The organism is Veillonella parvula (assembly GCF_018366295.1).
Lineage (GTDB): Bacteria > Bacillota > Negativicutes > Veillonellales > Veillonellaceae > Veillonella > Veillonella parvula_P.
The window spans coordinates 57,672-115,342 of record NZ_JAGZIJ010000006.1 but is presented as its reverse complement, the minus strand read 5'-3'; the positions used below and the strand labels follow the sequence as shown (position 1 = coordinate 115,342).

Annotated in this window: 52 protein-coding genes and 1 riboswitch (2 of these 53 cut by a window edge); of the genes, 11 read left to right on the top strand and 41 right to left on the bottom strand. The window is 39.8% G+C overall.

The genetic code is table 11. The annotated features are described in order from the left end of the window. The 15 genes from atpD to KHY58_RS06735 all read right to left on the bottom strand — a co-directional run. A protein-coding gene (atpD, locus tag KHY58_RS06805; RefSeq protein ID WP_105087018.1) for a F0F1 ATP synthase subunit beta crosses the window boundary here: on the bottom strand, positions 1–661 show its beginning. 764 nt of this gene lie to the left of the window's left edge; only the first 661 of its 1,425 coding nucleotides appear in the window; its start codon is at positions 659–661; its stop codon lies off the left edge, out of view. Between the two features lie 18 nt (positions 662–679). Next, positions 680–1,534 carry an ATP synthase F1 subunit gamma gene (gene atpG / locus KHY58_RS06800; protein ID WP_021148536.1) on the bottom strand — a complete coding sequence of 285 codons (855 nt, stop codon included), beginning with the start codon at positions 1,532–1,534 and terminating at the stop codon, positions 680–682. 3 nt (positions 1,535–1,537) lie between these two features. Next, complete coding sequence (gene atpA, locus KHY58_RS06795) at positions 1,538–3,076, bottom strand: F0F1 ATP synthase subunit alpha (RefSeq protein WP_004697546.1); 1,539 nt, start codon at positions 3,074–3,076, stop codon at positions 1,538–1,540. A 16-nt stretch (positions 3,077–3,092) separates the two neighbouring features. Continuing rightward, complete coding sequence (gene atpH / locus KHY58_RS06790; protein ID WP_278472631.1) at positions 3,093–3,644, bottom strand: ATP synthase F1 subunit delta; 552 nt, start codon at positions 3,642–3,644, stop codon at positions 3,093–3,095. 4 nt (positions 3,645–3,648) lie between these two features. Beyond that, positions 3,649–4,146, bottom strand: coding sequence for a F0F1 ATP synthase subunit B (gene atpF, locus KHY58_RS06785; protein ID WP_012864787.1), 498 nt, complete (start codon positions 4,144–4,146; stop codon positions 3,649–3,651). Positions 4,147–4,164: 18 nt separating this feature from the next. Beyond that, positions 4,165–4,392 (bottom strand): F0F1 ATP synthase subunit C, encoded by a 228-nt coding sequence (gene atpE / locus KHY58_RS06780; protein ID WP_004695064.1) that lies wholly within the window; start codon positions 4,390–4,392, stop codon positions 4,165–4,167. Positions 4,393–4,415: 23 nt separating this feature from the next. Further along, a complete protein-coding gene (gene atpB, locus KHY58_RS06775) occupies positions 4,416–5,090 on the bottom strand; it encodes a F0F1 ATP synthase subunit A (RefSeq protein WP_004695063.1) in 675 nt (224 codons plus the stop codon). Positions 5,091–5,290: 200 nt separating this feature from the next. Further along, the gene (locus KHY58_RS06770) at positions 5,291–5,527 is read right to left on the bottom strand and encodes a hypothetical protein (RefSeq protein WP_042986657.1); all 237 of its coding nucleotides are present in this window, start codon (positions 5,525–5,527) and stop codon (positions 5,291–5,293) included. 142 nt (positions 5,528–5,669) lie between these two features. Continuing rightward, positions 5,670–5,864, bottom strand: a complete 195-nt coding sequence (locus tag KHY58_RS06765) for an AtpZ/AtpI family protein (RefSeq protein ID WP_341458542.1) — start codon at positions 5,862–5,864, stop codon at positions 5,670–5,672. A gap of 1 nt (position 5,865) precedes the next feature. Further along, on the bottom strand, positions 5,866–7,008 hold the full coding sequence (wecB, locus tag KHY58_RS06760; protein ID WP_227037341.1) for a non-hydrolyzing UDP-N-acetylglucosamine 2-epimerase: 1,143 nt from the start codon (positions 7,006–7,008) through the stop codon (positions 5,866–5,868). Positions 7,009–7,065: 57 nt separating this feature from the next. Continuing rightward, positions 7,066–8,217 (bottom strand): glycosyltransferase family 4 protein, encoded by a 1,152-nt coding sequence (locus KHY58_RS06755; RefSeq protein ID WP_156697260.1) that lies wholly within the window; start codon positions 8,215–8,217, stop codon positions 7,066–7,068. A 34-nt stretch (positions 8,218–8,251) separates the two neighbouring features. After that, positions 8,252–9,610, bottom strand: a complete 1,359-nt coding sequence (locus KHY58_RS06750; RefSeq protein ID WP_004695059.1) for a PFL family protein — start codon at positions 9,608–9,610, stop codon at positions 8,252–8,254. A 9-nt stretch (positions 9,611–9,619) separates the two neighbouring features. Beyond that, positions 9,620–9,895: an ACT domain-containing protein gene (locus KHY58_RS06745; RefSeq protein WP_156697261.1), complete on the bottom strand. Its 276-nt coding sequence runs from the start codon at positions 9,893–9,895 to the stop codon at positions 9,620–9,622. A 134-nt stretch (positions 9,896–10,029) separates the two neighbouring features. Then, on the bottom strand, positions 10,030–11,667 hold the full coding sequence (locus KHY58_RS06740) for a phosphoglucomutase (protein WP_270278921.1): 1,638 nt from the start codon (positions 11,665–11,667) through the stop codon (positions 10,030–10,032). A gap of 171 nt (positions 11,668–11,838) precedes the next feature. After that, positions 11,839–12,783 (bottom strand): YitT family protein, encoded by a 945-nt coding sequence (locus KHY58_RS06735; RefSeq protein ID WP_123138083.1) that lies wholly within the window; start codon positions 12,781–12,783, stop codon positions 11,839–11,841. Between the two features lie 205 nt (positions 12,784–12,988). Here KHY58_RS06735 and ispE point away from each other — a divergent pair, with 205 nt between their 5' ends. The 4 genes from ispE to KHY58_RS06715 all read left to right on the top strand — a co-directional run bounded on the left by ispE (position 12,989) and on the right by KHY58_RS06715 (position 17,784). Further along, positions 12,989–13,885: a 4-(cytidine 5'-diphospho)-2-C-methyl-D-erythritol kinase gene (gene ispE, locus KHY58_RS06730; RefSeq protein WP_278472626.1), complete on the top strand. Its 897-nt coding sequence runs from the start codon at positions 12,989–12,991 to the stop codon at positions 13,883–13,885. Beyond that, the gene (locus KHY58_RS06725; RefSeq protein WP_004697535.1) at positions 13,882–14,574 is read left to right on the top strand and encodes a GntR family transcriptional regulator; all 693 of its coding nucleotides are present in this window, start codon (positions 13,882–13,884) and stop codon (positions 14,572–14,574) included. Before ispE ends, KHY58_RS06725 begins: the two co-directional genes overlap by 4 nt. Before the next feature lie 140 nt (positions 14,575–14,714). Then, entirely contained in the window at positions 14,715–16,175 is a 1,461-nt protein-coding gene (locus tag KHY58_RS06720; RefSeq protein ID WP_077707638.1) for an alanine/glycine:cation symporter family protein, read from the top strand. Positions 16,176–16,527: 352 nt separating this feature from the next. Further along, complete coding sequence (locus KHY58_RS06715; RefSeq protein WP_004695052.1) at positions 16,528–17,784, top strand: Glu/Leu/Phe/Val family dehydrogenase; 1,257 nt, start codon at positions 16,528–16,530, stop codon at positions 17,782–17,784. 170 nt (positions 17,785–17,954) lie between these two features. Here the strand turns inward: KHY58_RS06715 and KHY58_RS06710 are convergent, their stop codons facing one another. The 7 genes from KHY58_RS06710 to KHY58_RS06680 form a co-directional block, all read right to left on the bottom strand. Beyond that, on the bottom strand, positions 17,955–18,446 hold the full coding sequence (locus tag KHY58_RS06710; RefSeq protein ID WP_105087027.1) for a QueT transporter family protein: 492 nt from the start codon (positions 18,444–18,446) through the stop codon (positions 17,955–17,957). A 472-nt stretch (positions 18,447–18,918) separates the two neighbouring features. Then, complete coding sequence (queC, locus tag KHY58_RS06705; protein ID WP_101928472.1) at positions 18,919–19,608, bottom strand: 7-cyano-7-deazaguanine synthase QueC; 690 nt, start codon at positions 19,606–19,608, stop codon at positions 18,919–18,921. Between the two features lie 68 nt (positions 19,609–19,676). Continuing rightward, positions 19,677–20,432 carry an exodeoxyribonuclease III gene (locus KHY58_RS06700; RefSeq protein ID WP_101928473.1) on the bottom strand — a complete coding sequence of 252 codons (756 nt, stop codon included), beginning with the start codon at positions 20,430–20,432 and terminating at the stop codon, positions 19,677–19,679. A gap of 137 nt (positions 20,433–20,569) precedes the next feature. Beyond that, positions 20,570–20,797 carry a hypothetical protein gene (locus KHY58_RS06695; protein WP_008602417.1) on the bottom strand — a complete coding sequence of 76 codons (228 nt, stop codon included), beginning with the start codon at positions 20,795–20,797 and terminating at the stop codon, positions 20,570–20,572. Positions 20,798–20,810: 13 nt separating this feature from the next. Continuing rightward, on the bottom strand, positions 20,811–21,629 hold the full coding sequence (locus tag KHY58_RS06690) for a sulfurtransferase (RefSeq protein ID WP_105087029.1): 819 nt from the start codon (positions 21,627–21,629) through the stop codon (positions 20,811–20,813). A 186-nt stretch (positions 21,630–21,815) separates the two neighbouring features. After that, positions 21,816–22,220, bottom strand: a complete 405-nt coding sequence (locus tag KHY58_RS06685) for a (deoxy)nucleoside triphosphate pyrophosphohydrolase (protein WP_120056047.1) — start codon at positions 22,218–22,220, stop codon at positions 21,816–21,818. A gap of 8 nt (positions 22,221–22,228) precedes the next feature. Further along, entirely contained in the window at positions 22,229–25,132 is a 2,904-nt protein-coding gene (locus KHY58_RS06680; protein ID WP_012864805.1) for a DUF3427 domain-containing protein, read from the bottom strand. Positions 25,133–25,446: 314 nt separating this feature from the next. Between KHY58_RS06680 and KHY58_RS06675 the strand changes: the two genes are divergently transcribed. Continuing rightward, complete coding sequence (locus tag KHY58_RS06675) at positions 25,447–26,376, top strand: DUF3829 domain-containing protein (RefSeq protein WP_004695044.1); 930 nt, start codon at positions 25,447–25,449, stop codon at positions 26,374–26,376. Between the two features lie 67 nt (positions 26,377–26,443). Here the strand turns inward: KHY58_RS06675 and KHY58_RS06670 are convergent, their stop codons facing one another. The 12 genes from KHY58_RS06670 to KHY58_RS06615 form a co-directional block, all read right to left on the bottom strand. Continuing rightward, a complete protein-coding gene (locus KHY58_RS06670; protein ID WP_105087030.1) occupies positions 26,444–27,997 on the bottom strand; it encodes an ABC transporter substrate-binding protein in 1,554 nt (517 codons plus the stop codon). A 386-nt stretch (positions 27,998–28,383) separates the two neighbouring features. Beyond that, a complete protein-coding gene (locus KHY58_RS06665) occupies positions 28,384–29,199 on the bottom strand; it encodes an ABC transporter ATP-binding protein (protein ID WP_101928478.1) in 816 nt (271 codons plus the stop codon). Continuing rightward, entirely contained in the window at positions 29,192–29,989 is a 798-nt protein-coding gene (locus KHY58_RS06660; protein ID WP_101928479.1) for an ABC transporter ATP-binding protein, read from the bottom strand. Before KHY58_RS06660 ends, KHY58_RS06665 begins: the two co-directional genes overlap by 8 nt. Positions 29,990–30,001: 12 nt before the next feature. Then, positions 30,002–31,570 (bottom strand): ABC transporter substrate-binding protein, encoded by a 1,569-nt coding sequence (locus KHY58_RS06655; RefSeq protein WP_101928480.1) that lies wholly within the window; start codon positions 31,568–31,570, stop codon positions 30,002–30,004. Between the two features lie 173 nt (positions 31,571–31,743). After that, a complete protein-coding gene (gene nikC, locus KHY58_RS06650; protein WP_101928571.1) occupies positions 31,744–32,565 on the bottom strand; it encodes a nickel transporter permease in 822 nt (273 codons plus the stop codon). Then, positions 32,565–33,503 (bottom strand): nickel ABC transporter permease, encoded by a 939-nt coding sequence (nikB, locus tag KHY58_RS06645; RefSeq protein WP_101928481.1) that lies wholly within the window; start codon positions 33,501–33,503, stop codon positions 32,565–32,567. The genes nikC and nikB overlap by 1 nt, the downstream gene beginning before the upstream one ends. 145 nt (positions 33,504–33,648) lie before the next feature. Further along, positions 33,649–33,836: riboswitch (cobalamin riboswitch) on the bottom strand. A gap of 402 nt (positions 33,837–34,238) precedes the next feature. Beyond that, positions 34,239–35,570 carry a putrescine-ornithine antiporter gene (gene potE, locus KHY58_RS06640; protein WP_004697529.1) on the bottom strand — a complete coding sequence of 444 codons (1,332 nt, stop codon included), beginning with the start codon at positions 35,568–35,570 and terminating at the stop codon, positions 34,239–34,241. Between the two features lie 589 nt (positions 35,571–36,159). Continuing rightward, positions 36,160–37,587 carry an argininosuccinate lyase gene (gene argH / locus KHY58_RS06635; RefSeq protein ID WP_278472613.1) on the bottom strand — a complete coding sequence of 476 codons (1,428 nt, stop codon included), beginning with the start codon at positions 37,585–37,587 and terminating at the stop codon, positions 36,160–36,162. Beyond that, positions 37,587–38,798: an argininosuccinate synthase gene (locus KHY58_RS06630; protein ID WP_278472611.1), complete on the bottom strand. Its 1,212-nt coding sequence runs from the start codon at positions 38,796–38,798 to the stop codon at positions 37,587–37,589. Before KHY58_RS06630 ends, argH begins: the two co-directional genes overlap by 1 nt. 275 nt (positions 38,799–39,073) lie before the next feature. Further along, on the bottom strand, positions 39,074–39,832 hold the full coding sequence (locus tag KHY58_RS06625; protein WP_278472610.1) for a DUF3969 family protein: 759 nt from the start codon (positions 39,830–39,832) through the stop codon (positions 39,074–39,076). Positions 39,833–39,864: 32 nt separating this feature from the next. Next, positions 39,865–40,566, bottom strand: coding sequence for a hypothetical protein (locus KHY58_RS06620; protein WP_278472608.1), 702 nt, complete (start codon positions 40,564–40,566; stop codon positions 39,865–39,867). A gap of 122 nt (positions 40,567–40,688) precedes the next feature. Continuing rightward, the gene (locus tag KHY58_RS06615) at positions 40,689–41,495 is read right to left on the bottom strand and encodes a transglycosylase domain-containing protein (RefSeq protein WP_278472606.1); all 807 of its coding nucleotides are present in this window, start codon (positions 41,493–41,495) and stop codon (positions 40,689–40,691) included. Positions 41,496–41,825: 330 nt separating this feature from the next. On the opposite strand from KHY58_RS06615, the gene KHY58_RS06610 reads away from it, so the two are divergent. Continuing rightward, entirely contained in the window at positions 41,826–42,104 is a 279-nt protein-coding gene (locus KHY58_RS06610) for a metal-sensing transcriptional repressor (protein WP_004697521.1), read from the top strand. 92 nt (positions 42,105–42,196) lie between these two features. On the opposite strand, the gene KHY58_RS06605 is transcribed toward KHY58_RS06610, so the two are convergent. Next, a complete protein-coding gene (locus tag KHY58_RS06605; protein WP_215675767.1) occupies positions 42,197–42,457 on the bottom strand; it encodes an HPr family phosphocarrier protein in 261 nt (86 codons plus the stop codon). A gap of 138 nt (positions 42,458–42,595) precedes the next feature. Continuing rightward, the gene (gene ptsP, locus KHY58_RS06600) at positions 42,596–44,323 is read right to left on the bottom strand and encodes a phosphoenolpyruvate--protein phosphotransferase (RefSeq protein ID WP_155085940.1); all 1,728 of its coding nucleotides are present in this window, start codon (positions 44,321–44,323) and stop codon (positions 42,596–42,598) included. Between the two features lie 318 nt (positions 44,324–44,641). Between ptsP and dapF the strand changes: the two genes are divergently transcribed. From dapF to KHY58_RS06575, 5 genes are all read left to right on the top strand, one after another. Continuing rightward, the gene (dapF, locus tag KHY58_RS06595; RefSeq protein WP_004695030.1) at positions 44,642–45,475 is read left to right on the top strand and encodes a diaminopimelate epimerase; all 834 of its coding nucleotides are present in this window, start codon (positions 44,642–44,644) and stop codon (positions 45,473–45,475) included. A 1-nt stretch (position 45,476) separates the two neighbouring features. Further along, complete coding sequence (locus KHY58_RS06590; RefSeq protein WP_270278933.1) at positions 45,477–46,874, top strand: Na+/H+ antiporter NhaC family protein; 1,398 nt, start codon at positions 45,477–45,479, stop codon at positions 46,872–46,874. A 28-nt stretch (positions 46,875–46,902) separates the two neighbouring features. Further along, the gene (gene pfkB, locus KHY58_RS06585; RefSeq protein ID WP_101928485.1) at positions 46,903–47,817 is read left to right on the top strand and encodes a 1-phosphofructokinase; all 915 of its coding nucleotides are present in this window, start codon (positions 46,903–46,905) and stop codon (positions 47,815–47,817) included. Positions 47,818–47,850: 33 nt separating this feature from the next. Then, positions 47,851–49,845: a PTS fructose transporter subunit IIABC gene (locus tag KHY58_RS06580; protein WP_004695026.1), complete on the top strand. Its 1,995-nt coding sequence runs from the start codon at positions 47,851–47,853 to the stop codon at positions 49,843–49,845. A gap of 447 nt (positions 49,846–50,292) precedes the next feature. Next, positions 50,293–54,141, top strand: a complete 3,849-nt coding sequence (locus KHY58_RS06575) for a subtype B tannase (protein WP_278472603.1) — start codon at positions 50,293–50,295, stop codon at positions 54,139–54,141. A 275-nt stretch (positions 54,142–54,416) separates the two neighbouring features. Here KHY58_RS06575 and cysK read toward each other — a convergent pair whose 3' ends face one another. The 5 genes from cysK to KHY58_RS06550 all read right to left on the bottom strand — a co-directional run. Next, positions 54,417–55,352 (bottom strand): cysteine synthase A, encoded by a 936-nt coding sequence (cysK, locus tag KHY58_RS06570; RefSeq protein ID WP_012864824.1) that lies wholly within the window; start codon positions 55,350–55,352, stop codon positions 54,417–54,419. Between the two features lie 15 nt (positions 55,353–55,367). Further along, positions 55,368–55,817, bottom strand: coding sequence for an RrF2 family transcriptional regulator (locus KHY58_RS06565; RefSeq protein WP_004695020.1), 450 nt, complete (start codon positions 55,815–55,817; stop codon positions 55,368–55,370). 482 nt (positions 55,818–56,299) lie between these two features. Further along, positions 56,300–56,863: an alkyl hydroperoxide reductase subunit C gene (gene ahpC, locus KHY58_RS06560; protein ID WP_004695016.1), complete on the bottom strand. Its 564-nt coding sequence runs from the start codon at positions 56,861–56,863 to the stop codon at positions 56,300–56,302. Positions 56,864–57,050: 187 nt separating this feature from the next. Beyond that, positions 57,051–57,266, bottom strand: coding sequence for a hypothetical protein (locus KHY58_RS06555; RefSeq protein ID WP_060919048.1), 216 nt, complete (start codon positions 57,264–57,266; stop codon positions 57,051–57,053). 9 nt (positions 57,267–57,275) lie between these two features. After that, on the bottom strand, positions 57,276–57,671 hold the end of the coding sequence (locus KHY58_RS06550; protein WP_004695015.1) for a CTP synthase. Its footprint extends 1,215 nt past the window's final position; 396 of the gene's 1,611 nt are visible here — the last part of the coding sequence; its start codon lies off the right edge, out of view — the gene reads right to left on this strand; it ends in the stop codon at positions 57,276–57,278.

The window sequence follows — 57,671 nt, the reverse complement described above, 5'->3', positions numbered from 1 at the left end:
GCTCATTCATTTGTCCATATACGAGAGCTGTTTTGTTGATAACGCCGGACTCTTTCATTTCGTTCCACAAGTCGTTACCTTCACGAGTACGTTCGCCTACACCGGAGAATACGGAATAACCGCCGTGCTCTGTAGCAACATTGTGAATCAATTCCATGATCAATACGGTTTTACCTACACCGGCACCACCGAAGAGGCCAATCTTACCACCTTTTACATATGGAGCGATAAGGTCAACGACCTTAATACCTGTTTCCAAGATTTTTGTGTCTGGAGAAAGGTCATCAAATTTAGGTGCTGGACGGTGAATAGGCCATTTTTCATCAGCCACAACTGGTGCTGGATCATGGTCTACAGTTTCACCAAGTACGTTAAAGATACGACCCAATACGCCTTCCCCTACAGGAACGGAAATTGGAGCACCAGTATCTTCTGCTTCCATATTACGTGTCATACCGTCAGTAGAACTCATGGCAACGCAACGAACTGTATCGTCGCCTAAGTGTTGCATAACCTCTACTACGATTTTTTGTCTATCGTGTGCCTTGTGGTCATGGTAGATGTGGATAGCGTTGTAGATAGCTGGTAAATGACCAGCATCAAAGCGCACGTCTACAACTGGGCCGATGACCTGCACAACTTTACCAATATTATTACTCATCGACAGATGTCTCCTTATCTATTGCAAGGCATTAGCGCCACCAACGATTTCAGAAATTTCGTTTGTAATACTAGATTGACGCAACTTGTTGTATTCAAGGCCTAAGGACTCAATGAGTTCCCCTGCATTATCTGTAGCCGATGTCATGGCCGTCATACGAGCACCTAATTCACTAGCTGCAGATTGCAACAATCCATTATAAACTGTAATTTCTAAGTATTTTGGCAGCAACGCCTCCAAGACGGATACGGCGGACGGCATGAAATCATACTCTTCGCCTTTTACCTCATCTTGTGGTTGCTCTATTGGCAACAAGCGCTCAGCCTGTGCAATTTGCGTCATAGAATTTACAAAACGTGTATAGATCATGATGACTTCGTCTACTTCATGACGTTCATATAGTGAAAGTGCTTCATGCATAATAGTACGCGCATGTTCATAGGATGGTTTATCCGAGAAGCCCGCATAAGACTTATCGATGCGAACACCTCTAGATTTCATGCTGTCTCTAGGCTTTCTGCCTGCCGTGATAACACGGTATGTATCAGGAGATTTACCATGTAATTGTTCCATGGCAAATTTCAATACATTAGACGAAAATGCCCCTGCAAGACCTTTATCTGCACCTACTACAATATAGCAAGTGCGCTCTACAGGTCGCACATCTAAAAGAGGACTTTCAAAGCCTTCTAAATCACTATTAGACATATGACGCAAGATTTGCCCTATCTTTTCTGCGTAAGGACGAGTAGCTTCCGCTTTTGTTTGTGCCCTACGAAGACGAGCAGAAGCTACCATCTTCATCGCTTTTGTAATTTGTTGCGTATTGGTAACACTTTTTATGCGTTTTCGCAAATCTTGTGCACTAGCCATACATTACGCCTCCTTACGAGACACTAATGTATGTGTAGAGCCAAATGCTTCAACACATTCTGGGATTGCTTGCTTCAATAGATTTTCAGTTTCTTCGTCAATTTTCTTAGACGTTTCAATGTTAGTGATGATTTCAGGATAATTTGCTTTTACATAACGTAAAAGTTCAGCTTCAAAGGACAATACATCTGCCACTTGAATATCTGCTAAGTACCCTTTAGTACCAGCGTAAAGGTTGATAACCATTTCCGCTACACTCATAGGCTCATATTGACCTTGTTTTAACATTTCAGTTAAGCGTTCACCACGATCAAGTTGAGCGCGTGTAGCCGCATCAAGGTCAGAACCAAACTGAGCGAAAGCAGCCAACTCACGATATTGAGCAAGGTCCAAACGCAATTGGCCCGCCACTTGCTTCATCGCTTTAGTTTGTGCGCTACCACCTACACGGGATACGGACAGACCTACGTCAACAGCTGGACGAATACCAGAATAGAACATATCTGTTCCCAAGAAAATTTGACCATCAGTAATGGAAATTACGTTTGTTGGAATGTATGCAGATACGTCACCTGCTTGTGTTTCAATGATTGGCAACGCTGTAATAGAACCTCCACCAAGTTCAGATGAAAGTTTCGCAGCCCGCTCTAATAGACGACTGTGTAAGTAGAATACGTCGCCTGGATATGCTTCACGCCCTGGTGGACGGCGCAATAATAGGGACATAGCACGATATGCAGCCGCTTGTTTTGTTAAGTCATCATATACGCATAATACGTGTTTACCTTGGTACATAAAGTATTCACCCATGGCAACACCAGCATATGGGGCAATGTATTGAAGAGGTGCACCTGTGGAAGCACTCGCAGAAACTACGATTGTATATTCCATAGCGCCTGCTTCTTCAAGTTTTTGTACTACGCGAGCAACTGTAGATTCTTTTTGACCAATAGCTACATAAATACAAATAACATCTTTGCCTTTTTGGTTCAGAATAGTATCTAAGGCAATCGCAGTTTTACCTGTACCACGGTCACCGATGATAAGCTCACGTTGACCACGGCCGATTGGTACCATCGCATCAATCGCTTTAAGACCTGTTTGCAATGGTTCATTTACGGATTGACGATCCGCAATACCAGGTGCTGGATGTTCGATAGGACGACGTTCTGTAGCTTGAATAGCACCCTTGCCATCAAGAGGTTGACCAAGAGGGTTTACTACGCGACCAATCAAGGCATCTCCGGCAGGAACGTCCATAATTTTGCCAGTACGGCGCACTTGGTCCCCTTCTTTAATCAAGAAGTCATCACCTAATAGTACGGCACCCACATTATCTAATTCTAAGTTCAAAACCAAGCCATATACGCCGTGTGGTAATTCTAGCAACTCACCGGCCATGGCTCTTTCAAGACCATAAATATGGGCGATGCCATCCCCTACGTCGAGAACAGTACCCACATCATCGACATTGAGGTCAACATCATAGTCCTGAATCTGCTGTTTGATTATAGCAGTGATTTCTTCAGGCTTCATTTTCATATATACCCATTCACCCCTATCTAATAGAGTTCGTTCTTAATAAAGATTTTTCTAATTCCTCTAAACGACGAGATACAGAGCCATCAATGCGTTTATCCCCTACTTGGATAATAATACCACCCATAATAGATAGATCTTGACGCACAGATAAAATAACATCTTTCCCTGTTACTTCTCGTAATTTAGCTTGTACAGATGCTTCTACATCAGCTGTGATTGGTTCTGCTACAGTTACAGTAGCTTCCAAAATACCACGAGCCTCTCGTGATTTTTGAATAAACGCTGCAATGGCCTGTGCAATATAACAATGGCGCCCGCGTTTAATCATCACATAGATAAAGTGTAAAGCAACTTTGTCGATACTAGATTCAAAGATGGAACCAACTAACTTAATCTTTGCATCTTCTGTAACGATTGGATTTTCAAGGAATAAACGAAGTTCAGGCTGTTCCGCCATAACGGACGCTACATAACCTAATTGCTCCTCCATGAGTTCCAAAATATTTTGTTCTTGAGCTAATTCAAACATAGCCGAACCATATTTATCTGCTACAATTTCTATGCTCATCGTATCACAACCCTATCGTTTTACTATCAAGTTGACGAATAGCGTCTTCGATCAATTTTGTATTAGTTTCGCTGTTCATATCTTTAGCAACAACTTTACCAGCCATAGCTACAGATAAAGATACCACTTCGTTACGCAAGCTGTTCATAGCACGATCGCGTTCGATGGCAATATCTTGACGAGCACGATTTTTTTCTTGTTCAATTTGCTCGCGAGCTGTTGCCAATTGTTCTCGTGTAGTATTTTCTGCTTCTTGAATTGCTTTTTCAACAATTTGTTGTGCTTCTACACGAGCATTAGAAATTTGAGCTGCATAATCAGCTTTAAACTTTTCTGTCTCTGCACGGGCTTGTTCAGCAGCTTCTAAATCTTTAGCAATTCGTTCTTTACGTTCTGTCATCATAGCCAATAATGGTTTATATGCAAAACGCGCCAATAGCCAAACTAATATAAAAAAGTTCAACATTTGAGCAAGAATCGTTCCAAGGCTTAAGTCAACCAAGGTTATTCCTCCTCGTTATTATCTGAATAACAAAATAAACGCAACTACTACACCGATGATAGGCATCGCTTCGATTAAACCAATCGCAACGAACATAGTAGACATCAATTGACCACGCAATTCAGGTTGGCGTGTAATACCTTCGATTACTTTACTAGATACAAGACCGTCACCGATACCTGCACCAATGGCACCACAACCTACTGCGATCGCTGCTGCTAATGCGAATAAACCTTGAGCTTCCATAATATATCCTCCATATATAATAATTAATGTTCCTCACTAAGAGCCATCCCTAAATAGGATGCTGTAAGAACGGTAAAAATAAAGGCTTGAATAATGCCGATAAACAAACTAAAAGCAATCCACACCCATGGTACAGGTACAAACCAAGGCAACTTGTATAATACTTCTAACAAAATTTCACCAGCTACGATATTGCCGAATAGACGGAAAGCAAGCGTAACAGGTCTAGCGATCTCTTCAAAGATATTAAGTACTAGCAAAGCCTTATAAGGTCGTACAAAATGCTTAAAGTAAGATAAGCCTTTAACTTTAATACCCATAACCCATACTACTAATGTACTACATAAAGCCAATGCAACTGTAGTATTGATATCAGATGTTGGTGATGTTAACGCCTTAAGTGTAGGCATTAAGCCTAATTCATTTCCTACAAAAATAAATAAGAAAAACGTAAATAACAAGGAACTCACCATCGGCCAATGACGACCCAAGTTCGGAGCTAATTGCCCCTCTAAGCCTTCTAATATAGATTCCACTATATTTTGCAAGCCTACAGGCACCAATTTACGTCCTCGGGTGGCTAGTATTGTTATTAATATTACAATAGCCATAGTAACCCATGTAGCAATCAAGGTATCTATATTAAATGTCAACCCCAACCACTGCACGACCTCATGGTGTCCCGCATGTAATACCACGTTCTCAACCCCTTTCATAGATATAATAAAACCTAATATATTTACAATTAATATAAATATAACATATATGTATCATCATACATCGTTATAGATATATAATCAACACTTGAAGGGTAAGCAATTCCAATTAATCATAAATATAATGTATACAATGCATAATTGGAATACCTTTGTTGTTCCTATTTTAGGTCATTTTAGAACTAAAACTGGCAACTGAGCCACCAGTACACAGCATATAATGCAGGCTGAATAAGCGCGATACCTATAAACATGCTAACAGCCTCTACACCGGGAATTTTCAGACCTAAGACCACTAGAGAGCCTACTAACATAAGGCGCCAAATCATCTGTCTACGAGATTTACGTACGGCTTTATAAGGATCTCCTGACACAATAGATTGTCCATGCAAAGCTAGGCTAAGTAAGTAGAGAACCATTATAAAGATGCCCCAAAGCCATCCCCATAGATACTGTTCTAAGCCACATAAAACTTGTATTATACTGCCAAAAAAAGCAATAAAAAAACAAGTCAGCAGCACTCGCACTATGAATTTTATATATTGATTCATACATACCTCACTACTTAACTTGTTTATACAACATATAAAACCCTGTTATTGCTCCTATTAGGCCAAATATGACCATGCAGAGTGGTTCCGTTTGAAGCCAAGTATCTAATTTATAACCTAGCAAAATAAAACCTCCTATACAGGAGACCAGTGTGACCCCCGCTGATGTTGCCATGGCGAGGGCTTTCACAAGATCCTTATCCATATTATTTACCAAAACGTTCAGGACGATGCGCATCACCTAAGAATTCATGTCGCAACGCTTGAATGATGCGTTCAGAGGCTTTTCCGTCACCATAGGGGTTAACAGAATTAGACATTAACTTATACGCTTCAGCATTGCTCAATAATTCATAAGCGGCTTTATGTACCGCATCTTTATCAGTACCTACAAGGCGAACAGTGCCTGCTTCTACCGCTTCAGGACGTTCTGTCGTATCACGTAATACGAGAACTGGCTTACCAAGAGCTGGGGCTTCTTCTTGAATCCCACCTGAATCAGTCAAAATCAAGTAAGATTTAGCCATCAAGTTTGCAAATGGTTCATAGTCAAGAGGGTCAATTAATGTAACACGCTCCACAGAACCAAGTTCCTCTTGTACAACTTGGCGAACTTTAGGATTTTTATGTACAGGGAAAACAACTTGAATATCTTCAAATTCATTGATTAAATCTCGAATGGCTTGATATACATGGCGCATAGGTTCACCTAAGTTTTCTCGGCGATGTGTGGTAACAAGAACCGTACGTTTTTTAGGATCAAGAGCATTAATAGCTGCATCATCGAATACATAGCTGTCTTGTACCGTCGTATCAAGAGCATCGATAACAGTATTCCCCGTTACATAAAGATGTTCTGTATTAATATTTTCTTTTTTTAAATTGCTTTCAGAACTAGAAGTAGGCGCAAAGTGATACGTCGCGATCGAACCCGTCAATTTTCGATTCATCTCTTCAGGGAATGGAGAGTAAATATCACCTGTCCGTAGTCCTGCTTCTACGTGACCTACAGGAATTTCTTGGTAGAAAGAAGCCAATGCCCCAGCAAAGGTAGTTGTAGTATCACCATGAACGAGTACCACATCAGGTTTTGCTTCTTCTAATACATCTTTAAGGCCCATCAAAGCACGATTAGTTACATCATATAGTGTTTGACCTTGGCTCATAATATTTAAATCATAGTCTGGGGTAATATTAAACAAGTTTAGTACTTGATCGAGCATATCTCGATGCTGTGCCGTAACGGTTACGATAGGTTCCATATCTGGTGCTGCTTGTAATGCTTTTACAAGAGGAGCCATCTTGATAGCCTCAGGTCTTGTACCAAAGATTGTCATAACTTTTAACATAGTTGCCTCCAACGTAGTAGGATAGAAAAAATGGGGCGCCAAGCGCCCCACAGATGGTTATTCCTTATGAGAATCATCAGTATTCTCCAAGGCTTTAGCCAATTCATCGCGATCAAAGGATATGGTATCATCCGAGTCGCTGCGTTCAATTGTAGGACGTGGTAACGGATGCCCTGCCGCATCACTATGCATGATAACGCCAAGACGTCGTGCAATATAAATACTACACAAGAAAATTACTAATACCAAGGTCGCGCCGACCCAAGCATTAACCTCTGCAACGATAACAGATACACCGCCGAAAAGAGCTGTTACTGCATACATCAACAATACAGCTTGCTTTTGTGTTAATCCTTGTGCCAATAAGCGATGGTGAACATGACCTTTATCGGGTTTAAAGATGGGACGTCCACTGATTTTACGGCGCACAATGGCAAATAAGGTGTCTAAAATAGGCAAGCCTAACACAATGGCAGGTACCACTAGAGCAATCATAGCAGCTGTCTTCACAGCGCCCATAACGGAAATAGCTGCTAATGTATAGCCTAATAACATGGATCCCGTATCACCCATGAATATTTTTGCAGGATTGAAGTTATACCGCAAGAAACCTACAGTCGCACCTGCTAAAGCAAGAGAGATACAAGCAAGATCAGTTTGACCAAGTTGCAATGTCATTGCACAAACAGCGATACATGCGATAAAGGAAATACCTGCAGCCAAGCCATCAAGGCCATCGATGAGGTTTACAATATTTGTAAAACCAACTATCCAGAAAATAGTCAATGGAATAGCCCAATACTTGAGATATACTACACCACCCCAAGGAAGGTTAATGAAATCTACTCGAATATCATAAGCCACCAGGATAGCGGCTGCTATAATTTGGCCCATTAACTTAGTTTTTGGCTCAATTTGTTTAATGTCGTCCCAAATACCAACTAGCACCAAAATGACTGTACCAAGGACAAACCCAAACAATTTATGATCATGCGGAATGGAATCGTTAAAAAGAACCGATCCCACATAACCGAGAAAGATTGCTAATCCACCAAGTCGTGGAATCGCACCATGATGCACCTTTCGAGCATCAGGCTTATCTATTGCCCCAACAGCAACGGCAAAGCGTTTTACCAATGGGGTAAGTGCAAAGGTTATGATGAGCGCTACTGCAAAGGCCCACACATAATCGAGCACATATTCACTCATAAGACACCTCCAACAAGTAGGTTGTAAAAACGGATTAGTTCGTTAAGCTACGAATAGGAGCAGGAATTCTGCCACCGCGGGCAATGAACTCGGCTGCACTATATGGACTCACTTCGATAATAGGAGCATAACCTAATAATCCACCAAATTCAACAACCTCTCCAACAGTCTTACCAGGTACAGGAATTACACGAACCGCAGTTGTCTTATTATTAATCATACCAATTGCTGATTCATCTGCAATGATAGCAGAAATGGTATCAGCAGTAGTGTCTCCAGGAATAGCAATCATATCAAGCCCTACAGAACAAACACATGTCATGGCCTCTAATTTATCAAGTGTCAAACTGCCACAGGATACAGCATCAATCATGCCTGCATCTTCCGAGACAGGAATGAATGCACCACTAAGACCACCTACGTGAGAGGAAGCCATAAGACCACCTTTTTTCACCGCATCATTAAGTAATGCTAGTGCCGCTGTAGTGCCATGACAACCACAAGAGGACAAGCCCATTTCTTCAAGAACATGAGCTACAGAGTCACCTACAGCTGGCGTTGGCGCCAAAGATAAATCAATAATACCAAATGGTTTACCTAGGCGGCGAGATGCCTCTTGCGCTACCAATTGACCTACGCGCGTGATTTTAAAAGCAGTACGTTTAATCGTTTCTGCTACAACGTCAAAGGATTGACCTCGAACGGATTCAAGCGCATGTTTTACAACGCCCGGGCCAGATACACCTACAGAAATAGCACTATCCCCTTCTGTTACCCCGAAGAAAGCACCCGCCATAAATGGATTATCCTCTACAGGATTACAGAATATTACGAGCTTAGCACAACCAAGAGCATCATTATCCTTTGTAAGCTCTGCAGTTTTCTTAACGATGATTCCCATGTCTCGCACTGCGTCCATGTTAATACCAGTTTTAGTAGAGCCCACAGCAACAGAGCTACAAACGATATCCGTAGTTGCCAGCGCTTCAGGAATAGAGTCAATCAAAATGCGGTCAGCTCGAGTGGCGCCCTTTGTTACAAGCGCAGAAAAGCCGCCAATAAAATTAACACCTACAGTTTTTGCAGCACGATCCATAGCTTCCGCCACAGGAACATAAGATGTTAAATCACTACCCCCTGCAACTAGAGAAATGGGTGTTACAGAAATACGCTTATTGATAATAGGGATGCCGAATTCTCGCTCAATATCTTCCCCTGTAGATACAAGATGTTCTGCCTCTTTTGTAATACGGTCATAAATACGGTCACACAGCTCTTTACCAGAACTAGATGCACATTCTAGCAAGCTAATCCCCATCGTAATAGTACGCACATCAAGCTTGTTATCGTGAATCATCTGATTCGTTTCTAAAATATTGTCGATAGATAACATAAGTGCCTCCTATCCTACGCGGTGCATACTTAAGAAAATATCAGCATGTTGTGCACGGATTTCAACACCTAGTTCTTTACCTTGATTCGTCAAAGCCTCTTGGATAGCTGTAAGATTTTTCATATCTTCAGACTTAGTTTCACACATCATAATCATATTGAAAACGCCATCAAGGATGGTCTGATTTATCGACATAATATTTACACCGTAGTTAGCGAGTACGGTACTAACCCCAGCAATGATACCAACGCGGTCTACGCCGACAACGGTAACAACTAATTTCATAACATCACCTTCTCTAAGCACTACAAGCTATATAGCCAGTATAGGGCATTCAATAAACTATATTAATATATTATAACACATTTATTATTTTTCATGAGTGAAATCTTTATGAGTTTTCTAGTGAAAACAACATGTTACACTTCGTCAGACAAAGCACTTGTTACAATCTCTTCACCAGCAGTTAACAATGCGATAAGACCTTTATCCCCTTTATAGCTTTCACCATAAATTTTATATAAATCTTCAGTGCCAGATGGGCGTGCTACAAACCATCCTGTTTCCGTTTCCACACGAACACCATCGATAGGCATATCTTTATACAGAGAAGTAGTGCGAACATTAGTAATCGCATCACCATCTACTTCGGTAGCCGTAATGGAGCTTGCATTTAATTGTTTCAACTTAACCTTGGCCTCCTTTGTACAAGGCGCATCAATACGACCAAAACGAGGATCGCCACACCCTACAACAAGATTATTATAGAGTCGGTCAACAGTAGCCCCCATAACGGCATACATTTCCATCGCAAGGAGAGCCATTACCATGCCATCTTTATCAGTAGTCCATACGGTACCGTCTTTTTTAAGGAACGATGCACCAGCAGATTCTTCACCGCCAATACCAATCTCACCATCGAATAATAGGGAACTAAAATATTTAAAACCTACTGGAACCTCATAAACAGGAACCTCTTTACTAGCAGCCCATTTATCAATCATAGTGGTACAAACAACGGTTTTACCGACCCCTTTATTTGTCCAACCACGAGTCGTAAACAAATAATCCGCCGCAGTCACAAGAAATGCGTTTGGAGAAGCTAGCCCATGCGGACTAACGATACCATAGCGATCATAATCAGGGTCATTCCCAACAGCGAGATCATAATTACCAATTTGTTTAATTACGTCAGCCATGGCATATTCAGATGAGCAATCCATACGTACCTTACCATCATGGTCATAGGTCATAAAGCTAAAGGTTGGATCATACTCATCATTAATAATATCTAGGTTTAGATTATACCGCTCTTTAATAGCACGCCAATAACCTAGTCCACTACCGCCGAGGGCATTAACGAGAACCTTAGGTTTTGCACTTTGTATTGCCTCCATATTAATGATAGAAGACAGTTCTTCAACATACAGGCCTTTATAGTCATACGGAACTTGTTGATCAGGTTCAATATTGTCGATGCTAATACGTTTAAACCCTTCTAGTTCACAATATGCACGAACATATTCATTAGCTCGAGTTTCAATCCATTTTGTAACAAGAGTATCCGCCGGACCACCATTAGTAGCGTTATACTTGATACCACCATTATCTGGAGGATTATGAGATGGCGTAATCACGATACCATCCGCTTTGTCATCGTGGCTTTCATTATAACGAATAATGGCACGAGATATAGATGGTGTCGGCACGAAATCCATATCGGAATCAACCATTGCCGTTACGCCATTGCCAGCAAGAACCTCTAGAACTGTTACAAGGGCTGGCTGAGATAAAGCATGTGTATCTTGACCGACAAAAATCGGACCTGTAGCGCCGAATTGGCCACGGCCATCACAAATAGCCTGTGTAATAGCGGCCACATGTAAATCTGTAAAAGTACCATTTAAAGAAGTACCGCGATGGCCAGATGTACCAAAGGATACGAGTTGTGTCGGATCTGTAATATCCGGAACATTATCAAAATAGGCATCCACAAGGGTTTGCACATCGATAATATCTTGTTCTTGTACAGGCGTACCTGCTAATTTGTGAGTCATAGAAACCTCTAATCTTATCTTGAGGGCAAGCCCTCTCATTTTACAACCTTGATATTCGATCAATTACATTAAATTATTTTCAAAATGTATGTATCATTCATAAAATATTATATTTACACATAATTAATATAAGATGACAACAGCCAGAGATTTTATCATAATTCTTTATTTTTATCTGTTACAACTATTTTCATCTATTACAACATTATTGTTCGCTTCGGTAGTTATATCTTGTGATTTTAGCTGATTAGATATTTCCGCAGGAACAATAGGTTGAGTAAAACCTTGACCGATAACCTCTTGAGCATCAGTAATCAAAATAAACACATTTGGGTCCGCTTCTTGAATAACCTCTTTCAATTTATTTACCTGCAGCAAGTTAACTGCAACCATCACAATCTGCTTAGGCGTCCGAGTATAAGCGCCAATGCCATTGATAATAGTAGCGCCACGACCGACTTTATTAATGATACATTCACATACTTCATCAGTCCGATAGGTAATAATAAAAGCAACTTTGCGTTGATTAAAACCAATTACCACCTTATTTGTAATAATAGTATATACATACACACTGATAAGAGTTACGGCTACCGCTTCAAGTCCAACAACGCCGACAGCAACTAAGAGGATAGCACAGTTGATGGCACTATTAATAGATCCCATTTGAAGACCATAATATTTGCGAACGATAAGTGCAATTGGATCAAGGCCACCTGTATTACCACCTACACGGTAGACGATACCAAGCCCCAGTCCAGTTGTGATACCCGCCATCATAGAACTGAGTAGTGGATCCTTAATAATCATGTCATATTGCAAGAAACTAAACAGATCAATCATCCACGATAGCATGAGCGTGCCATACAAGGTATTAAGTACAACACGTTTGCCAAGCCACTTCCAAGCAGCCCAAAAGATAGGGACGTTCAAAATAACGTTCCAAGAACCAACGGATAATCCCGTTAGATAATACAGAATCAATCCTACCCCACTAATACCAGTACTAACCAGTTTATGAGGTAGTACAAAGGCGTCTAGACCAGCACCAAAAATTGCACAACCAATAGCAACTATGACACATTGATAGACAACATCTTTATACTTGGCGAACATAGCTCCCTCCAAATTGCCATTTCACTATAAATATTCTATAATGAACTAATTAAAACATACGCTGTTTACAATGCTTTTAATAATCAAACAACAGGTATATACAAAATCATCATAAACCACTTAATGGTTATTTTCAATCACTTTATAACAGTATAAAATAAACATATTAACTGCATATAATTTGTACATTACAAACGAGGCTATTATGAGTAAAAGTTTTGAGCAACTCGGTTGCAGCAAAATTAATATTGGGCTTGCTATTACAGGTAAGCGTGACGATGGATACCACAACATCGATTCCATATTTCAATCGATTCGCCTTAGTGATTCTATTTATTTCGCTAAGCATCATTCCGTAGTATTTTCTGGTGGCGCTCCCGAATTGCCCGATTACATGCAAAAGCTCGTAAGCTATGGAGAAGATAATCTCGCACTCAAAGCTTTACGCGCCATACAGGCCTATACGGGTTGTAAAGCCGGTGCCGCCATCCACCTATTAAAACGCGTTCCTATTCAAGCGGGTCTTGGTGGCGGTAGTGCAGACGCAGCGGCCATGTTATTAGGTCTCAACCGTTTTTGGGACTTACGTCTTACGCAAGAGGAACTTTTAAACATCGGTACCTCACTCGGATCTGATGTACCGTTCCTACTACAAGGTGGTACCGCTCGCGGAACTGGTCGTGGCGAAGTGTTAACCTATAGCCAATCGCCAGAGGCACATTGGCTATTACTAGTAAAGCCAAAGGTATCTATTTCTACAGCGATTGCTTATGGTCGCTTCAGTGGTAAATCTAATGCCACCACCAAAACAATCGATACCGTTCTGAATCATCTTAAGAATAATGATTTACAATCTGCTTTCACTAGTAGCGCTAATACTTTTGAAGAATTATTATTCCCAGATCACGAAGAACTAGGAATATGTAAGGAGTTTTTCACCAACCGTGGTTACCCAACCATCATGACAGGAAGCGGTCCTACGATGGTAGTATTACTTAACAAACCTATGGAAGCCTTGCAATTACAAGAAGAGATTAAAGCAGCTGGTCATGATTGGCTGTCACTCATTACTAAAACATGTACACAGGAGGACTTAGTATGACAAAACGGTTACAACCTATACGACTCGATGCGTATAAACCACTAAGAGAAGTGGTAAGTGAAACATTGCGTCAAGCCATCCAAGATGGGGTGTTAAAACCTGGGGAGCGCCTCATGGAAATTCCCCTTGCCGAAGAGTTAGGTGTAAGTCGTACCCCCATTCGTGAAGCCATACGTAAACTTGAACTAGAAGGCTTTGTCGTTATGGTTCCTCGTCGCGGTACCTACGTTGCCAACATATCTTTAAAGGATATTACGCAAGTATTTGAAATCCGTTCTGCCCTGGAAGAACTTGCGGCAGGCCTTGCAGCAGAACGCATTACAGAAGAGGAAATCGAAACGCTGGAGAGAATGCTTGTAGAAATCGGCGATCATATGGAAAACAAAAATATGGAATCCGTTGTGGCTGCGGACGTAGAATTCCACGAAGTCCTCTACCGCGCATCTCGTAACGAAAGATTGGCGGACATCGTTCACAACTTGCGAGAGCAAACCTATCGCTTCCGTAGTTTTTCTATGAACCAACCAGGTCGTCTTAGAAAAACTTGGGAGGAACATCGTCAATTAGTGGAAGCCATCGCCTCTCACAATGCCGCACAAGCTCGTAAACTAGCTCGAATTCACATGGAACATTCCGAACAAACCTTGTTGCAAGGAATGGAAGAGTCACAAGAATTTACTAAGGCATAAAAAACATTCTACAAAAATACTATATAAAGCAAAAATCCTTCCTATTTGTGAAGGATTTTTGTTTTACATAGTCTATAGAAATTGATACAATATCATTGATTATTATGAAATATGGATTTTTTATAAGAAAGGGAGTTTTTATGGAAGCAATGCTCAATGATGCTATATCCACCATAAACGGTTATTTATGGAGTTATTTCATCATTTTTATTCTCATCGGCGCAGGTCTCTTCTTTACGATGACAACGAATTTTGTACAAATTCGCATGATTAAAGAAATGATTCGCCTCGTAATTAACGGCGCAGGTAGCTCTACAGAAAAGAACCATGTATCCTCATTTCAAGCATTCTGTGTTAGTACCGCATCTCGTGTAGGTGTTGGTAACATCGCAGGTATAGCTATTGCCGTTGTACTTGGTGGCCCTGGTGCTATTTTCTGGATGTGGGTTATCGCACTCATCGGTGCTGCCACGGGCTTCATCGAGTCTACATTAGCACAAATCTACAAAGAACCTGTTGCTAAGGGCGGTTTCTATGGCGGACCAGCTTACTATATTCGGTATGGTCTAAACAACAAGGCATTATCTGTTCTATTTGCTATTTTAATCAGTATTACCTATGGTTGGATTTACAATTCTGTACAAGCCAATACTTTGGCTGCATCTCTCCAGGTATTTAACCTTGATGTGTCCTATACAGGCGCTGTAGTAGCAGTCCTTCTTGGTATTATCATATTCGGTGGTATCAACCGCGTTGCAAAAGCATCTGAAATCATCGTTCCTATCATGGCGATTCTATACATTGCTACTGCGTTATTTGTGGTAATTATGAATATCACCCAATTCCCACATGTGATCTATACTATTTTCTCTTCCGCATTCGAGCCTGTTGCAGCAGGTGGTGGCTTATTAGGTGCTACTGTTATGAATGGTATCAAACGGGGGCTCTTCTCTAACGAAGCCGGTGAAGGTTCTGTTCCAAACGCAGCCGCTACGGCAGCTGTTAACCACCCTGTGGAACAAGGTCTTGTACAAGCATTCGGCGTATTCCTTGATACATTCATCATTTGTACAGCATCTGCTTTCATCGTACTCATCGTAGGCGATTACAGCACTACAGGTCTAACAGGTATTGCTCTTGTACAACATAACCTAGCTCAACAACTTGGTTCTTGGGCGCCTACAGCCGTAGCCATTTTCATCGTTATGTTCTCCTTTAGTTCCTTAATTGGTAACTATTACTACGGTGAAATCAATATCAGCCACTTAACAAACAAACGATTCTACCTACATTTGTTCCGTATTGGCGTAATTCTTATGACATTTGTTGGCTCTGTTGCCTCTCTAGATCTCGTATGGAATCTAGCCGATTTATTCATGGCTTTCTTAGTATTAACTAATGTAAGTTCCATCGTACGCATGGGCCGCACAGCAGGTCTTGCCCTTGACGACTATATCAAACAACGCAAAGCAGGTATTGAAACGCCTGTATTTAACCGTTCCATCCTAAATCACACATATGGCATCGTATGGTGGGGTGATGGTCAAACAACAGACTCCTCCGTACCTCCTACTCCGATTGAAGATACTGTGGAAAAATAAAATATATCGACGTATGAGGCTGGTGAAAGTATATTTCACCAGTCTTTTTCGTATAATCTTTAAAATAGTTTATTAGTACATACATAAAGGTCTATATTGTTCAGAATATAGATCTTTATTTTTTTGTAAAAGTATCCATTTTCATAGATAAAAACATCGTTCATTAGCAGATTGTACTGTGATAAAGATCATAGTAATTATCTATATTTTTACAACTTTCAAAGGTCAAAAACTATAGAATATATTTATAAAAATATAAAGGGTATTCTGTTTACAATGTCGAATATTTAAGTATGCGATAAAATTAGCACTAATTCAACTATTAATTTACTCTATTATCCAGGAGGTAATTATGAGCGGTTATAACCCATATGAAAACATGTTAAACACGTTAGACGTAGCAGCTGAAAAGCTCGGCTATACTCGTAGCGAATACGAAGTGTTACGTCACCCAGAACGGGAACTAAAAGTAGCAGTTCCTCTTCAACTCGACAATGGTGAAGTTCGCGTATACGAAGGCTATCGTTGCCAACATTCCACATTGCGTGGTAGTGCTAAAGGCGGTCTTCGCTTCCATCCAGATTCTGATGAAAACGAAGTGCGTGCACTTGCGGCTTGGATGACTATTAAAAACGCTATCGCTAACATTCCTTATGGCGGTGGTAAAGGCGGCATCAAAGTCGATCCAAAAACGTTAAATCCTCGTGAATTAGAACGCTTAACTCGTAACTTCGTACGCCGCATTGCACCTATCATCGGTGTTAATACAGATGTTCCTGCACCAGACGTAAATACGAATGCTCAAATCATGAGCTGGATTGCTGACGAATACAGCACATTAAAAGGCGAATGGAGCCCAGGTATCGTTACAGGTAAACCAATCGAAGTTGGTGGTTCCTTAGGTCGTAATGAAGCGACTGGTCGCGGTTGCCTCATCGCATTGCAAAGCTACCTCGCTAAGAAAAACTTGGATATCAAAAACCTTACGGTAGCAGTTCAAGGCTTTGGTAACGTAGGTTCCGTAGGCGCTCGTCTCATTGCACAAGCAGGTGCAAAAGTTGTGGCTATCGGCGACGTAAGCGTTAACATCTACAATCCTAACGGTCTCGATGTTGAAAAAGCATACGAATATGCTAACTCCCATGGTCGTTCCCTCGAAGGTTACAGCGAACCGGGCATGACTACAATTGGACCTCAAGAGTTATTGGCTCAACCAGTTGATGTATTATACATGGCAGCCCTTGAAAACCAATTAAACAAAGACAACATGGAAAATATCCAAGCTAAGATTATCTTGGAAGGCGCTAATGGCCCTACTACTAATGATGCAGATAAATACTTCTATGAAAAAGGCATCGACATCATCCCTGACGTTCTTGCTAACGGCGGAGGCGTAGTTGTATCCTACTATGAATGGGTACAAAACAAAGCAAGTTTCTACTGGACTGAAGAAGAAGTTAATGAAAGATTAACTAAGAATATGCAAAATAGCTTCGAAGCTGTTTGGGAAATGCAACATAAATACAATGTACCTCCTCGTCAAGCAGCGTACATGGTTGCTCTTGAACGCCTCGTAGTTGAAACTAGATGGCGTGGCTATAACTGCTAAACTCCTATACCTCCATACATGTTAGCCATAAAAAAGGCGTAAGCTCGATTTGAGCTTACGCCTTTTTGTTTGCCTATAAACCTTTTTATTTACCTGCAAGTCGCAGTTGAAAGATCTAAAGATGTTCAATTACTTACTTAGTTTTATTAGCAAACTACTTATTATTAGTTTTATTTGAAAGCACCTAACAAAGCTGCCATGCTAGGACGACTGATCAAAGCTTTCACCAATACAGAACCAAGAATAGCCGGAATAGTTTGACCAACGATAAGATTCAACACTAATGGCCAGTATGGAATACCAAGTAATGGACTGAGCCACAATGGCACACATAATGCAGGCACAAAGACGATTGGAAGCATTACCCACCAAGCACTGAGGCCAAGCTTGCGCATTCCTACGATGATGCCAGTCGTTAATACGCCCACACCAAAGCCCCCCATCATATCGAGGATGCCAAGACCACCGAATAGGAAGTTAGAAATGAGGTTGCCAATCCCCATGGGAATCACCAAGAACGGAAAGGCATAAGCAAGTGCATATAATGATGTTGCTATACGAATTTGATAAGCCCCGAAGGAAACGCTTTGCGTTACATACAATACAACGATGTACAATGCCACAACCATAGCAGAAATAGTCAATTTGCGTGTAGAAATCATAACACTCACCTCCTCAAAATAAAAAAAGCATGGCAAAACTACCATGCTATAAATGCTTATGAATTTCCGTAGTTTTGTTTAGAGACAGGATGGTTTCAAACTGTCTTATTTAGTTGTCGCCTTTAGGCAGTACTAATATTAGCATATATCTAATATTTTCGCAACCAATTTGGTTGTAGGCGGACTTGTCTGTGAATCTACTATTAGTGTTAAGTTTGTAAGGACGGGGTGGCGTAAGATACCTTTCCTCATCGCTCCACTGGCGAACCGGTCATCGGCCGAAGGCCTCAACCTGCCAAAGTCGCTCTTTGAAAAGGTATCTGCCACCACTTCAAATTTAGCAACTCTACTTATACCCTAATACTAGTGACGTATAAGTCCGCCTTAAATCACATATACATGCTACTCTATTAGAGTATATGCAAAGTAGCCGCCTAAAAGGCGACTACTTGTCTAAGCCAGTTTATGGGAATTACAATGCTGGGTCTTCGACTCCGTTTGCGTGAAAGGCTTTGGCTCTGTCGATGCAGGTACCGCAGTGTCCGCATGGTTTGTCTCCGCCTTCGTAGCAGGACCAGGTTAAGTGGTATGGTACGCCGAGGCGTAGACCTTCTTTTACGATGTCAGCTTTGTTGGAGTTAATGAAGGGGGCTTCTAAGGAGCATTCTTTACCGGATCCTTCAAAGATGGCGTCACCCATGGATTTGTAAAAGTATTCCGTACAGTCAGGGTATGCATTGCCCGCCGCATCATCACTATGAGCACCATAATAGATATAGCCACAATCTAAGGATAACGCCAAAGATGCTGCGGCGGATAGGAATAAACCATTTCTAAACGGTACATAAGTGCTTACTATCCCTTTGCCTTCTATATCTTGTTGTTCTTTGTAGGAACCTTGCGGAATATCTTCACTAGATTGTGCTAATAAGGAGCAGTTACTAAAGGCAAATAACTTAGTAACATCCATCGTTTTACCTTCCATGCCATAGTACTCTAAAATAGCTATAGCAGCCTCTAATTCTTTACTATGTTTTTGACCATATTGAATCGATAAAGGCACCACATTATCTTTGCCAAATCGTTCAATGGCAAGGGCTAAACACGTAGTACTATCTACGCCACCACTAAAAAGAACGACGGCCTTTTGTTTTTGAGCCATAGTATCTCCTTTTCTATCACAACAGCCTCATCCGTAGATGAGGCTGTGCTTTTACATTCACTAAAATTTTATAGATCAATAACCAATTCTACTGGACAGTGATCAGAGCCAAAGATTTGTTGGTGAATCTTAGCTTCTTGGATTTTATCGTCAAGACGTTTAGATGTGATGAAATAGTCAATTCTCCATCCTGTATTTCGTTCACGAGCTTTCCCCATGTAGGACCACCAGCTGTATTCTTCAATCGCATCTGGATAGAGATGGCGGAATGTATCTGTAAAGCCTGCCCCTAAGAGTTCTGTCATCTTTGCACGCTCTTCATCGGAGAAGCCTGCATTTTTACGGTTCGTCTTAGGATTTTTTAGGTCAATTTCTTGGTGTGCTACATTGAGATCACCACATAGAATGACAGGCTTTTTCTTATCTAATTCAAGTAGATAATTGCGGAATGCATCTTCCCAAGTCATACGATAATCAAGGCGTGCCAATTCTCGTTGACTATTAGGTGTGTAGCAGCATACTAAATAGAAATTATCATATTCAGCAGTGATAACACGGCCCTCTTGATCATGCTCTTCAATGCCAATACCGTTAGCTACAGACAAAGGCTTAACGCGCGTGAATACGGCAGTACCACTATAACCCTTTTTCACAGCGCTATTCCAATATTGCTCATACCCTGGCAACTCCAAAGAAATTTGATCGGGTTGCAATTTTGTTTCTTGCAGGCAGAAAATATCTGCATCTAATTCATTAAAGGATTCCATAAATCCCTTTGTTACAGCGGCGCGGAGGCCGTTTACATTCCAAGAAATTAATTTCAATTCTTACTCCTTTATAATACTTCGCATCAATCTAATACTATTCACCGTATTTAACTTGGTGAAAGTCTCTTTCACATAGAATATACGTCAAGTTTTTGCTTAATGTAAGCTAATCTAAAGATTATATGTTAGCAATACTACTGCTTTTTATGTTTCTTAGCATGTCTTGCTTCTGCACGAGCCTTGCGGGCATTTTCATTTGCTTTAAGATCGCTTTCACGTTTCTCACGAAAATAGTTAGCCACCGCCGACAAGACAAGGATTACTAATACAGTTACATTAAACATACCAGGTCCAAAGGTATAGATATGATAACACAAATAACCAAAGGCAACGACTGTTAATAATTGTTTTAATAGATTCATTCGCCCTCCTAAGTTAGTTTAATGTTTCTACACCTGTACTAAGCGGGAAGCTTTCATACGTTACCCAGTCACTAGAACTACCAACATATAAAGCAGATTCAAGCCCTACTTCACTCATGGTTAACAACGCATTGCAGGCAGTCACACCAGACCCACAGTACGTTACAACTGGCCTATTTTGGTAAATTTCGTTGTAATACTCAGCCTCTAAATCTTTCAAGGATTTAGGACCATCTACGGTATAACCGCTTTCATAAAAGTGATTAACAGCGCCAGGGATATGGCCTGTCATGCCATCCATCGTATCTACTTGAGATCCATCATAGCGGAATGGTGCACGAGCATCAATGATAACATGATCTCCGCTTTCACTAGCCTTGAGTACCTCATCACGGCTCATAACCATATGCGTTTGCAACTCGTAGTTAAAGATAGATGGTTCAGCAGGTAATGGAGTAGGCTCTTTAGTTAGGAGATGGCCCTCTCGAACCCAACGTTCAACACCACCAGACAATACACGTACATCAGTTAAGCCCATGTAGCGCAACGTCCACCAAAGACGGCCCGCTAAAAATAGCCAAGAATCATATACTACAACCTTGGAGTTGCGAGTAATGCCATAAGACTCAAAGGTATGAGCCAATCGTTCCATATCTGGCAACGGATGACGACCACCATGCTCGCCCAAAGGACCTGTTAAATCCTTATCTAAATCTACCGCATAAGCCCCCTTAATATGGCCCTTTTTATAATCTTGATACCCTCGAGCATCTAAAATGATGACCTCATCGAAACAAGCTAATAATTCTTTAGGAGTGATAAAATTTGACATGTTGTACTCCTTTCTTTGATTATATCGAAAAATACAAATCTGATAATATTATTATATACGAGTACAACGGGATATACAATTTATTTTGGCACAGTAAAAGTTATTTATTTGCGTAATATTAAAACTAGATAAACATGAAAAAGCCCCTATCTAAGATAGGGACTTATACGTAATTTAATGTTTAACTTACAAGCGTTTGTATATGGCATCTACCGCATCAATATCGGCAGGTAACCAATCCACAGAATATAAACTATCTTTAGATAACCATTTTGCAGCTTCATGTTCTACTAAAGTAATATTAGAATCATTTTCCAACGAACATAAATAACAGTGCATTGTTAAATCAAACTTTTCATAACCTGTATATTCGATCGTAATAATATGCTCTTGAACGTTAATATCCGCTTCTAACTCTTCTTTGATTTCTCTAATAAGAGCTACATCATGGGCTTCACCTAATTCAATTTTGCCACCCGGGAATTCCCATCCATCCTTAAGATCACCATAGCCTCGTTGAGTTGCTAGTATGGTATTATCCTTTTTTATAATAGCTGCCACCACTTCAATATGTTTTCGTTGTTCACTCATATATATCCTTATCCATTAACAATATAATCATAAATATCATCCCGTACAGGTACTTCGAGTACATATTCTAATTCTACCGCCGCAGTACCATTAGCCATGGAGATTTCTTTAGCATTTTCCTGACCAGTAGAATGAATCGGTCCCAAATAGTAAAACTCTTTAGACTCTTCATCATCTTTGTTCTTCCTTACAAACAAATGCATTGCAACACCTAATTCATCAGCCTTAAATACAGTTTTTATAGCAGGAGATGTAAACTTTGCCTTATTCTTAGAAATAGCTTTCAGTAAACCTGGGTTTACAAATCTATCTTCATACTTAATAGTATCTTGAATATCATCATCTTTATGATAGTTGATAAACACAGGGTATGTTTTAGTTTCCTTATGAAATTTATATCCTCCAATATTGAGAGGTACTTCGTTTTGAGGCCACTCTAATAATTGGCAAACTTGTTCATATGTATATTTTTCATATAAAGCAAACGGCGTATTACCATAAATATTGTCTTTATACTTTTCATCGAACTGCTTCAAACCATAATCAACGAGCTCTTGAACTTGTTCTTTAAAATTATTATCCTCTAAGGCCTGTTTAAAAATTTGGGATATACCATACTTACCATTAGAGAACTCAATAAACTCACTATCTGCAAAAGTCTTTTGTGCTACTTGAACACCAAATCGATTTGTCATCATATTGATAAGATTAATTCGTCCATATTCAGATAAATCTACATTGTAATTATTATAAAGCTCTTCAGATACATAGTTAATGATATCGTCACGACCATCTAGTAACGCCTGCAATAATAAAAGTTCTCTAGCACGTATACCTGTCGTTAATTTCTGAGATATAAAATGTAGCATTCTCTCCTGAACAGGTGTAAAGGATATTTCATAGTCCTTATCCTTAATCTTTATCAAGAAATGATGATAGGACTTAAATTTACTAAAAATTCTACTAACATCAATCGAACCGTGATCGGCAAAATCAGCAATTTTAGGAATACAACCTAATTTGAAGCGTAAATTGAAATAAGCTTCTTTAATTAATTTCATATCGGAAAATCTTGCCGTATCAATAGATTCATAAATGCGTTGTTTTGCAATTTTATCAAAATGTACAGTTGAGGTACCTGGAATAATACGATTACCAGCTTGTACATAACGACGCAATGTATCTTTGTTATAGCTCCTATCACCTGATAAGGCTAATGGAATCATAAAGTTATTAGTATAATTCCCAATAAAATCCAAGATAACTACATATTCTTTATCTTCAAATTTACGAAGACCACGTCCGAGTTGTTGAATAAAGATTATCGGACTTTCAGTTTGACGTAGCATAATAACTTGATTAATTTCTGGAATATCAACACCTTCATTAAAGATATCTACGGTAAAGATATAATCCAATTGCAGGTCTGAACGGCCCTGATAATCACCAGTTCCCGTTAATCGAGCAATTGCTATTTCCCTAGTTTCTTGACTATCTTCACCAGTTAAACATACAGTGCGATAAACATCACGCTCGTTAAAAGCATCAGACAACGCTTTTGCCTCAACTCGATTGCTACAGAATACTAGCCCCTTTACACGACTACCACTATGTCCAAAATAGCGAATCTTTTCTATAATTTTATCTACCCGCTCTTTTGTAGACAAGTTTGAAAAGGATACCTCCATATCAGAAATATCTTCTTGAGTATCCACCCACAAATCACTAATGCCAAAATAATGAAATGGACATAGTAAGTCTTCTTCTAAAGCCTGTTGTAATCGAATTTCGTAAATAATATTATGGTCAAATAATTCATATAAATCATAGCCATCTGTACGTTCCGGGCTAGCCGTCATTCCCAATAAAAACTGAGGCTCAAAGTATTCAATAATGCGTTGATAGCTATCTGAACCTGCGCGATGTACTTCGTCAATGATAATACAGTCAAACTCCTTTGGAGCATACTGTTTCATTACATCATTACGGCCCATCATTTGCATTGTAGAGAATACATGAGTCGCATTATAGTATTTAGCATTCCCAGAAACTAAACCAAATGTAATAGATGGATCATTATAAATCCGCTCAAAACTAGCGATCGCTTGTTTTGCAATTTGTTCACGATGTACTAAAAATAATATTCTTTTAGGCCTCATTTCTCTCATAGCAAAAGCTGCCGCATAGGTTTTGCCGGTACCCGTACCAGAGATCAAAAGACCTCTTTTAGCATTATTAGCTCTTAGTTCATTGAAGTTAGCAATAAACTGTTGTTGCATACTATTAGGTTCCAGTTGAAGCAAATCTATTTTTCTAAATTGCTCTGCTACAGTCCTTTGTGAAGTTCGCTCTGGACGCACCCATCTTGGTTTATACCAAGGAATAAAATCTTCATAAGGAATAGAAAATTTTGAATTCCAATACAAGTCAAATTCTTCCGTGATTTCTCTAGCATAGGTATCACTGCAATGAGCTTCAGAACGAGTATTCCATTCACGATTTTTCTTTAATGCATTAATAGTTAAATTAGAACTACCAACTATAATCTGATAAGATTCATCTTTTCTAAAAATGTAGCCTTTTGTATGAAATCCATGACCACTACCTTGTGTAGTGCAATACACTTTTAACTCAATATTATTTAAATTTCCTAAATCTTCCAAAACTTGTGGACTATTAAAACCAAGATAATCCGTCGTTAACACACGTCCTCGGACGCCACGTTCTTCTAACTCTTTAAGAATTGGTTTTAATGTTAATAAGCCTTCTGGAGTAATAAATGCTACCGATATTAAAAACTCATCACAATTGCGTAATCCATCTTCAATAGCAGATAATACATTACGCCCTTCCCCATTAGCAATAAGTTCCGAAGATGTAGCAAAATTGATTAAATGATTCGATTCTGACATAACGAACTCCCCATATAATGAATACTATACTTGCTATTATACCAGCCGCAGCTGCAACGTCTAGAGAGTATATAGTTTTACTTTTAAAAGTATATTTTTATAACAGCTTACAGCCTCATTCATCGTTTAATCGCTAATTATAAATATAAATACATGTCCAAATCTAACATTTTCATCTATTCCTTATAATTATCGTATCTATACGTCTTTTTTGCCACGTAAAGTTGTGATATAATGTAAATAATTACTCTTAGGACAGTAGTCTGTCCAAATGGATCCAAAAGAGTTAGTGTGTTTTCAAGGAGCGTGCGCAGTTGAAAAAGGGGTACATCAAGTTAATAGCAGCCATTGTGCTTGGTGCTGCTATTATCGGTGGTGGGATCTATGGGGTGTATACACTCTTATCATCCAATACAACGACAATTTTATATCGATCAACCGTTGACGATAAAATCAACGCCATACGACCTTATATTGTTGCATTAGATGCATATAACTCATACAGTGTAGCCTATGCTAGCCAATTACAGCCAACTCTTGAAGAGTTGCGCAATGGGTCTCATAATACGACGATTACCTTACCTAAATATAAGGAACTTAAAGCTGCATTAGAGGTAGCAAAACAAGATAGTTCTACACCCTACGAAGACGTAAACCAAGCGACAAATGACGTCCTCGTAGTACTTGATCAAATTATTCCTATTGCTGATCAGTTGCAATCTTACTATGTGGAACGTCGTTATGAAAAGGATAATTATAAAGGTAGCGATGAGCTAGCAGCTCAATATGTACCTTTAGCAGAACAGTTCTACGCTACATATAATGCATTAGACTTAGCTTTAGATAATCGTAATAATGAGCTTTATAACGAACGCATGACTGAGTATCAGGGAGAAAAGCGGGAAAATGCGGTTAACTTTATAGAGATAAATCTCATAACAGCACAAACTATTGACCTTATTGATCCAGATGGGAATACAGACACCCAAAAGGTAGAATCAAACTTACAACAAATTACACAACGCCTCAATAAATTACAACCTGGTACTACACCAGAAGTACAAAATGCGGTAAGAGAGTATCAAGACTCAGTAAAAGAATTTGTTGCAGAGGCACGCAACTACATTATTATCAACTCATCTTATGGCGAAGCTTATACGCAATTATTTACCAAGTATAATAAAATGATTGGCAAGGCCAATGCAGTTAACATGGCAGACTTAGATGTAACAGAAAAAAAATAATATTTAGATAACACAAAGGACTAGCCCATGCGAGCTAGTCCTTTTATTTTTATGTAAGCAGCAAACTTTATTTCTTTTTCAAATCTTTTGTAATGATGTAATATTCAGACGGTGTTATCTTGATACCATCAATATGTTTATTACCTACAATATTAATTTTAGGATACCCAAGGAATAATGCTACAGCGTTATCTAACATCAGTTGTTGGGCATTGATAACCGCATTACGACGCACCACTGGATCGCTACTACTTTCACCAAGAGCCAACAATTCATCGAAACGAGGATTAGAGAAGCCAGACCCATTAGTTTCAACGCCTATACCCCAATATTGTTTCAAGAACCATACTGGTTGACCCGTATTAGCGGTTACAACACTGGAGATAATCATATCATAATCACCAGATTGAGATAATGTGTCGATAACCGCATAATCTACGATTTTAATTCGTAAATCTACACCGATTTTTTTGTAGTCCGCTTGCAATGCTTCCGCATATAATGGCAATTCAGGACGAGTTGTGTAGGCATAAAAATCAAGTACGAGGTTTTCACCGTCTTTATCTACAATACCGTCGCCATTTGTATCTTCATAACCTTCACGTTTCAGTAATTCTTTAGCACGTTCTACATTATATTTATTAGGATCACGCAATTGGTTAAAGCCATAGTCTATGGATGGTGGCAATGGAGCCTTACCGGCTACGAACGTATCCTTCATGAGGTTCTTCGCATAAGACTCACGGTCTGCTGCTGCAATGAGGGCTGCACGAAGATTAGGATTCTGTAGTTTCCCTTTTTGCCCCATACGAACAAATACGTCACGCAAGGAAGACATTTCATAGATAGTGAATTTCTTATCATTTTGGAAGATACTATATTCACCAGGTCCAATGTTAACGGCCATATCTACATCGCCCGCTTGTAACGCCATAGCACGAGTATTCGCATCATTAATAGATGGGATTTCAACCTTAGCAAAGCCTGCCTTGCCATCCCAGTAATTATCATTGCGCTTTAGTTCAGCACGCTCTTTTGTGAAAGAGGATACTACATATGGACCAGTACCAATAGGACCTTCCTTTGCAATATCACGACCATTCGCCTCTGCTGTCACATCCATAATCAAAAACAATGGATCTCCTAACAAGTTGGGCAAATTATAATATTCCTTGTCAGTCTTGATGGTCAACTCCTGACCGTTAGCAGTAATTTCTGTATAGTTAAAGAACGTTTTTGCTCGTTTACTTTTAGCAAAAGTTCGTTCTAAAGATGCTTTTACCGCCTCAGCTGTCAAACTATTACCATTTGAGAATTTAACTTTATCATTGATGGTGAAAGTCCATGTTAACTTGTCATCACCTTGCTTCCAAGAGGTGGCAAGCCAAGGCGTTGCTTTCATTTGATCATCAAACTTGATAAGCGTTTCACCTATACCAAATCGTACAACGGCCCAACTAAAATAATTTTCCGTTGGTTCTAATGTGCCAGCAAAACTAATAGCCCCTACCTTTAATACATCATTAGATGAAGCAGAATCTTGATTCATACAACCAATAGTCCCGAGCATAGTCACACCAAGGGTCATACCAATTAGTAAAGACTTGCGTAATCCTTTCATTTATACACCTAACCTTTCTACACACATTAACTATCTATTTATACTCAGATACTCACTATTTTTTGCATTAACATAATCTAGTAAATATAACCTGCTTTTACAATAGTTAATATAAAGAGAATCTATGTACATCAATTCATATGAGCATATCTTATTATACCCATAGGGGTATATTTTATACAGTCAACTATACTATATATTAGGTGTTAACACAATGTATAATTTGAGAAACATTTCAATATATCTATTAAAAAATTTCATATCTTAACTATGCATAAAAATAGCAGTTAGTCTTGAAACTAACTGCTATTTTAAGTTTACCTATCCGATGTAACTCTCTACATTTCAAATTTATACTTTTGAAATTTTGAAAGTAAATTTTCCTATTAAGCTTCTAATGCAGCCTCATCTAAGGTAAGTGGCTTATGATCTTGGCCGATTTCAAAGATGGAGCTCAATAGAACTTTTGTGTAAGGATGTTTCGCATCTGCTAAGTGAAACGCATCTAATTCTTCAACGATAGCGCCTTTGTACATTACGACCACCTTATGGCACATCGTACGAATGAAGGCAATATCATGAGCAATAAATAGGTATGTTAAATTTTTCTTTTTTTGTAAACGCGCCAATAGGTACGCAATGGAGTCTTGTACAGATACGTCTAAAGCACTAGTAGCCTCATCTAGAACGAGAATTTCTGGCTCTAATACGATAGCACGAGCAATGGCAACACGTTGGCGTTGCCCCCCGGACATTTCATGAGGATAGCGATGCATAAACTCACGAGGTAAATCTACCATTTCCAGGTAGTCACCTGCGATTTGCTCTTCTTTTCCCTTTTCAAGAAGACCAAAGTTGTATAGTGGCTCAAGAATAATATCCTTCACCTTCATTCGCGGATTAAAGGCTGCAGATGGATCTTGGAATACCATTTGAATTTTTTTACGGTATTCTTTCGTTTGTTCGGAGTTCATATGTTGAATCTCTACACCATCCACATAAATCTCACCTTCCGTAATAGGAAGCATTTTCATGATCATACGAACCAATGTTGTTTTCCCAGAGCCAGATTCCCCTACAATCCCAAGGGACTGACCTTTTTCGAGAGTTATATTAATATCCTTACATGCTTCGAGTTCACCACCAGTGGGAAGTGGGAATCGTTTACATACATTTTTTAATTCTACTGCGTAGTTAGTCAATGTAACGACCTCCTCCCAATGTTGGTACAGCCTCTTTTAATTGTTTCGTATATTCATTAGATGGATTTTCCAAAATGTCTTTAGGAGTACCTGCATCTACGACACGGCCCTTTTTCATAACGATAATGTAGTCGGACATATACGCCGCTACACCAAGATTATGGGTTACCATTACGATTGCGGAGTTATGCTCTTTAGCTAGGTCAAGCATTTGCATAACCACTTGAGATTGTGTCGTTACATCTAGCGCAGATGTCGGTTCATCACCGATGAGTAATGCAGGATCCAAAGCTAACGCCATGGCAATACCAACACGTTGTCGTTGTCCACCAGATAACTCATGAGGATAGCGACGTAATATATCTGCCCCGTTCGGTAGAGATACGGCTTCTAAAAGCGCAATGGCACGACGGTCACATTCGTCATTATCGATTTCAATATGGGATTTAAACAATTCTCTAAATTGTTTACCGATACGAACGATTGGATCTAATGCACTACCACTATCTTGGAAAATCATGGCCATATCCTTGCCGCGCAAAGATCTCCATTCAGATTTAGACAGGTTACGAAGATCATAACCATTAAAGATCATAGAACCTTCCGTAACTTCACCACCTACAGGTAGTAAGCCCATAAGGGCCCGAATCACGGTAGTTTTACCAGATCCGGACTCACCTACAATGGTTAATACCTTACCGCGTTCCAAGGTAAAGTTCACATCCATAACAGCAGGCACACCTTGGTACGCAATGTTAAGGTTTTCTACAGTTAGTATGTTTTCTGCCATTATAGCTCCTCACTATTTTGTAATTTTGTTAGTAATCCAGTAGTAATCACTTGGGTACATTACAGCACCTTTCAAGTAAGAACCTGTAACGATATTAGTTTTAGGATAGCCTAAGAATAATGCAGCACCATCATTCATCAACAATTGTTGAATTTGCATTGCGTAATCACGACGTTTTGCTGGGTCGAATTCAGTTTCAGCTGCATCTAACAATTGGTCAACTTGTGGATTAGAGTAACCAGAACCATTTTGAGGGTTGGAGCCATTGTTGTTAGTGTGCCAATAGTTAGCCAAGAACCAGATTGGATCACCTGTATTAGCTGTTACAATGTTGGAGATAAGCATATCATAGTCGCCGTCTTGACCCATTTTATCGATCAAGTTATAGTCAACTGTTTTGATTTTCATATCGATGCCAACCTTTTTAAGGTCTGCTTGAACAGCTTCTGCATAAAGTGGTAATTCTGCACGAGAGTTATATACTATGAAGTTGAATGTTAATGGTTTGCCATCTTTATCAAGGATCCCATCGCCATCAGTATCTTTCCAACCATCTTCAGCCAACAATTGTTTAGCGCGTTCAGGATTATACGCATTAGGATCTTTCAAATCGTTGAAGCCATAGTCCATGGATGGTGGAATTGGAGCAGAACCAGGAATAAATGTACCTTTTAACAATACATCAGCATAGTTTTTACGGTCTGTTGCAGAGATAACTGCAGCACGAACTTTGTCATCCCCAAGAATACCTTTTTGATTAATACGGGCCAATACGACACGAAGAGATGCGATTTCATCTACTTTGAATTTATCATTGCCTTGGAATAAACCAATTTCACCAGGACCGATGTTAACAGCCATATCTACGTCGCCAGATTGTAAGCTCAAAGCACGCGTATTAGGGTCATCGATGGAAGGAATTTCTACAGTTTTAAATGGTACTGTACCATCCCAGTAGTTTTCGTTCGCAGCCATTTCAGCACGTTCTTTAGTGAAGGATTTAACTACATATGGGCCTGTACCGATAGGACCTTCCTTCGCAAAGTTACGGCCATCTTTTTCAGCTTGAACGTCAACGATTAGGAACAACGGATCCGCTAAAAGGCCAGGCATATTAGGATATTCTTTTGTTGTATGAATAACTAATTGTTGACCATTAGCTTCCATAGAATCATATTCGAAGAATGTTTTCGCACGATTAGACTTTGCAAAAGCACGTTCAATAGACGCCTTTACAGCTGCTGCATCAACTTTTTTACCATTGGAGAATTTCACCTTATCATTGATTGTGAAAGTCCACGTTTTATGGTCTGGGGATACTTCCCATTTAGATGCAATCCAAGGCTGTGGTTTCATTTGTTCGTCAAATTTAGCCAATGTTTCGCCTACACCATAACGCATTACAACCCATGCGAAGAAGTTTTCTGTAGGCTCTAATGTAGATGCGAAGTTAGTTACGCCTACTTTTAACACATCTTTATTTGCAGAACCATTGTTATCGGAACCACAACCAGCGATGAAGGAACCCATCATTACAATGCTAAGACCTGCTAAAAGGGCCTTTTTCCAAGATTTTTTCATGTAAAATCTCCTTGTACAATTACATACAAAACATAAAAACATTTAAACATCAAGACTATAATAATCCAAAATAGTCAGTGATGGAAAAACCATTATTTATACCTATTCACATAGAAGCTTTTACAAGAGAAATTACCACCAAAAGCTTTCAAAACATGAATAGATATACTATATTATCCTTGGTTTTTAGGATCCACCACATCACGTAAGGAATCGGACCAAAGATTAAAAATAGCAACCACGATAAGGATGGACATACCAGGGAATGCCATGAGCCATGGACTCGTTTGCAAGTACTGGCGACCCTCGTTAAGCATAAGACCCCATTCTGGAGTCGGTGGCTGAGCACCAAAGCCTAGGAAGGATAAACCTGCTACCTCAATCATGATAGCCCCGATATCTAATGCACCTGTTGTAATAACGAGAGGCATAATATTAGGAATGATATGACGTCTGATGATGGCCGTCGTAGATGCGCCCATCATAACAGCAGCCGTTACATATTCCTCACCGCGCACCTTGAGCGTCATAGAACGTACAATACGAGCATATTTTGCCCAACCTACAACAGATAAGGCTAAAATCGTATTTACAATGCTACCACCTAGAATACCAGCAATAGCAATAGCCAATACGATACCAGGGAATGATAACATGATGTCTGCTAAACGCATAAGAACCATTTCAACTTTACCGCCAAAATAGCCTGCTGCAGCACCGATAATCGTACCAATACTAACCATGATTACAACAATGGTTACGCCCATGAACAAAGATAATTGAGTACCATAAATAACACGAGATAATACATCACGACCCAATTTATCAGTACCAAACCAATGTTGACTACTTGGCGCTTGCAATGCCTGACTTATATTTGAGGTGAAAGCATCGCCCGGTGCAAGCCAGGGTGCAAAGATAGCGATGAGAACAATGATAATCATCAACCCACTATAGAAAGAGAACAATTTATGTTTTTGAATAAATTCTGCCATCATGCTCTCTCCCTTTTCAATCTAGGATCTAGAAGGATATATGATGCATCGATTAATGCATTGATGCACATATATGCTAATGCAACCCACAATACAAAGCCTTCAATCAATGGATAGTCGCGCATGGTAATAGCATAAATCGCCATATTCCCAAGGCCTGGCCAAGAGAATACCATTTCTACGACTGCTACCCCGCCTAGTAACCAGCCCATAACAACACCAAGAATAGTAATGAGCGGTAATACAGCATTTGGTAAAATATGACCGAATAAAATTTTCATTTCACTCACACCACGAGCGCGAGCACCGATAACGTAATCCTTTTCCATTTCTTCAAGGATAACGAGCCGCACTTGGCGCATGTATTTAGAACCAACAACAACAGCCAATGTAGCAGCTGGCAAGATAACACCAATCGGAGTTACACGCGATGTGGCAATCGGTACAAGACCTAATTTAAGGCCGAAGATATAAATAAGTACAAGGCCTAACCAGAATGTAGGCATAGAAACACCTACAAAAGATGCAGCTCTTAACAGATAGTCAACCCATTTATTACGATTTAAGGCGCTTATAATCCCTGCTGGCAACGCATAAAGTAGAGTAAATACTAAAGCAGTACCAGCTAACATCAAGGTTCCTGGCAAAGCCTCCAACATACGATCTACTACTGGTTTTTTAGCAGAATAACTCATCCCTAAATCACCTTGTGCCGCATTCACAACCCAGTTTACATACTGCACTATAAACGGTTTATCTAACCCAAGTTGAGCTCGAGTCTCATCGATAAGCTCCTGAGATACGATAGTATCCGCCGTTTCAAGTAGCATCGTTACTGGATCGCCTGGTGCTAAATAGGTGAGACAAAATGTCAAAAATGTGATGCCAAACAAGGTAACAATAAATTGCCCCAATTGTTTGACAAAGCGTTTGCCCATAGGCGCCTCCTAAACTCTCTAAACACTAACAACAATTCAAATGACAAACTAATGGTACTAGCTTTTTTATATAGCGATGAAGCTTAAAGGCTAGGGAACGAAAAAAGGTTAGTCGCCCGACTAACCCAAATTAAGCACAGCATATGCATACCATGCCTTTAGAGCAGGCTTTCTGACTCTGATTCATCGCAATATTTCGGCCTTCCCAGTTTCCCAGTGACCCTATAATGAAACCTTGCTCCTCATTACAGCTATTTACATAGTATGGGTTTTTCACCCATTTTCCTCTTTTACGCTCGGTAAATACCGACACTCACTAGTTCATTCATTTTTATCGATTATAAATATACTATATTAACACTCTATTTACAATACATATACCCCTTATGGGTATATGTATTTCGCATATTTTCAATATAATTTTTATACTGATAAAAAATATTGATTAATGATTAAATTCACAATCCTGCATAAAATTATATAAATTAACTTATATAAATAATTTTTTATTATATTTACTGTATATGACGGTATATATATTAATTTTAATAATAATAAAGCAATGTAAAAACTTTATTATAAAATCTTTTTATACACAGCAAAAATTTGATTAATAATTATACTCTTTATGTTTTTTCATATCTAGCTCGCATTAATTATGAGTCTAATGCATGATTATGATAAAAAAGAGGCTATTACCAAGTAATAGCCTCTAATAAGACGAGATGTATTCAGTTAATCAATACTTTGTTGTAAGCGGTGTGCTCTGCGTGTATCCCACGCTTTACGCAAAACATAAATCACCAAACCTATGCTTACTGCCACTGCGCTACCTACCATAGCATCAAAACCACATGCATAGATTGCATATAGGCAGTAAAGAACGCCTATACCGAACAAGTAATTAGAGCGTTTAATACGACTTTCAGCTACGCCAGCCATACGCATCATTGTAGGTACTGCCAAGATGCACAATACATACGGTACTACGTTAGTTACAACCGCTAAGTTTACTAGGATTTCAAACTGCTCACGCAAGGATTCGCTTGCAGTGAATAAAGTAAGTAATGTTTCAACAGCGAGTAAAATCAATACACCACGAACAGGAGCATCTTTGCTATTTACACGAGCGAATATTTTAGGGAAGTAACCATGTTCTGCTGCACTTTTGAAGACGCGAGACAATGTGAATTGCCAGCAAAGCAAAGCGCCAAAGCAAGAAATAACCATAGCAGCCATAACGATGTTTGCAATCGTATCATTGAACATGTATACGAATGTCAAACCGAATGGTGCGTTAGAATTTAATAAATCAACGTTAGGCACAATACCTGCCATAACGTTTGTGGACAAGATATAAACCACTGCCACTGCTAATGTACCCGCCACAGTTGCGATAGGTACGTTTTTCTTTGGATTCTCAACAGCATCAGCATTAGCCGCTGCGGACTCAAATCCTAGGAAGCCCCATAAAGTTAGGGAAATAGATTGTTTTACCGCATCATAAAGCGGAAGATCATTTGGGTTCCATGCCGCCCAATAGATAGATGGATCAAACCAATACCAGCCGATTGTACCGATTAATAAAACCGGAACAATAGAACCCCAAATAGTCATATTGCTGAGTCGACCTGTGAAACGATTCCCTCTGAAGTTTAGAATCGCTGCAAACCACAAGAGCACAATTGTTACTTGACTTGTTTGTGTCGCATTGAGGTCAACACCAAAGAAAGCTGCGCCATAACCTACGGCAGATACCGCGATGGCGATATTAGCAATGATGAGAGATATGCTGTAAGCATAGCTCGCCATAAAATGTCCAGTTTTACCGAAGCGATGTTCTGCATAACCGCCCATGCCCCCTTGTTTTTGGGAGAACATACCCGCTTGAGCAAAAATATACGCTAGTAAAAGCGCACCCACAGCTGTCACGAGCCAAGATAAAACTGAAATAGTACCAACTTGAGCCAAATTAGTTGGTAACATAATGATCCCAGCTCCTAGCATATTGGCTGCTACCATTGTGGTTAGCTGGAATACAGACATTTTTTTAGCGGTGGTTTTCATGTATCAATCCCCTTTCACTAAGGTGAATTTTTTCTCGTCCATAATTCACTTAAAATATATATACCGCTAAGTAAATTCAGTTCGTGCTGTGATGGGCTTGAATGTGAATTTACCGTTTTTATTCTTATTACGAGTTAAATAATAACACCTATGAAACCAAAATAAAAGTACTTTATTGGCGGACAAGGCATATTACACGAATTGAATAAATCATAGGTAATTTATCATCAAAATCGAACAGAACTCATTTTAATCGTGGCAAAGTATATTTTTACCCCATTTTATTCTGTGTATAGATGTAATTTTTCCTATCTATCACGGTTATAGTGTCCTAGTACAAGACTATTATTCTCTCACAGTCTACTATACATGTACATGTAAATACATTATTTTAATAGTGGATTATCAATTAGAATTTTGGGCTTTATAGGTATCGTCTAGCTTTTAAATAAAAAATCGATATACATATAAGTATAATGGGCAATATTAGACCCTTAATGAAATCCTTATATGTATATCGATCTTATTTTTCCAGATTTTATTGATAACTATTCTTTATTTTTATCTACTGCTTATTCCGCACTAAGCTCTACTCTTGTACTGATTCAACGATTGCTTTCCATTCAGCAATTTGCTTTTCCTCAGCAGCGATAATAATTTTACCATTATTACGTTGTCGTTTCACACATTCTGGAGCCGTACCAGAAAAGTTATTACGACCTGCAACACAAGCTTCGATGGAGATAGCGTCAAGAATATCTGCATCAAAATGGTTGGAAATAGCTTTGAAGTCCTCTACGGATAGATCAAGGAGTACACAACCTTTTTCGATGCAATGATGCACTGCATTACCTACAATTTCATGAGCTTCACGGAATGGGACACCTTTCTTCGCAAGATAATCTGCCATATCCGTAGCATTAGAGAAGTCGTCATCAAGAGCTGCTTTCATATGAGCCCCATTGACCTTCATGCCACGAATCATAGCCGCATTAATGGACAATGCGAAGTGTACTGTATCAATAGAATCGAAGATACCTTCTTTATCCTCTTGCATATCCTTGTTGTATGTAAGAGGCAAGCCTTTCAAAGTTGTTAAAAGGCCTAACAAATGACCATAGGTACGGCCTGTTTTACCACGAACCAGCTCGCAAACGTCAGGATTTTTCTTTTGCGGCATAATACTAGAGCCCGTGCAGTGAGCATCATCAAGTTCAATAAAATTGAACTCATTGGTAGACCACAAGATCAACTCTTCGCTAAGACGACTCAAATGCATCATCACTAGAGATGCAAAGGACAAGAATTCAACTACGTAATCGCGGTCAGATACGGCATCCATACTATTTTCATAAATACGGGAGAAACCTAAGAGCTTTTGCGTATACGTTTGATCAATGCCGTATGTAGAACCAGCTAACGCACCTGCACCAAGTGGCATGATGTCCGCATGTTTGAATACCATCAACAAACGATCAAAATCGCGTTCCAACATAGAGAAATAGGCCATCATATGATGCCCAAACAATACAGGTTGAGCCCGTTGCAAGTGCGTATAGCCAGGCATGATAACGTCACTATATTTTTCAGCTGTTTCGATGAGAGCCTTTTGCATATCTACGATAAGCTCCCCCATTTCCACAACGGCTTTACGCACGTACATGTGCAAGTCTACTGCGCATTGGTCATTACGGCTACGGCCGGTATGCAAACGCCCCCCCGCTTCACCGATGTCATCAGTTAAACGCTTTTCAATATTCATATGAATATCTTCAAGAGCTACAGAAAATGGGAATTCCCCTTTATCGATTTGCCCTTTAATTTTTGTTAAACCTGCTAAAATTGCATCTCGATCTGCGTCGGAGATAATATTTTGTTTTGCCAGCATAGTCGCATGCGCCTTGCTACCTGCAATATCTTCGGCGTACATCCGCGCATCAAAAGCGATAGAGGATGTAAAATCCTCTACCGCTTTATCAGTGCCTTTTGTGAAACGCCCGCCCCATAATTTAGCCATTATTTACCTGCTTTCTCCTTCATCAGTGCATTAATTTTGAGAGGTAAACCGAACAAGTTAATGAAGCCTTCTGCATCAGATTGATCGTATACATCATCTTCTTCAAATGTTACGAAATCTTCACTATACAAGGAATATGGGGAAGTGCTGCCCGCAGAAATGATATTTCCTTTGTACAATTTAAGTTTTACTTCACCGGTTACAGTTTTTTGAGTTTCATCAACAAACGCTTGTAACGCGTTCATCAATGGTGCAAACCACATGCCATCATATACGAGTTCAGCGTATTTGTTAGCAATGAGTTCTTTGTAGTGATATGTGGCTCTATCTAAGCAAAGGTATTCAAGTTCTCTGTGAGCATACATAATGATAGAGCCACCCGGGTTTTCATAAACACCACGGGATTTCATTCCTACCAATCTATTTTCGACGATATCTACAACGCCTACACCATAGTGTGCGCCGATTTCATTGAGTTTTTGTAATAATTGTAATGGAGTGCCTTCTTGACCGTCTACGGCTACAGGTACACCTTCTTTAAAGGATACAGTTACATAACCAGCTTCATCTGGAGCTTGTTCAGGTGTATGTGTTACCAAGTACACATCATCTTTAGGAGCATTTGCTGGATTTTCAAGATCGCCGCCTTCATGGGATAAATGCCATACGTTTTGGTCCATGGAGTACGGATGTTTTTTTGTAGCTACAACTGGAATATCATGTTTAGCAGCATATTCCATGCAATCTGTACGAGATTTCAAATCCCACTCTCTCCAAGGAGCGATGATTTTCATGTTAGGAGCTAATGCTTTGATAGTCAACTCAAAACGAACTTGGTCATTACCTTTACCAGTCGCACCATGAGCGATTGCATCTGCGCCTTCTTTTTCAGCAATATCTACAAGGATTTTACCGATTAAAGGTCTCGCGAAGGATGTACCTAATAAATATTTACCTTCGTAGATTGCACCAGCTTTTACAGTAGGCCAAATATAATCTTTTACAAACTCTTCCTTAGCATCAACGATATACGCTTTAGAAGCACCAGATTTAATCGCTTTTTTCTCAACTGCATCATAATCCTCAGGTTGGCCCAAGTCTACACACACAGCAATAACTTCAGCGCCATAATTTTCTTTCAACCAAGGAATGATAACAGAAGTATCTAAACCACCAGAATACGCGAGTACTACTTTATTTGCTTTACCCATGATAACACCTCACAAACCACTATCTATTTAGACTCATATAATCAATACAATATCAGATAATTGTGAAAGCACCGTGGTATTTTCTATTCCGACAGGCATTTTCTCCTTCTGACAAAAAATAGTATACACCTGTATAATTATAAATGCAAGCATTATTTTTATTCATTTTAATAATATATTTCGAAACCGAACTAAAAAACATAAAAAGCTATATCGAGTAATCTAAAATCAGATATAGCTTAATTTCTTACTACGAAATAAATACTAACACTATATTAATTTATACGGGTATCCTCATTAGAAATCACATGATATGTTAATTCATTAACTTTACTAAAAGTAAAGTTAACATCTACTTTATTCTTTGGGACGCAATAAAAATAATCTCTAATATTTATTTCTATTATATTTAGATGTATTTTCTGCCGTTTGATATTTAATACATCATTATCAATGTCAATTCTATCAAATTGCTGGATAACTTCATTAAATTCATCAGAATATTCGAAGTCTAACACCTTAATATTCTGAAGAATATTCTCTTTAAGAACAAGAAACACATCATTAAAGTAATCATCAAGTTCTGCCAAAAACAAAGTATAACCTAATAAGAAAACAGTATTAACGTACTCAAAACTTAATAAGGAGTCAAAATCAATTGTAAGACTTTCTGCTTCTTTATTCACCACCTCAAATAAATTAAAAGAATCAAAGCAAGCGCGATATACTGGACTGAGCAACAAAGCTTTGCACTCAAAATCTATACTATTTATAGTATCCACTAATAATGTAGTCGGAATTACACCTCCAACCCACGACTCAACATCCTCTAGTGCCATACCTTGAAATGTAATTTCCTTAAGTTCAGATGATAAACTCATTTCATCGATTAGTTCTAACATATCCATCCTATAAAATAAGGACTCTAATATATTTAAGTTAATACAATTATATCTATAGGCTTGAATTGTTCCTAATGCAATCATTAAAAAGTAAAATTCAATATTTCGTTTCCCGTTAATAATTATTTTCATAGTTTTTGATTCCCACGATAGGTTATGTCTGTTCAAACAATATCAATAGGTGAAAACTGGTAATCTAAAGCTACCTTATAATCTGTAGTTGTATTTATTGATGCTTTTAAAGTATTAACTATTAAAGACTGAATTTCACCTATAGCCGAGTAAAGCTCATTTTGAGCTTCATTAATAATCGCTTCAATACGAACATCTAAATCATAAGACCTAGAAATTCTATAATCACCTGTACTGTAGTCTACATTGCTAAATAGCTTTAATATATTCATCTCAGATATCGCTGTATCGAAGGCATTTATAGTATTTAAAATATTATTTTTATCTATTTCATTTACACCTATAACGGTCTCATTTTGAATATGTGGGATTGAATCCACAATGCATTGCTCTCTAACAGCAACTCGCAAAGACTCTTCATTCATTATTTGTTCTCTATCTAACGCTTTGTTCCAAAAGCAATGTCTAATGGCCATACAATTATGTTCATCATCGTAATAAACTATCCAGTTTTCTATTTTATTAGCATCAGCCTGTTCAATATAAAAAATTTCACGAGCATAGGACTCAACATCATGAACCTCAGATTTATAGTCTAATCCTCCGGGTCCCCTCAAATAATAAGATATAAAATTCTCAAGTCTAAGCATGGCAAACTTAATAATAGGTTTTGCTCCTATATAAATAGAGGAAAAATTACCTTGCTCATACTGTTTTAATTCAACATTATCCAATATCTACTCTCCTTATGCTCGAAATTCTCTCTAAAAAACATCTTAATAACACAAATGTATCAAAAAAATCTCTGTTAGCCAATTATTAATTAGCCAACAGAGATTATAAGATATATATTCAATTATTCTTCTATTAGCCCCAACTCTTGTTCATACGCATAGTCTGCCTCGGCTTGTGTAATCATACCTTGGTCTACCATTTGTTCGAGCACCAGCTTTTGTCGAGCTTTAGCCCCTTCATAGTTCGTGTAAGGATCTAAATAGGACGGTGCATTGGGTAATGCAGCGAGCAAAGCGCTTTGCCCCAATGTTAATCGACTGGGACTCGTCCCAAAGTATCCGTGAGCTGCTTCGTAGATACCATAATAATTATGACCATAATATACGGTATTCAAATACATAGTTAAAATTTCTTCCTTAGAATAGTAATGTTCCATCTCGCTAGCGAGGATGGCCTCTTCTACCTTACGACTCATGATGCGCTTTGAGGAAAGGAACAGATTTTTTACAAGTTGTTGTGTAATAGTACTACCGCCTTCCAAGGTTTCACCTGCTATGGTATTTGTGTACAAGGCGCGAATAATACCGAGTACATCAATAGCTCCATGTTTATAATACCGCTTATCTTCAATAGCGATTAATGCATTTTTTGTATACTCAGGAATAACATCCCCTTTCACCCAATGCTCTTTTGAAACACGTTGATTAAGAGCTATCTGTACTTTATCTCTAAATGTAAACAGTCGTATAATTCGATCCGTACGACTGAGCGTGTCTTCACTTTGTTCTATTTGTTTTTCAACAAGTGTATGAGCTTTACTCTCACGATTTGTCCCTTGAAAGCTATGGTATCCGTCATATATAAACATAGCCAAAATCATGACCACCACGAATACAACTAGGTTTCGAAGGTAGCGAAATACTTTCATTTCTTTCACCTATTTCTTAAAGGTCTGTAATATAAACACATGTAAACATAAGTTTATAATCTAGCCATCTATACAATACCTTATATACATATACAAATATAAAGTATATTAAATGTATTGTATCACATCAATCAAGAAGAAGATATGTAAAACACTAGTTTTTACGTCCACTCATACTACAAATATATTTAATATATCTTATAACGGCACGACACTATATATCTATAAATACCGATTAATGCATATTAGTTATACTTATTAAGTTGTATTAAAAACTTTAAATAGAGTATAATATATGAGATGATAAAAACATGCCTATGGAGGAGTAATATGAAACAGTGTATGGATTCAGAAAATCTGCATCGTCGATTGCGTAAAATCTTAGGTCAAGTGCAAGCTATTGATCGAATGATTGAAGAAGACATTCCCTGCGAAGATGTGTTGAGCCAAATTAATGCAGCTAAATCTGCACTACATAAAGTAGGACAAGTAATTCTTGAAGGACATATCAACCACTGCGTACGAGATGGTATCGAACATGGTGACGTAGAAAAAACCATTAGCGACTTTACAAAAGCTGTAGAACGCTTTGCAAATATGGGTAAATAAAAAAGGACTCTACAAATGAATTGCACCCAAAAATTAGACATAATTTTGGGAGGTGCAGTTCAAAATGTAGGGTCCTTTTTATTACCCCAATATTAATCGTGGTTAGTTGTTAAGAATTCGCTCAATGCAGCGAGTACATCATCTTCGTCAGCACCGTCAGCAGTCAATGTAACGGATGTACCTTTTGTAGCACCCAAAGTCAATACAGTTAAGATAGACTTAGCATCCGCTGTTTTGCCATTGGCAGCAATAGTCACTTTAGAAGCAAACTTAGCAGCCAATTGTGTGAAGGCTGTAGCAGGACGAGCATGTAAACCAGATTCGTTAGTAATTTCTACTGTTAATTCTTTCATGATAACCTCTTTCTATCTCGATAGGCAGAGCCTATCTCATACGTTCTAATAGATATATTGTATCAATATCAAGTATTTCAATTCAAGTATATTACATCTTATTTGCTATATAATGATTCTATTTAAGGCAAAACTGGATTATAGTAAACCTTTTTCAGCTAATACAGATTTAGCGTATTCTGTAATTTCTTCTGCTGTGTCCATAGTAAGTGCTTTATTTGCCACCTCTTCACATTCTGCTTTGGAAACAGAACGCAAGATATTTTTAATAAGAGGAATCGAAGAAGCAGTCATGGAGAATTCGTCGAGGCCAAGACCTAATAGAATCATGGTCGCCACAGGATCACTAGCAAGCTCACCACACATGCCTGTAAATTTACCTTGTTCATGACTAGCATCAATGACGTGCTTAATAAGACGTAACACACCTGGATGCAATGGTTGATACAAGCTACCAATTGCTTCGTTCATACGGTCTACTGCCAATGTGTATTGGCAAAGATCATTCGTACCGATACTAAAGAAGTCTACATATTTAGCAAGAATTGGAGATATAACAGCTGCCGCTGGTACTTCGATCATGATGCCAACCTTGATATCCTTGTTGAAATCCTTACCCTCAGCCTCCAGTTCCTCCTTACATTCACTAAGCATAGCATTCGCTTGCTTCACTTCCTCAACGGAAGCAATCATAGGATACATGATGTGAATATCACCAAACGCACTAGCTCGTAATAAGGCACGCAATTGTACCTTAAAGATGTCTGGACGATTTAAGGATATACGAATAGCGCGATATCCTAGGAATGGATTCATTTCACTTGGTAAATCAAGGCATTTCAATTCCTTGTCTCCACCGATGTCCATGGTACGGATAATAACAGGCTGCCCCTTCATATCTTGGGCTACCTTTTTATACTCTTCGAATTGTATTTCTTCTGCAGGCAATTCGTCATTTTCCATGTAAAGGAATTCTGTACGATACAAACCAATACCTTGTGCGCCCATAGTGAGCGCATGTTTAGCATCCTTCGCCTTACCAATGTTGCCGAATAGTTCTACATGATGACCATCAATGGTAGTAGCTTCAAGATTAGCGGATTCGCGTAACCGTTTTAACTCTTCTTGGAACGCCAACGCTTGATTTGTATACTCCGTCCAATCCGCATCAGATGGATTGATTTCCACGATACCATCCGTACCAAGAACGACTGCCTTATCGCCATCTGCAAAGCTTTCAATATCACCAACGCCCATAACTGCAGGAATCTCTAAGGTGCGAGCCATAATAGCCGCATGAGATGTAGGGCCACCTGCTGCCGTAACGATACCTTTTACTACCGCTTTATCAAGGGATGCCGTATCAGATGGTGCCAAATCATGAGCCACCAAGATAACCTCGCCAGAAATATGTGATAAACCGCGAGGGTTCATGCCTAACATATTACGCATCAAACGATCACCGATATCCTTAATATCTGCGCCTCGTTCACGCATATAGGCGTCTTCCATGCCGAGAAAGATATTGGCAAAGGTTTCAATTGTTTGAGCCGTAGCCGCTACCACATTCATATGGCTAGACTCAACAAGGGATTTAATTCCGTCAGATAAGGATGGGTCTTGAGCAATTTGCATATGCGCTTCAAAAATAGCCGCCTCTTCTGGCCCCATTTCATCCAACGCTTTTTTACGAATAGTATCCAATTGTTTTAAGGTAGATGCCATAGCAGTTGCAAACTTGCCAATTTCTTCTTCTACCTTGTCTTCCGTTACATTGTAATCAGGAATGACAATTTCCTCTTGAATATATCTATATACATTGCCTACTGCAACGCCACGAGATCCAGAAATCCCTTGAATTCGCATATGTGTTCCTCTTTCTATTACGATTAACTACATTACTCTTTATTTTATCATTTCTCTGTTAAACAATAAAGTAATCCAAATACCTATACTCCCTTAAATAACCGTCCCATATGGGGCATTTTTTGTTTTACTATAACTCTCAATAAACGTTGTAAGCTTTCCTTATTTTCCCTTTATTTTGCTATAAATTTATACGATTCCATGCCATGCTTAGGACCTATTTATGATATAATATTATAATATAGAATATATAATAATAAACATATGAGACTTTCACGGGCTTCATGGTGAAAGTCTTACTTATTGATAGGAGACTTTATGAAATTAACGAAAATGCATGGTCTCGGCAATGACTTCATCCTCTTTGCCGACCCACAAGGGACGTCTAAAGACTACACAGACCTCGCCATCCGCCTTTGCGATCGTCGCACGGGTATTGGTGCTGATGGTCTTGCTATCCTAGTTCCTTCCGAAACCTGTGATGTGCGCATGCGCATCATCAACTCCGATGGTAGTGAAGCAGAAATGTGCGGTAATGCCATCCGTTGCTTTGCCAAATACGCTTATGAACACGGTGAAACAACGAAGGAGACTTTCACCATTGAAACCTTAGCTGGCGTAATGAAGCCTACATTGACTATCGAAAACGGTATAGTCACACAAGTTACTGTAGACATGGGCAAACCATTTTTTAAGGCCCAAGACATTCCTATGAATGTAAACATGGATAAGGTTATCGACGTAGACCTCAATGTAAACGGTGAAACCGTAACAGTGAGTTCTGTATTGCTCGGTGTGCCTCATACGGAGGTATTCATCGACGACATTACAAAAGCCCCTGTTACAACACAAGGCCCTATCCTTGAAAAGCACGATGCCTTCCCTGCCAACACCAATGTAAACTACATTGAAGTGGTAAACGACAAACACATCAAGGTGCGCACATGGGAACGCGGCGCTGGCGCTACTTTAGCTTGTGGAACAGGATCTTGTGCCTCTGCCGCTATGTCCTTTGAAAAGGGCTTAACAGGCCGCGAAGTAGATGTGGAACTCTATTTAGGAACATTGCATATTTCATACTTGGAGGATGGCACGGTGCTCATGACAGGCCCGGCTGAGGAAGTCTTCGAAACAGAACTTCCTATCGATTAAAATGAAGTGGTTACAACTTATATTAAATGCGTTCCTAAGGTACCAACAGGGTCGCACACTCATACCACGGAATATAGAGCCCCTTTTGGGACTACTTGCATCCATTCTCGTCATCCTCATAGCCGTAGCCAATAGCATCGCTATTGGTTATGCCTTGATTGTCGTATGGAGCATCATGGCCTACGTGTTCTACCGCAAAGGATATGCCCTAAAAGAATTATTAAACCTATCTTGGACAGGTGCGAAAACATCCATCATAGTGATGCAAATCTTCCTTCTCATCGGTTGGCTCATCGCCATGTGGCAAGCAGCAGGCGTTATTCCTATGATTATCGCCACAGGTATCGATTTAATTGATCCATCCATCTTTATCGTCTGTGCCTTTTTAATAACAGCCATAGTGAGTATGCTGTTAGGTACTGCACTGGGCACTGTAGGAACGATAGGCATCGTACTCATCACCATGGCAAGAGCTGGAAGTATTCCAGAAAATATCGTAGTTGGTGCCATTATTGCAGGTGCTTACTTTGGTGATCGAAACGGTCCACTATCCTCTAGTGCATCTCTTGTAGCGGCCTTGACCCATACAAAGGTATCGACGAATATTCCCATTATGTTTAAAGATGGTATTCCAGCACTCATCATCTCTACAGTGTTGTATCTATTACTATCTCAGTGGTACCCACTCAATTACGAAAATAGTTTACTATCCGATACAATTCACTTTATTTTCAATATCGATTGGACATTATGGATTCCAGTCATCATCGTCATTGGTCTATTGCCTTTGAAAGTATCTATCCGTTGGCCTATCGGACTCAGTGCATTAGCGGCGGCCATTCTAGCCTATACCAATCAGGATGCGAGCCTCTCAGAGTTGGGATGGTATACCTTAACAGGCTTTGAACTACCGCACTATAATCCACTAGCTAATATCATTCATGGCGGCGGTCTACAAACGATGTTTATCCCTACCCTTTCAATTTTTATGGCTACTGCCATTTCAGGCATGCTCGAAGGGGTTGGCTTCTGGAACGATATACGACAACTGTTAGAGCGAGCTAAAACACGGAGCGATGTATTTGCTGCCAATGTAGGTCTTGCTTTCTTAACAGGTGCGGTTGGATGCAGCCAAGCTATTGCGGTAGTTATGACGCACTCTATTATGCGTATTACCTACGCACAGCAAGGTATTCAAGACGAAGATGTAATGCTAGACTTTGAAAATAGTGGCATTCTCATCGCTCCATTACAACCATGGAATATCGCTGCCTACGTGCCCATTGTCATGATGGGTACAAGTTCAACAGGTTATGTACCATTTGCCTTCTTCCTATATCTAGTACCACTCATCTATTGGTTACGATTACGGAAGCAAGATCAACCAATCATACGCTAATTAGTATTATCTCAAAAGGGGAAATTGTATGATTTATACCATTACCTTTAATCCAGCTCTCGATTATATCGTGCGCCTTGATCACCTCAAGACGGGTACTATTAATCGCACCATCCAAGAATACGTTCTCGGTGGTGGCAAAGGTATCAACGTATCTATCGTGCTCAACAATCTTGGCATGGATACGACAGCACTCGGCTTCATCGCAGGGTTTACAGGCGAAGAAATCGTAACACAACTCAAGAAATTCGGCGTGAAAGAAGATTTCATCCGGCTTCGCGAAGGATTAACCCGCATCAATGTTAAGGTAAAAGCCTCTGATGAGGAAACAGAGATTAATGGCCGCGGCCCAATCATCGGTACCGACGAATTAGAAGCTCTATACAAACAGCTTGATGCGTTGACCGAAAAGGACACCTTAATCCTTGCTGGCAGCATTCCTTCTAGCCTACCAAGCGATATGTACGAACTCATTATGGAGCGCTTACAACATAAAAATATTCGCATCGTAGTCGATGCTACAAAGGATCTACTCACAAAAGTCTTGCCTTATAAACCATTTTTAATTAAGCCAAATAATCACGAGCTTAGTGAAATCTTTGGGCGCACTTTATCTACAAAAGATCAGCTTGTAGAAGCAGCAAAAACATTGCAAGAGAAAGGCGCACAACACGTGCTCATCTCCATGGCTGGTGATGGTGCTATTTTGGTGTCCGCTGACGGCACTGTATATACCAGTCCTGCCCCTAAAGGAACTCTCGTGAATTCCGTAGGTGCTGGCGACTCCATGGTAGCCGGCTTTATTACGGGCTATGAAAAGACGGGTGACTTACAAGAGGCGCTCTATTGGGGTATCTCCAGTGGCTCTGCCTCCGCTTACTCTGAAAACCTCGCAACCCTTGAAGAAGTAGAAACACTGCTTTCACAAGTACGAGTTAAATAGTTTTATATTTTATGTGCATCAAGGAGTACACATATGAAAATCACTGATCTATTAAAACCTCAATCTATCCTACTGAATGCAGATCCTGTCACAAAAGCTGACGCCATTTACACCTTAGGTGAATTGATGGACAAAGGAGGCTATTTGACAGACAAGGCAGAATATTTAAAAGCTGTCTTCGCTCGTGAAGAGTCTGGTTCTACAGGCCTTGGCGACGGTATTGCCACACCACATGCTAAATCTGCAGGAGTAAAAGAACCAGGCCTCGCCGCTATGGTTGTACCTAATGGGGTAGACTTTGAAGCATTAGATGGTCAACCTTCTCGCCTATTCTTCATGATTGCGGCTCCAGAAGGCGCCGCTGACACTCATGTTGAGGTATTGAGCAAACTAGCAACTATGGTGATTGACCCAGACTTCAAAGAAGCCCTAATTCAAGCGGCTACTGTTGATCGATTCTTAGAGCTCATTACAGCTAAAGAAGAAGGAAACTTTGACCCATCCGTAGAAGGATATATCAAACCAGCAGAGGATCAAAAAGCAACCAGCATTACCGATGCTATCGAAGCAAAGGCTACAGAAGCAATTGAAAAGGTAGCACCTAAGATTTCTGTAGATAACCCGCATTATGATGTACTTGCTGTTACTGGCTGCCCTACAGGCATTGCACATACCTATATGGCGGCTGAATCTTTAGAACGCAAAGCTAAAGAAATGGGTGTTTCTTTAAAAGTAGAAAAGAATGGTGCATCTGGTGTTAAAGACGCTCTTACAGCAGAAGAAATCGAGCACGCTAAATGCATTATCGTAGCTTCTGACCGTCAAGTAGAGATGGCACGCTTTGATGGCAAACCTATGATTCAAACTAAGGTTGCGAACGGCATCAATAAAGCGGAAGAGTTATTGCGTGAAGCTATGGCTGGTACAGCACCTGTATACCATGCTTCCCCATCTGACAAAAATGGTGCAGTGGCTGCATTCGATGCGGCAGATAACTTTGGTCGTCAAATCTACAAACATTTGATGAATGGTGTCTCCCACATGTTGCCATTCGTTATCGGTGGCGGTATCTTAATTGCCCTTGCCTTTTTATTCGATGTATTCGACCCAGCAAATCCTAAAAACTTTGGTTCCGGTACACCTCTTGCAGCTTTCTTAATGCAAATCGGTGGCGCTTCCTTTGGCTTCATGTTACCCGTATTAGCGGGTTACATCGCTATGAGTATTGCGGACCGTCCAGGTCTTGTAGCTGGTTTTGTTGGAGGCTTATTAGCTAACCAAGGTGGCTCTGGTTTCCTAGGTGCATTGATTGCCGGTTTCGCAGCAGGTTATTTGGTATTATTAGTTAAGAAATTAGTATCTGGTTTACCTCAAGCCTTAGAAGGTACAAAACCGGTTCTCTTCTACCCTGTGCTTGGCGTATTATTCATTGGTATCGCCATTACCTTTATCATCAATCCTCCTGTATCCGCACTTAACCACTGGTTGATGGACTCCTTGCAATCCATGGGCACAACGAGCCGCGTATTGTTAGGTCTTATCTTTGGTGCTATGATGTCCGTTGACATGGGCGGCCCTGTAAACAAAGCGGCTTATGTTATCGGTACTGGTGCTCTTGCAACTGGCGAATACGGTATTATGGCGGCTGTCATGGCAGGCGGTATGGTTCCTCCATTGGCAATCGCTCTTTGTACTACATTCTTCCCTAGCCGCTTCACAGAGGCTGAACGTAAATCTGGTATCACAAACTACATCATGGGCCTTTCCTTCATCACAGAAGGTGCCATCCCATTTGCAGCAGCCGATCCAGTTCGCGTATTACCAGCTTGTATTATCGGTGCTGGTACAGCCGGTGCGTTATCCATGTTCTTCGAATGCACACTACGCGCTCCACACGGCGGCATTTTTGTAGTACCAACAATTGGTAATCCACTACTATACCTTGCGTCCATCGCAATCGGTTCCGTTGTGGCTTGCTTTATCTTAGCACTTGTAAAGCCAAGCTTAAAAAATAGTATCACAAAATAAATCATTAAAATTAACCATCAATTATAGCTTATATATGATTGATTGATGGCTGATAATTGTTGATTGTTTATGATGAGTTTCGACGATTAGCAGTTAGTAACTAATAGTTAACATTTAGCGACTAATTGATTAATGACTCTTATCGATGGTGAAAGCTGGTGTCACACCAGTAGATATAGTAAAAGGACTAGAATATACGTATTCTGAACTGACCTAAAATTGGACACAATTTTGGAACAACAATTCAGAAGTATACGTGATCTAGTCCTTTTCTGATATTCAAAAATAATTAATATTATTTTATATTTTATAATCTAGACTACTTTCAAAAGTGGAAGCAAGTCCTCAAAATTGTACAATCACATCGATTTATGTTAAACTATATAAATATTAATAAACTTTAAAATTATAAACTATTATTAGAAATCTAGTTCGGAGAGCTAATTCATGAAATCATCCAAAAATTGTAAGGTCACTGCTGCATTTCTTGCTGCAGCTGCATTGGGTGGTGTTGCCCATGCAGAGCCTACACTTAACATGAATGATTTAGTAGGTACGAGTACCAGTGCTGAATCAACGACACAGAGTCCTACAAGTGTAGCAACTCCAGTCGTGAAACCAATTGCAACTCAGCCAGTCTTACCAGCTACACCACAACCGGCCACCGTTGTACAACAACAAACACCACCGATGGCACAACCTCAACCATCCTACGTGATGCAACCAGCAACGGTTAGCCCTGTACAAACTCAACAAGTTACACCATTGCAATCAGTACCGCAACAAGTAGTACCAATGCAATCTCAACAACAGGTTCAAACTCAACCTCAGTATGTTGTCAATAAAGATACAAAAACTGTCATGGAGCCTACATTAGCAATGCACAGTTTGATAAATGTACAACGAAAAACTGAACCTGTTACTGTAGAGAAACCAGTGGATGGTAAGCAACAAGTACAAACTACACAAGTAGAGCGTACGCCTGTTGTTATTCAACAAGAATCCATAGCTCCATTAACTGTATCAAATACTACAGTAACAAAAGCCGTAGTAGCAAAACAGAGGCTTACGATTCGAGATATTCAACGAGCTGAGCGTGAGCGTCTAGCTCAACTAGCCGCTGAAGAAGCATCCCAACAAGAAAATTTATCACAAGCTGATCAACAACAACTTGCTCAAAAGCAAGCTGAAGCACAACGGCAAGCCGCACTACAATCACAACAACAAGCAGAAGCCCAACGGCAAGCAGCTTTGCAGGCGGAACAAGAACGTGTGGTAGCTCAACAAGCAGAGGCTCAACGCCAAGCGGCTTTACGTGCTGAGCAGGAACGTATTGCGGCCCAACAAGCTGAGCAAGCGCGTATTGCAGAAGAACGTCGTCAAGCGGCAGAGCTGGAACGCATTCGTATCCAAGAGGAACAACGCCGTATTGCTGAGCAACAGGCGGAACAAGAGCGTATCGCTGCTCAACAAGCTGAAGCTCAACGTCAAGCGGCTATTAGAGCGGAACAAGAACGTATCGCCGCTCAACAAGCCGAAGCGCAACGTCAAGCCGCTATTAAAGCAGAACAAGAACGTATCGCCGCTCAACAAGCCGAAGCGCAACGTCAAGCCGCTATTAGAGCGGAACAAGAACGTCTTGCCGCTCAACAAGCCGAAGCGCAACGCCAAGCAGCTATTAAAGCTGAACAAGAACGTATCGCCGCTCAACAAGCAGAAGCGCAACGGCAAGCCGCTATTAAAGCTGAACAAGAACGTATCGCTGCTCAACAAGCTGAGGCTGAACGCCAAGCCGCTTTAAAAGCTGAACAAGAGCGTATTGCCACTCAACAGGCTGAAGCTCAACGCCAAGCAGCTATTAACGCTGAACAAGAACGTATCGCCGCTCAACAAGCTGAGGCGCAACGGCAAGCCGCTATTAAAGCAGAACAAGAACGTATCGCCGCTCAGCAAGCCGAAGCGCAACGCCAAGCAGCTATTAAAGCTGAACAAGAGCGTATTGCCGCTCAACGGGCTGAAGCTCAACGCCAAGCAGCTTTAAAAGCTGAACGTGAGCGTATCCTCGCTCAACAGGCTGAAGAAGAACGCTTAGCGGCTGAAGAAGCAGCTCGCCAACGTGCTGAAGCCGCCGCTAAAGCTGAAGCCGAACGACAAGCAGTTATTAGAGCAGAACAAGAACGTATGGCAGCTCAACAGGCTGAAGCTCAACGCCAAGCAGCTATTAAAGCAGAACAAGAACGTATCGCCGCACAACAGGCTGAATCTCAACGGCAAGCAGCTTTAAAAGCTGAACAAGAGCGTATCGCGGCCGAGAAAGCTAAAGCTGAACGCGAAGCCGCTATAAAAGCGGAGCAAGAACGTATTGCTGCTAAACAAGCGGAACTTGCAAGACAAGCTGTGATCCAAGAAGAACAAGAACGTTTAGCTGCTGAACAACTAGCAAAAGAAGAAGCGGCAGCTGCAGCTAAAGCTCAGGCTGAAGCAGAGGCAAAAGCTAAAGCAGAAGCAGACGCTGCAGCTAAAGCTCGGGCTGAAGCAGAGGCAAAAGCTAAAGCAGAAGCAGACGCTGCTGCTAAAGCGCAAGCTGAAGCAGAGGCAAAAGCTAAAGCAGAAGTAGATGCTGCTGCTAAAGCTCAGGCTGAAGCCGAGGCTAAGGCTAAAGCTCAATCTGAAGCCGAAGCAAAAGCTAAATCTGACGCAGAGACTAAACAGGTTCAAGAAAGTAAATTACCGCAATCTTATGTAAACGCTCGTAATGAAGCTTCCACAAAGGGCTCTACTGTTACAGAAGAGAAAAATATTCTCTCCCAACCAATTGACCCCCCATTGCAAGCTGATGCGTCTGCAAAGATTAGTCTTGCTTTCGACGCGAAAAATTATGAATCCATGTCTACCACAGTAGATAATAAGGAAATTAAATATCGCGCCTTCGAGTATATCCCTTACGTGGCTAATCCAATCGACATAGATCAGCAATACATGAACATTTATGTACCAGAGGAATATTTCAACAACGGTACAATCAATGGTTACAATACCCAAACAGCCCCTATCTTCATGCCAAATGCAGTAGGTGGTTACATGCCGAGCCAAGCTATGACGCCTAAGGTGGAAAATGGAAAACCTAACAGTGTTCTTTACGCATTATCCCGTGGTTATGTAGTAGCTTCCCCATCTACTCGTGGTCGTACCAATAAAGCTTCCGATGGCAACTTCATCGGTAAGGCCCCGGCAGTAATCGTTGACTTACAAGCGGCTACAGCCTACTTACACGCTAACGATTCCGCTATGCCAGGTAATGCAAACCGCATTATCACAAATGGTACAAGTGCAGGCGGTGGTGTATCCTTGTTACAAGGTGCAACTGGTAACAGTTCCGACTTCCAACCATATTTACAAGCATTAGGTGCAGCTACAGCGGCAACTAATGTATACGCAGTATCTGCGTATGCCCCTATCACTAACCTTGATGCGGCTGATATGGCTTACGAATGGAGCTATAATGGTATCACATCCTTTAACAAAGTAACTATGGGCCAAGGCGAATTACCACAAGCTAATGTAGGTGGCAACTCTGCTCCACCACAACGCACGATGCAACGTGTAAACTTGAATGCAGACGATCTATCATACTCTAAAATGCTCAGCGAACACTTCCCTGATTACGTAAATAACTTACAATTACGTGACTCTCTAGGTCGTGTACTAAAACTTGACAAGAACGGTAACGGTACTTTCAAAAATTATGTAAAAGAATTTATTGTTGCTGCCGCTAATAAAGCAGCAGCTAAAGGTACTGATTTATCCAAGCATACATACCTTGTACGAGATAATAAAACAGGAACTATCAAAGACATAAACTGGGAAGCATATAACCACTTTGTAAGTCGCTCAAAAGCGCCTGGTGCCTTTGACTCTCGTGCTAATGATACAGGTGAAAACAATCTATTTGGTACAAGTACTACAGATAATAATCACTTTACCATTACTGCTGCATTACACGATTCAACAGCTAACCAAGATGTATACGTAGAAAATGCTAAGATCGTTACTATGATGAACCCAATGAACTATCTTGGTTCTCCTGCTGCGACAAATGCACGATTCTATCGTATTCGTTATGGCACAGCCGACAGTAATACATCTGTTGCAATTCCTTTAATCGTAGGTACACGTGCTCAAAACCTTGGGTACAGAGTAGATATGGCAACACCATTTAATGTAGATCACTCTGGTGACTACGATTTAGAAGAATTATTCAACTGGATGGATAATATCGTTAAAAACGGTAGATAATCACAATTAAATACATACCAAAATACTAAAGGAGCTACCTAGTAGTTCCTTTTTCATATACAATTATAAATTTTCTTGTGTATTCAATTATAAATGTTATTGTGAAAGTCCCTCTCCGACTATGAATAATCTGCACCATTATTTAATCAGTACATCACCCTATTATAATAATAAAAGAATTCAATCAAAAAAGGATGCCCCCTGTAAAATACAGGGGGCATCTATGTGTTTGAGCCAGGTAAAAGCAATTATTATGCTTTCACCATGATAGGCGATTAAACTTCAGGGAACAATGCTGTAGATAAGTAGCGTTCGCCTGTATCAGGGAGAATTACTACAATATTTTTGCCTTTATTTTCAGGGCGTTTTGCCAATTCTTGAGCCGCCCAAAGCGCAGCACCAGAGGAAATACCTACCAATACGCCTTCTGTGTGACCGAAAGCTTGAGATGTAGCAAAAGCATCCTCGTTAGAAACTTGGATTACTTCATCGTAAATGTTAGTATCCAATGTATCTGGAATGAAGCCAGCACCTAAGCCTTGGATTTTATGAGGGCCTGGTTTACCATTAGATAATACAGGAGAATCTGCTGGTTCTACGGCAACCACATGTACATCAGGGTTTTGTTCTTTCAAGTAGCGACCTGCACCTGTCAACGTACCGCCTGTACCAACACCAGACACGTAGATATCTACAGTACCATCAGTATCTTGCCAGATTTCAGGTCCAGTTGTTCTGTAATGAATTGCTGGATTAGCTTGATTTACGAACTGACCTGCTTCAATAGCACCGGCTGTAGCCGTTACGATTTCCTTAGCTTTTGCAATAGCGCCTTTCATGCCAAGAGAACCGTCAGTCAATACGAGTTGCGCGCCATAACCAAGCATTAATTTACGGCGTTCAATGGACATCGTTTCAGGCATTACGATTACAACTTTATAACCAAGCGCAGCACCTACAGCAGACAAGCCAATACCAGTATTACCAGATGTAGCTTCTACGATTGTGCCGCCTGGTTGTAATTCACCAGATTCAACTGCAGCTTGAATGATTGCTGCTGCGATACGGTCTTTTACGGAACCGCCTGGGTTGAAGTATTCCAATTTTGCGAAAATATTAGCGTTTGCACCATATTTTTTACCAAAACGTGTAGCAGCTAATAATGGTGTTTTACCGATTAATTCAACAAAAGATTTTGCAATTTTAGACATAGTGGTCACTCCTTATTAAATAGAACCATCCCAATTATCATATTTTGTATCAAGTTTAGCATAGGTCCCATCGATTACATCTTGAAGGGTTACGTTTTCTAAATAATCATGAATATAGTTTTGTAATCCTGCCCAGAAACCAACAGTCCGTTCGTTGATCACTGTATCAGTACTCACCCCTTCATCAAGGGTAGAGATGATAGCCATAGATTCCTCTGTAGCAAGCAAAATTTCAATAATTGTATATTCTTTAGGACTTTTAGATAAGCGATAGCCGCCATACTTACCGCGGATACTATCCACTAGTTTTGCAGCGCCTAAACGAGCTACGATACCTTCTAGGTATTTTTCAGATATGCCTTGTCGTTCTGCCACAGATCGCAAGGAGACAGGTTTATCTTGACCTTGCTCTGCCAAATCGATGAGGACCATCAATGCATACCGACCTTTTGTGGAAATCCTCATATATTTTGCCTTTCTTTGTAAACGTTAGTGTTAAACACACCCCATATTATAAAGTACTTATATTATATTTATAAAACCTTTCATATTAATAGGAATTAATTTCATTATAGACCACTCACTATAAAAATGCAAGAACTTATTTCCTACTTTTATAAAGGGATATTTACTCATTCTATATTTATTGAGTTTATCCTATATTTTAACTTAATAACTTGCCTCGTAGAAAGCTCAAGTTATAATACTTTTGTTAATTCGCAACACAACGAAGTAAGGATAATCTTATAACACAAAAGGACCAGCCCGAAGGCCAGTCCTTTTGCGTATAGTTTGTAGTTTGTTATATGAGGTTTACCATGATGAATTGGAGAGGGTTCATCTGGTATTGGGACTTACCGTATCGTCAGGAAAACGATGCGCGCCCGTGTTTATGTCATTTGAGGAGTTGTCTAGATTACTCTAGCATTTAAGTATAAGTTTCTTAATTAGATTTTACCTACAAGATCAAGACCTGGTTTCAAAGTATCTTTACCTGGTTTCCAACGTGCAGGGCACACTTGATCACCATGTTTAGCTACAAATTGAGCAGCTTGTACTTTGCGAACTAATTCTTCAGCGGAACGGCCGATACCCATATCATGAATTTCTGCTGTACGCACGAAGCCTTCTGGATCTACTACGAATGTACCACGGTAAGCCATAGCAGATTCTTCTTGGAATACATCGAAGAAATCAGCCAATTCATGTTTTTTGTCAGCCAACATGTAGTACTCGATTTTATTAATGCTTGGAGAAGCATCAGACCATGCTTTGTGAACGAATTCGGAGTCACAAGATACGGAGTAAACTTCGCAACCCAATTCTTTCAACTCTGCATAAGAATTTTGTACGTCTTCCAACTCAGTAGGGCATACGAATGTGAAGTCTGCTGGATAGAATACGAATACAGACCATTTACCCAACACGTCTGCAGTGCTAACTTTTACCAATTCAGGTTTTTTGAAAGCATCAAGTGTAAATTCAGGAAGTTGTTTACCAATAATAGACATGTTATGTCCTCCTTATTTGAGTTCCATATGTAACGAATATATTTACATTGGTGTACTTAACACCATATCTATATCTATCTTTGTCTATATAATAACAAATATCATTCAATATTGCAAGCGTTATTTTTAAATTTATCGATATATTTTTTCAACATTTTCGATGTAGGCAAAAAAAGAAGAAAAATGCTCATTTCTGAGCATCTTTCTTCTTTTTACGTACTACAACAGACTTACTGTTCACAGTAGCGTGATCAAAAGCTATTAAACCCGCTATATTAGCAAGCCCTCTCCGTGCTATGTGACCAGTTGTAGATTGTTCTTTTCCCGATTTACCATATACAAACTGCTCTAGTTTGAGTGCAGCTAATATAAATAAACCTATAATAGATAAAATAGATTCCATCGCTTTAATCTATTTTTTTAGTTCTAAGATTGCATCTACGAAACCACGGAATAATGGATGTGCATTATTTGGACGAGATTTAAGTTCTGGATGTGCTTGTGTACCAATGAAGAATGGATGATTTTTTACTTCAATACTTTCAACGAGACGGCCATCTGGAGATGTACCAGAAATTACGAGGCCTGCATCAGTCAATTGTTGACGATATTCATTGTTGAACTCATAGCGATGGCGATGACGTTCATAAATCAAATCTTCTCCATAAGCCTCGTGAGTTTTCGTACCTGCTTCCACTTTGCATGGATAGATACCTAAACGCATTGTACCGCCTTTTTTATCTACATCAACTTGATCACTCATCAAGTCAATTACTTTGTACTTAGCATTTTCGTCGAATTCGCTAGA

What these genes read in the sequence shown, in the direction of transcription:
- atpG (WP_021148536.1), bottom strand. Translation starts at nt 1,534, where the DNA reads ATGGCTAGTGCACAAGATTTGCGAAAACGCATAAAAAGTGTTACCAAT.
- atpA (WP_004697546.1), bottom strand. Translation starts at nt 3,076, where the DNA reads ATGAAAATGAAGCCTGAAGAAATCACTGCTATAATCAAACAGCAGATT.
- atpH (WP_278472631.1), bottom strand. Translation starts at nt 3,644, where the DNA reads ATGAGCATAGAAATTGTAGCAGATAAATATGGTTCGGCTATGTTTGAA.
- atpE (WP_004695064.1), bottom strand. Translation starts at nt 4,392, where the DNA reads ATGGAAGCTCAAGGTTTATTCGCATTAGCAGCAGCGATCGCAGTAGGT.
- KHY58_RS06770 (WP_042986657.1), bottom strand. Translation starts at nt 5,527, where the DNA reads ATGGTTCTCTACTTACTTAGCCTAGCTTTGCATGGACAATCTATTGTG.
- KHY58_RS06765 (WP_341458542.1), bottom strand. Translation starts at nt 5,864, where the DNA reads ATGGATAAGGATCTTGTGAAAGCCCTCGCCATGGCAACATCAGCGGGG.
- wecB (WP_227037341.1), bottom strand. Translation starts at nt 7,008, where the DNA reads ATGTTAAAAGTTATGACAATCTTTGGTACAAGACCTGAGGCTATCAAG.
- KHY58_RS06755 (WP_156697260.1), bottom strand. Translation starts at nt 8,217, where the DNA reads ATGAGTGAATATGTGCTCGATTATGTGTGGGCCTTTGCAGTAGCGCTC.
- KHY58_RS06750 (WP_004695059.1), bottom strand. Translation starts at nt 9,610, where the DNA reads ATGTTATCTATCGACAATATTTTAGAAACGAATCAGATGATTCACGAT.
- KHY58_RS06745 (WP_156697261.1), bottom strand. Translation starts at nt 9,895, where the DNA reads ATGAAATTAGTTGTTACCGTTGTCGGCGTAGACCGCGTTGGTATCATT.
- KHY58_RS06740 (WP_270278921.1), bottom strand. Translation starts at nt 11,667, where the DNA reads ATGACTCACAAATTAGCAGGTACGCCTGTACAAGAACAAGATATTATC.
- KHY58_RS06735 (WP_123138083.1), bottom strand. Translation starts at nt 12,783, where the DNA reads ATGTTCGCCAAGTATAAAGATGTTGTCTATCAATGTGTCATAGTTGCT.
- ispE (WP_278472626.1), top strand. Translation starts at nt 12,989, where the DNA reads ATGAGTAAAAGTTTTGAGCAACTCGGTTGCAGCAAAATTAATATTGGG.
- KHY58_RS06725 (WP_004697535.1), top strand. Translation starts at nt 13,882, where the DNA reads ATGACAAAACGGTTACAACCTATACGACTCGATGCGTATAAACCACTA.
- KHY58_RS06720 (WP_077707638.1), top strand. Translation starts at nt 14,715, where the DNA reads ATGGAAGCAATGCTCAATGATGCTATATCCACCATAAACGGTTATTTA.
- KHY58_RS06715 (WP_004695052.1), top strand. Translation starts at nt 16,528, where the DNA reads ATGAGCGGTTATAACCCATATGAAAACATGTTAAACACGTTAGACGTA.
- KHY58_RS06710 (WP_105087027.1), bottom strand. Translation starts at nt 18,446, where the DNA reads ATGATTTCTACACGCAAATTGACTATTTCTGCTATGGTTGTGGCATTG.
- queC (WP_101928472.1), bottom strand. Translation starts at nt 19,608, where the DNA reads ATGGCTCAAAAACAAAAGGCCGTCGTTCTTTTTAGTGGTGGCGTAGAT.
- KHY58_RS06695 (WP_008602417.1), bottom strand. Translation starts at nt 20,797, where the DNA reads ATGAATCTATTAAAACAATTATTAACAGTCGTTGCCTTTGGTTATTTG.
- KHY58_RS06690 (WP_105087029.1), bottom strand. Translation starts at nt 21,629, where the DNA reads ATGTCAAATTTTATCACTCCTAAAGAATTATTAGCTTGTTTCGATGAG.
- KHY58_RS06685 (WP_120056047.1), bottom strand. Translation starts at nt 22,220, where the DNA reads ATGAGTGAACAACGAAAACATATTGAAGTGGTGGCAGCTATTATAAAA.
- KHY58_RS06680 (WP_012864805.1), bottom strand. Translation starts at nt 25,132, where the DNA reads ATGTCAGAATCGAATCATTTAATCAATTTTGCTACATCTTCGGAACTT.
- KHY58_RS06670 (WP_105087030.1), bottom strand. Translation starts at nt 27,997, where the DNA reads ATGAAAGGATTACGCAAGTCTTTACTAATTGGTATGACCCTTGGTGTG.
- KHY58_RS06660 (WP_101928479.1), bottom strand. Translation starts at nt 29,989, where the DNA reads ATGGCAGAAAACATACTAACTGTAGAAAACCTTAACATTGCGTACCAA.
- KHY58_RS06655 (WP_101928480.1), bottom strand. Translation starts at nt 31,570, where the DNA reads ATGAAAAAATCTTGGAAAAAGGCCCTTTTAGCAGGTCTTAGCATTGTA.
- nikC (WP_101928571.1), bottom strand. Translation starts at nt 32,565, where the DNA reads ATGGCAGAATTTATTCAAAAACATAAATTGTTCTCTTTCTATAGTGGG.
- nikB (WP_101928481.1), bottom strand. Translation starts at nt 33,503, where the DNA reads ATGGGCAAACGCTTTGTCAAACAATTGGGGCAATTTATTGTTACCTTG.
- potE (WP_004697529.1), bottom strand. Translation starts at nt 35,570, where the DNA reads ATGAAAACCACCGCTAAAAAAATGTCTGTATTCCAGCTAACCACAATG.
- argH (WP_278472613.1), bottom strand. Translation starts at nt 37,587, where the DNA reads ATGGCTAAATTATGGGGCGGGCGTTTCACAAAAGGCACTGATAAAGCG.
- KHY58_RS06630 (WP_278472611.1), bottom strand. Translation starts at nt 38,798, where the DNA reads ATGGGTAAAGCAAATAAAGTAGTACTCGCGTATTCTGGTGGTTTAGAT.
- KHY58_RS06625 (WP_278472610.1), bottom strand. Translation starts at nt 39,832, where the DNA reads ATGAAAATAATTATTAACGGGAAACGAAATATTGAATTTTACTTTTTA.
- KHY58_RS06615 (WP_278472606.1), bottom strand. Translation starts at nt 41,495, where the DNA reads ATGAAAGTATTTCGCTACCTTCGAAACCTAGTTGTATTCGTGGTGGTC.
- KHY58_RS06610 (WP_004697521.1), top strand. Translation starts at nt 41,826, where the DNA reads ATGAAACAGTGTATGGATTCAGAAAATCTGCATCGTCGATTGCGTAAA.
- KHY58_RS06605 (WP_215675767.1), bottom strand. Translation starts at nt 42,457, where the DNA reads ATGAAAGAATTAACAGTAGAAATTACTAACGAATCTGGTTTACATGCT.
- ptsP (WP_155085940.1), bottom strand. Translation starts at nt 44,323, where the DNA reads ATGCGAATTCAAGGGATTTCTGGATCTCGTGGCGTTGCAGTAGGCAAT.
- dapF (WP_004695030.1), top strand. Translation starts at nt 44,642, where the DNA reads ATGAAATTAACGAAAATGCATGGTCTCGGCAATGACTTCATCCTCTTT.
- KHY58_RS06590 (WP_270278933.1), top strand. Translation starts at nt 45,477, where the DNA reads ATGAAGTGGTTACAACTTATATTAAATGCGTTCCTAAGGTACCAACAG.
- pfkB (WP_101928485.1), top strand. Translation starts at nt 46,903, where the DNA reads ATGATTTATACCATTACCTTTAATCCAGCTCTCGATTATATCGTGCGC.
- KHY58_RS06580 (WP_004695026.1), top strand. Translation starts at nt 47,851, where the DNA reads ATGAAAATCACTGATCTATTAAAACCTCAATCTATCCTACTGAATGCA.
- KHY58_RS06575 (WP_278472603.1), top strand. Translation starts at nt 50,293, where the DNA reads ATGAAATCATCCAAAAATTGTAAGGTCACTGCTGCATTTCTTGCTGCA.
- cysK (WP_012864824.1), bottom strand. Translation starts at nt 55,352, where the DNA reads ATGTCTAAAATTGCAAAATCTTTTGTTGAATTAATCGGTAAAACACCA.
- KHY58_RS06565 (WP_004695020.1), bottom strand. Translation starts at nt 55,817, where the DNA reads ATGAGGATTTCCACAAAAGGTCGGTATGCATTGATGGTCCTCATCGAT.
- ahpC (WP_004695016.1), bottom strand. Translation starts at nt 56,863, where the DNA reads ATGTCTATTATTGGTAAACAACTTCCTGAATTTACACTTGATGCTTTC.
- KHY58_RS06555 (WP_060919048.1), bottom strand. Translation starts at nt 57,266, where the DNA reads ATGGAATCTATTTTATCTATTATAGGTTTATTTATATTAGCTGCACTC.